Raw genomic sequence first — 57,671 nt, 5'->3', positions numbered from 1 at the left:
ATTGGCATCGGTACGCCCCTGCACTTCCAGCGCCGACAGAGCCGATCCGCGAGCATAAACGCCGACGACGTAAAGAGTTGCCGTGCAGATCGCCAGGGCAGCAAGCGCGAAGGCAATCCAGCCGCGGCGCGCTCTGCGAACCAGTTCCTTCTCATCGGCAACGGGGAGGCCTTCTCTCATCCGCGATGTTGAGCATAAATCCGCACATTCTTCAAATCACAATGTGCGGCAGTCCGCACGTCCTGTTTGATCCGAAAAATCGAATCTTCAATAAAAGCCTTTCAAGTCAATAAATTATGCCAAAATTTTCGATCTGGCACGCAGCTTGCCACTCCATCTGCCGACAACGCAAACTCGGCCCCCGGGAAGAGCCAAATCCTTGGTTGGGGGCGATGGAGGGAGATCATGAACCTTACACCCGCATCCACGCAGCCGCGTGAACATCTGTCGTTTTACCGGCATCTCTACGTGCAGGTCATCGTCGCGATCGTCGCGGGCATCCTGATCGGCCATTACTATCCCGATTTCGGCACAACACTGAAGCCGCTCGGCGACGCCTTCATCAAGCTTGTGAAGATGATCATCGCGCCGGTCATCTTCCTGACGGTGGCAACCGGCATCGCCGGTATGGCGGACCTCAAGAAGGTTGGCCGCGTCGCGGGCAAGGCGATGATCTATTTCCTCACCTTTTCAACGCTGGCGCTCGCTGTCGGCATGATCATCGCCAATGTCGTCCAGCCGGGCGCCGGCATGCACATTTCGCCGGCTTCGCTGGATGCCAATGCCGTATCCGCCTATGCGACGAAAGCGCATGAATCGTCGATCACGGGCTTTCTGATGAACATCATCCCGGAGACGATCGTCGGCGCCTTCGCACAGGGCGACATCCTGCAGGTCCTGTTCTTTTCGGTGCTGTTCGGCATCGCGCTTGGCATGGTCGGCGACAAGGGCAGGCCCGTCCTCGATTTCCTCAACGCCCTTACGGCCCCGATCTTCAGGCTCGTCGCGATCCTCATGAAGGCCGCGCCGGTCGGCGCCTTCGGCGCCATGGCGTTCACGATCGGCAAATACGGCATCGGCTCGATCGCCAACCTCGCCTTCCTGATCGGCACCTTCTACGTCACCTCGCTGCTTTTCGTGCTGGTCGTGCTCGGAGCGGTCGCGCGCTATAACCGCTTCTCGATCCTGGCGTTGATCCGCTACATCAAGGAGGAACTGCTCCTCGTGCTCGGCACCTCCTCCTCGGAGGCGGCCCTGCCGGGCCTCATGCAGAAGATGGAACGGGCCGGCTGCAAGCGCTCGGTCGTCGGATTGGTGATTCCGACGGGATATTCGTTCAACCTGGATGGCACCAACATCTACATGACGCTTGCTGCCCTGTTCATCGCCCAGGCGACGGATACACCGCTCTCGTTCGGCGACCAGATCCTTTTGCTTCTGGTGGCGATGCTGAGCTCCAAGGGTGCCGCCGGCATCACCGGCGCCGGTTTCATCACGCTGGCAGCGACGCTTTCGGTCGTGCCCTCGGTCCCGGTCGCCGGCATGGCGCTCATCCTCGGCATCGACCGCTTCATGTCGGAATGCCGGGCGCTGACGAATTTCGTCGGCAATGCGGTTGCGACCATCGTGGTCGCCCGGTGGGAAAACGAACTCGACGAAACCATGCTCGCGGATGCCTTGTCGGGACATACCGCGGCGGAGCCCGCGCCCTCCCCGACGCTTCAGGCGGCGGAATAATCCTCCCAAGGATAGAGGCTCACGCCTCCGAAAGACCCGCCATCCGGCGGGTCTTCCGCTTGCCGGATCATGATGCCCGAAAATTCCTCCTCAATGCGCGCCGAGCATGGCGCGGCGGATCTCCTCATGGGCGATCTCACCGTCCGAGCGCCTGAACTCCCGGTGGATGCGGCCATGCGCCAGCACATAGGCGCGCGACGACACGTCGATCGCCTGGAAGAAGCTCTGCTCCGCCATCAGGATCGTCATGTTGCTTTTTTCAGGAAGCTGGGTAATCGCGTTCAGCACGTCGCGCACGACGATCGGCGCGAGCCCCACCGAAGGCTCGTCGATGATGATGATCTTCGGCGACGTCATCAGCGAACGGGCAATCGCCAGCAATTGCTGCTGACCGCCGCTCATGGTCGAGGCGATCTGTTTGCGGCGCTCGTAAAGCAGCGGGAAGGTTTCGAAACAATAGGCGAGATTTTCCTTCATCCGGGCGGCGACGAGCGGATTGCTGCCGGCGAGCTTCAGGTTATCCTCGACCGAAATGTTCGGCACCAGCCGCCGGCCTTCCGGCACGATCGACAGGCCGAGCCGGACGATCTCATGCGGCCGGAGCTTTGTCAGATCGGTCGTCCTGCCGTCCCATTCGAGCAGGATGCGGCCGGCGCTCGCCCGCACGAAGCCGAGCACGCAGTTGAGCAGCGTGCTCTTGCCGTTGCCGTTCATGCCGAGCAGCGCGACCATCTCGCTTTCGTTCAATTCCAGCGAGACGCCGCGGAGCACGGAAACGGCACCGTAGCCGGCGGAAAGATTGTCGATGATCAGCCTATTCACCGAAATATACCTTCTGAACGAGCGGATTTTCGGCGATCTCGGTCGAGGTCCCCGACGCGATCAGCCGGCCTGTCTCGAAGCAGACGATCCGCTCCGAAAAGCGCATCACCGCGTGCATGATGTGCTCGATCATGATAACGGCCACGCCGGAGCGGTTGAGCGTCAGGAGGATCGCCAGGACCTCATCGATTTCCTCGTCCGACAGGCCGGCCATCGCCTCGTCGGCGATCAGCACCTTCGGATTGCCGACCAGCGCACGCGCGAGTTCCAGCTTGCGGAGTTCGAGCTGGGACAGGCTTTCGGAAGGATCTGAGATGCGGCCCGTCAATCCGACACTCGCCAGGACCGAGCGCGCCCGCTCCTCCTTGACCCCGTCCACATGGCAATAATCGAGTGGAACCAGCAGGTTTTCCAACACCGTCATGCCGGTGAAGGGTCGCGGAATCTGGAAGCTGCGGGAAATGCCGAGCCTCGCCCGCTTATGGGCCTCGATGTGGGAAATATCCCGGTCCTCGAAATGCACCGAGCCTCTGTCCGGACGATAGACGCCGGTGATGCAGTTGATCAGCGTCGTCTTGCCGGAGCCGTTCGGGCCGATGATGCCGAGCCGTTCGCCGGCGCGGAGATCGAGATCGACGGGGCCGAGCGCCCGGAACGCGCCGAAGACCTTCTCGACGCCCTTCAGGGAAAGAACGATATCGCTCACGATCTGGCCCTCCCCTGCCGGGGGCCGAAGAGATTGGCGATGCCGCCCGGCGCGAAAGCGACGAAGGCGATCAGCACCAGTCCGACGAACAGGATGTTGAGTTCGGACGAGATGGTGACGGTGGCGATCTGCTGGACGGAGGCGAGCAGCAGCGCGCCGAGCACCGGACCTGCCCAGCTCTTCGTTCCGCCGATCAGCGGCATGGCGATCGCGTTGAGGCCGATGATCAGGCTGAAGGCCGTGACCGGTTCGACGAAGGACGTGTAGAAGGGATAGGGCGCGCCCGCCGCCGCCAGCACCGCGCCGCTGAGCGCGCAGGCCAGCAGCTTCAGCCTGAGCGTCGGCACGCCGGAGCATTCGGCCGCGTCTTCACTCGCTCTGACGGCACGCAGGCCGCGACCGATCCAGGAGACCTCCACGAAGCGGGCGAGCGCCACGCTCACGGCGGCGACCACCAGCATGACGGTGAAATTGTATTGCGACGGACCGGGGCTCCAGGAGGGCGGGCGCGGACCGTAGACCGCCATGCCGCTCGCCCCGCCGAGGGCGGAGATGTTGTGCACGATCGTCTCCAGCACGACGACAAGACCGAGCGTGGCGATGGCGAAATAGACACCCTGAATGCGCAACGTCAGGTAACCCATCAGCACGCCGAGGATGGCGCCGAAGACTGCCGCGGCGAGGATGCAGAGCGGCAGCGGCAGACCGAAGGCGGTGAACAGAAACGCCGAAAGATAAACGCCCGCGCCGAAGAAGCCGGCCGCCCCGAAATTGATGTAGCCCGCGTAACCGCCGAGAATGTTCCAGCCGGTGGCAATCGTCACGTACTGAAGGACCACATAACCGGCGAAGAAGTAGAACGGGTTCTTCAGGACCCAGGGCATCAGGAAGCCAAGCGCCACGACGACGGCCACGCCTATCAGGAAAAGAGCGGAATTCCTGCTCATCGCGCGGCTCCGAACAGGCCCTGGGGACGGCTTGCGAGGCCAAGCAGAAGCACGGCGAAGGCAACGCCGGGGGACCAGGAGGGGTTGAGATAGCTGGAGACGAGCGCCTCCGCGATGCCGATGGCGATGGCGATCACCAGGCTGCCGGGTATCGACCCCATGCCGGCGAGCACGACGATCGCAAAGACGCGGCCGATCTGGTAGCGGCCGGCAAACGGCTCGACCGGACCGACCATGATGAGCGCCGCCCCCGCGACGACGGCGGTCGCGGTGGCGATGCCGAATGCATGCCGCTTGACGGAAGCCGGGTTGAGGCCGGCGATCGACAGCGCCCGCTCCTCGTGCGCCACCGCGCGGATCGCCGTGCCGGAATTGGTGCGGCTGAGATAAAGCCAGATAGCCGCGATCATGGCCGGGCCAAGCAGCGCCGGGATCAGCAGCCGGTAGGGGACGGTCAGCAGGCCGAGCTTGAGGCTTGAGCCGATATAGGAGGCGCCGACGGATTTCAGCTCGGAACCGAAGCTCAGCACCAGCAGGATTTCGACGACGAGCGACAGGCCGAAGAAGAGCGTCAAGCTCTGTAGCACGTTGGCCCCGCCCCTCCGCTCGAAGACGCTGGAATAGAAGAGATAGAGCGCCGCGCCGAGGATGTAGAACGGGACGAGGCCGATCAATGCGGCGACGATGGGATCCAGCCCCCATTGCGAGAGCGTGTAGACGAAGAATGCGCCGGCGACGACCAGCGTCGGGTGCGCGATATTGGGAATGTGCAGAATGCCGAAGGTGATGCCGAGCCCGAGGGCGAGCGAGGCATAAACGCTGCCCAGCAGAATGCCCGTCACGATGGCGTTCAGCAGAATGTCGATCGAAAACATTTACAAGCCCTTGAGCCGGCGGTCCGCCGGCTCTCTGGATCGGTTGATGGGATCAGCTGGCGCGCGCCTTGTTGTAGGGAGCGGCGAGATCGCCGGTTTTCAGCGAGGGCGGATCAAGAATGACCTGGCGACCCGGGCTGCGGAACTGTTCGAGATCGTTGCCGTCGATACCGCGCAGCTGCACCATCAGCACGCGCCGCTCCTTCCAGTCGCCGATCTCGTTGAAGGCGATCTTGCCCGCGATCGTATCCACCGCGTTGGCGTGCAGGAATTCCGCCATCTTGGCCGGATCGACCGAGTTCGCCCCCTTGATCGCGGCCGCCGCGAGCTCGCCGGCGACATAATAGAAGGGCGGGATGTAAAAGCCGAGCGGGTCGACGCCCTGCTTGACGGCAATCGGCGTGTACCGGTCGAAGAAGCCCTTGATCGCCGGCGTCTGCATGGTCGGCTCGGGAACGAAGGTATGCGAGTTCACGAGGCCGTTGAGCTCCGGGCCGAGCGCGCCGAGCAGCGCGCCGTATTGCGGCCCGATCATCGCGCCGCCGAAGAGCTTCACCTTGTCGGAAATGCCGATCTCCTTGACGCCGCGGATGATCGCCGTGCTGTCGGCCGGATAGGAGGCGATGAAGATCGCTTCCGGATCGGCCGCGTTGATGTTGCGGATGATCGAGGAGAAGTCGGAAGTGTTCGGCGGATAGCTTTGGTTGAACACGACCTCCATGCCGTATTCCTTGGCCACTTCCGCACCGCCCTTGGCGGCGTTCTTGGAGAATTCCAGGTCGGCATTGATGATGGCGATCTTCGCCACGCCCTGCGCCTTGGCGAGATCGAAGAAGCCGCGCGCCCAGTCGCGGCCGGAATTCGGTCCCCAAGGGCCGCTGTGGAAGAACTTGTCGTGCCTGGCGACGTCGTTGCCCGCAAGCCCGAACATGCCGATCATGAAAAGATCACGCTGCTTGATGAACGGCATGACCGGCGCGGATAGGTTTGCGCCGTAAGGCGAGAAGAGCACGTCGCAGGCATCCACGTCGACGAGCTTCGAATAGATCGCCGGCACGTTTGCGGCGCTGCTCTGGTCGTCGTAGATGACCAGCTCGACCCTACGGCCCAGAAGACCGCCGGCGGCATTGACGTCGTCGCGCCAAAGCTCGTAGCCGATGAGACCGTTTTTGGTGCTGGCGAGCGGCCCCGTCAGGGAAACGCTGGCTCCCACCCGGATCGGCTTGTCCTGCGCAAAAGCCTTGCTCCCCAGGATTGCAGGGGCGGCAAGTCCGGCGGCCGCGGCGACCGCGAGCTTGTGAAACTCACGCCTTGTCTTCATAGCTTTTCCCTCCCAAGAAAATTCGCTAGACGAATAAATATTCGCATAACGATAGGCAGCAGCCCTTGCGCTTGTCAATCCCGTGTGCCAACGAAAAAGGGAAGTGCAGGAGAATTCGATGATCGACAGCAATTCGCCCGAGTTCGTCGAGGCGCTGGCAAGAGGTCTGTCCGTCCTGGAAGCCTTCGACGCCAAGGACCCCGAAATGACGCTCGCGGAGCTTTCGCGAAAGGTCGGCATGCCGATCGCCACCGTCCGGCGCAACGTTCTCACCCTCGAAGCGCTCGGTTTCATCCGCCGCCACAACAAGCATTTCCTGCTGGCGCCCCGCATCCTCGCCCTGGGATCTGCCTATCTGAACGCGTTCAATGTCGAGGAAGCGGTGACGCCGGAACTGCACCGCATCACCTCGCAGTTCGGCGATGCGGCCAACATGGCCGTGCTGGACGGGACGAACGTGCTCTACATCGCCCATCTTTCCGAAAGCCGCGGCGTGCGCCGCAATGCGAGTCTCGGCGTCACCTATCCGGCCTATGCCACCTCGATGGGCCGCGTCCTGCTCGCCGCCCTGCCGGAGGAGGAGATCGCCCGGTATTTCGAGGCCTACAATCCGGTGAAGCTCACGGACTACACCGTCACGGAGGAAACCGAGCTGCGCGACATCCTGATCGAGACCCGCGCCAAGGGCTATTCGATCACTGTCGACCAGCTCGACTATGGCATCACCGCAATCGCCGTGCCGGTGAAGGACAGTACCGGCCGCGTCGTCTGTTCGATCAACAGTTCCGGCTATACGCCGCGCCTCACGCCCGATGAGCTGATCGCGCAGCGCCTGCCGGAAATGCGGCTGGCGGCCAACCGCCTCTCGCAGCTTTTCACGCGGTTTCCGGCACTGCTGCATTCGCTGGCGCCGACGGCGGCGGTGGCCCGCTAATCTCTTCCGTTCCGTCCGAAATTTCTGCATGCGCCAAGGCCGGGGCTTGACACCTTCGGCTTTTTGCGAGTTCATTATACGAATATAAATTCGCTCAGCGAATACTTGGTAATCCTAGGGAGGAATTCTCATGGCGCGATTGAAGGTCGCCGTCATCGTCGGCAGCGCACGCCAGGCTTCGCTCAACAGGCTCCTGGCTCTGGCCCTGACGAGGCTCGCGAAGGCCGACCTCGAATTCGAGTGGGTGACGATCCGCGACCTGCCGATCTTCGATCAGGACGTGCTGGATGCCGGCATACCGCCCGAGGTCGAGCGGCTGAAAGGCCAGATCGCCCGGGCCGACGCCCTGCTCTTCGTGACGCCGGAGCACAACCGCTCGATTTCCGCCATGCTGAAGAACGCGATCGACTGGGGTTCCCGGCCGCGGGATGCCAGCGTCTGGGCCGGCAAGCCGGCGGCGATCACCGGCGCCTCATACGGACGGATCGGCACTGCGGCGGCGCAGCAGCACCTGCGTGCCATCCTCGGCTGCCTCGACGTCGCCGTCATGGGGCTGCCGGAAGCCTTCATCCATCTCCATCCCGGGCTCATCACACCGGAGGGCGAGGTGACGAACGAGGAGACCCGTCTCTTCCTGCAGGGCTTCATGGACCAGTTCGACCACTGGGCGGGCCGCTTCGCCGGCAAGCCGAGCGCCGCCGCCTAGCCATCCAAAATAAGGACTCCAGCATGAAAATCGGCAAGCAGTCTGCACCGTACCAGGCGATCTGCACCTCGAATCCGGAGACGATCATCGTCCGCGGCCATGACCTCGTCGAGAACCTCGTCGGGGCGATTTCCTTCACGGAATATACGTGGCTGCTGGTCGCCGGCTCGCTGCCGAACGAAAAACAGCGCCGCATGCTGGACGCGACGCTGGTGGCAATCGCCGAGCACGGGCTGGTACCGAGCGTCCAGGCCGCCCGCATGACGCTGGCCGCCTCTCCGGAAGCGGTGCAGGGCGCGGTCGCCGCCGGGCTTCTCGGCTGCGGTTCGGTGATCCTCGGCGCGTCCGAATCGGCCGGCGCCTTTTTCCGCGACGTGGGGGAACAGAAAGAAGCCGACGGAAGCACGATCGAGGCGGCGGTGGAAAAGCTGCTCCGCCGCCACAAGGACGAGAAGAAGCCGGTGCCCGGCTACGGCCATCCGCTGCACAAGGGGCACGATCCGCGCGCCGAACGGCTGCTGGCGATTGCCCGTGAGCTCGGCCTGGCGGGCATTCATTGCGAGATCGCCAAGACGGTCGAAAAGCTGATCCCCGGCATCATCGGCAAGCCGCTCGTCATGAACGTGTCGAGCGCCATTCCCTGCGTGCTGCTCGATGCAGGTTATCCGCTGCTGGCGCTGAAGGGCGTGCCGCTGCTGGCGCGCACCGCAGGCCTGATCGGCCATCTGCTCGAGGAACAGACCCGCCCGATCGGCTTCATCATGTCCCATGCGGCGGCGGCGGCCGTCGAATACGACGGTCCCGCCCCCGAGGGCTTCGTCGCGAACGAAAACTAGGATCCGGAAATGCTGACTGCTTTGAACCAAATCCGCGTCGTCGAACAGGGCACGTTCATCACCGGCCCCTGCGCCGGGATGATGCTCGCCGACCTCGGCGCCGACGTCATCAAGATCGAATCGGCCGGCAACGGCGATCCCTACCGCAGCTTCAAGACCGGTTTCTACAGCGCCCATTTCCAGGCCTATAACCGCAACAAGCGGGCGATCGGGCTGGATCTGAAGAGCGAGAAGGATCGCGAGGTCTTCTACCAGCTCATCGCCCAGGCGGACGTCTACATCCAGAATTTCCGTCCGGGTGCCGCAGCCCGCATCGGCGCCGATTACGAGACGCTGTCGAAGATCAATCCCAAGCTCATCTACTGCTCGATCAGCGGCTTCGGCCCGGACGGTCCTTACGCACAGCGCCCGGTCTACGATTCCGTCGCGCAGGCGGTAAGCGGGTTCCTCAGCGTCGCGATCGACCTGGAACAGCCGCGCTTCATCGGCCCGGCGCTCGCCGACGCGATCACCGGCATCTATGCCTCCCTCGGCATCTCGGCGGCTCTGGTCGAGCGCAGCCGCACCGGCAAGGGCAGGCGCATCGACATCTCGATGGTCGAGGCGATGATGCATTTCGCCGTCGAGCCCTTCATGGGCTATTTCGCGCTCGGCGAGGAACCGAGCGGCGTCGACCGCCCCCGCCTCGCCCAGGCCTTCATCGTCCGCTGCAAGGACGACAAGCTTTTCGCCTTCCATCTTTCCTCGCTCGACAAGTTCTGGGACGCGCTGGTCGAAGCAATCGAAGGCCAGCAATTGGCAAAGGACGAACGCTTCTCGCAGCGCCTGATGCGCATCGACAATTACGAGGCACTGAATGCCGAGCTGAACGCGATCTTCGCCACCAGAACGCGGCCGGAATGGGTGGAACGCTTCTCGAAATTCGACGTGCCCTTCGCGCCGATCAACACGATCCCGGACGTGGTGGATGATCCACAGGCGCAGCATCTGGAAATGTTCGTGCCGGTCGCCGGCCGGATCGAGGGCGCGGAGCAAACGGTGCGGCCCGCCTATTCCTTTGACGGCAAGCGCGCGAAGACGGTCCGCGCCGCGCCCGTCGTCAATCAGCACGGCGAGGAGATCCGCTCTGCTCTCACGCAAAATCCCGGCGTATGGCCGGAGCTGAAACCGGAAGCGGAATCGATGGCAGCCGCACAATAAATCGATGTATTCACTGAGCGGATTTGGAGGAGAGACATGGCGACACTGGCAGCGGTCCTTGCGACCACACATCACCCATTTTACCTGAAGGCGACAACCATGCCGCCGGAGCAACAGATGCCGCAGGCTCCGGAATGGAAGCGCAAGGTCGAGGCCTATCGCGAGACCCTGACGCGCGCCAAGCCGGACATCCTGGTCATGATCGGCGCCGACCATTTCCACCAGCTCTTCCTCGACAACTACCCGCAGTTCCTGATCGGCAAGGCGCCGCGCTACGACGCCACCTTCTATAACGAGGAGCGCGAGTTCGGCATTCCGAAATACGTGCTGGAAGGGCATGAGGAACTGTCGAACTTCATGCATCAGGGCCTGATGGGTCGCGGCTTCGACTTCGCCTTCAGCCACGAGTTGAAGCTCGACCATTCGATCATCTGCCCGATCATCACCACGCGGCCGGATGCCGACCTGCCGGTCGTGCCGATCTATACGAACATCTTCGTGCCGCCGCTGCCCTCGCCGAAGCGTTTCTGGGATCTCGGCCGCGCCATCCGCGAGATCATCGACGAATATCCGTCCGACAAGCGCATCGCGGCCGTCGGCAGCGGTCATCTGTCGCTCGAGCTCGGGGGACCGCGCCAGTTCAAGGAAACCGGTCCGGACCCGGAATTCGACCGCAAGGCGATCGAATGGCTCTCGACCGGCAATATCGACGCCATCCTTCAAAACGTCACCCATGAGAGCATGACGAAGAGCGGCAACGCCACGCACGGCTTCATGGATCTGATCCTGATGATGGGGATCGCCGGGCCGATCCCGACCGCCTATCACGACAATCTCGACCTCTTCCACACGATGGAGGCCTATTTCACCTGGTATCCGGAAGGAGCTGCAGCATGAGCAAGTATTATGTGAACAAGTTCCTCTTCACCGTCGATCGGGACCCGGAGCTCCTGCGCCGCTACAAGGAAGACCCTCGATCACTGGTTGCGAGCTGGGAACAGTCGATCGGCCCTCGACTGAACGATGCCGAGCTCTCGACCGTAAACTTCCTGACGGATGCCGAACGCGAAGCGCTGATCAACCACGACTACGTGGCGCTGTTCGAGATGGGAGCCCATTTCTTCCTGTCGCTGACGATCTTCATCGCCATCTACGACGAGGATTACATGGCAAGGAGCGGGCCCCTCTCCTTCCAGCGCGAGTTCGCCGAAAAGCTCCAGCACTGGACGGGCAAGGACTATCCATCGGTCGCACTGTGGCAGGCAGCCGCCCGTTGAGAGGCGCATCCGAGCAAGGCCTTTCGTTGCCTATCCGGCAGCGGGAGGCATCGTGATTTTGACTGGGAGAGGAAGGATCATGTGCAAATTCTGTGGTAACCGCACACACGCGCCGGCTGAACTCGGCGGCGGTTCCGGCAAGATTGTAGCCGCGCCGAGCAATATGCCCGCCGGTATCGGAGATGCCGATCGCCTGACCCTCATTCGAGGCGGCGCGGTGCTCTCCATGGACGGCGCGGTCGGCAATTTCGCCAAGGGCGACGTACTGATCCGCGGATCGCGGATCGTCGAGGTCGCCGCGTCGATCAACGCGCCGGAAGCGGCCGTCATCGACGCCTCGGGTATGATCGTCATGCCTGGCTTCGTCGATACGCATCATCACCAGTTCGAAACGGCGCTTCGAAGCCTGCTTGCCGATGCGATCCTCATCAATGACGGACGGCCGGAAAGCGCGGCCAATTATTACGAATGGATGCTGCAGAAATTCTCGGTCCTCTACCGGCCGCAGGACGTCTACATTTCCGAACTGTTCGGCAGCCTCTCCCAGATCGACGCCGGCGTGACGGCCGTCATGGACGTGAGCCAGATCCACCATTCGCCGGAACATTCCGACGCGGCGATCGCGGCACTTCGCGATGCCGGGCGCCGCGCCGCCTTCGGCTATTTCGAAGGCTGGGGCGATGCATCCAAATATCCGGGCGACGCACGGCGCATCAAGGCCGAGCATTTTTCAAGCCACGACCAGTTGCTCACCATGGTCATGGGCGGGGAGATCTACCTTCCCTTCCACGAGGAAGCCTGGGCGCTTGGCCGCGAGCTCGGCATTCCGGTCGCGCTGCATGTCGTCGGCACGTTCGGCATGCAGCCGGTCTTCGACCAGCTCGCCGAGGCCGCAAAATTCGGGCCGGACAATATCTTCATCCACATGACCGGCATGAGTGAAATGGCCTGGAAGCGCGCCGCCGATGCCGGAGCGCACGTGTCGCTCTCCGTTCCGATCGAGATGCAGATGCGCCACGGCAATCCGCCGCTGCAGAAGGCTCTCGATCTCGGGCTTCAGCCGTCGCTCTCGACGGATGTGGAATGCACCATGACCGCCGACATGTTCACCCAGATGCGCTCTGCGATCACGCTCCAGCGCATGCTGGCCAACGACAAGGCGCTGCGCGGCGAAGACTATCCAAAACTTCTTTCGGCCATGGATGTCTTACGGTTCGCCACCATCGAAGGCGCGCGCGGACTGAAACTCGACCACAAGACAGGCACGCTGACGCCGGGCAAGGAGGCCGACATCATCCTGCTCGATGCCAACGCCATCAACGTCGCACCGCTGAACCACGTGCCGGGCGCGGTCGTAACGCTGATGGAGCGGTCGAACGTCTCCACGGTCCTCTGTGCCGGCAAGCTCCGTAAATGGCAGGGCACCCTTCTGGGGCATGACATCGGCAAACTGAGGTCGGAACTGGAGGCAAGCCGCGACTTCCTCGTCGAGGCGGCAGGGGTCGCAACAGATCTTTTTTAGGCTCGCGGCTTGCGGAGGCGTCCTCCTTCGAGGCAGACAATGGTCACCGCTTTGCCATGCAATGCATGTCTCGGTGCATTCACACGATAGATGCGAGATTGGGGACCGTCACACCGTCGCGCAGCACCCTTCCGTTCGACGAAGAATGTGTGGTTCAGGGGAGCGCGATGAAGCCAACGAGTCAACAATCAAGAACGATGTTGCCACGGGGAATGCCCTGGCACAGCAATACCTGGCCCCGGGCCACGAACGGTTCTTCGGCGACCGGATAGCTGACTTGTCCGCTGACGATGCGCTGGATGCATGATTGACACTCTCCGCTACGACAGGAGTATTGAATATGAATGTCGTTGGCCAACGCGAGATCGAGCAGCGATCCGCTTTCCGGCTTCCATGTCACAAGCTTTCCCGATCGGGCGAATTCCACGGTACAGGGCGCCCGGGCCGCCAATGCTCCCGGCGAGGCGAAACCGGCCTCCCCACTCCTGGCCTCGAACGCCTCCATCCGGATGCTTTCCGGAGCCGCGCCCATCGCGACCAACCCTTCTTTCAGCGAGGTCATGAAGGCATCCGGACCGCAGATATAAAAATCGGCCTCGGTGACCGGCACGTGGGCGGCGAGCATGGCAGCGTCCATGCGGCCCTGATGGTGGCAAGTGTCGCCTTCCTCCGGCCGAGAATAGACCGTCAGCAGCTTGATGGCAGAGTTTGCCATAGCCAAGCGCAACGCTTCCCCCGCGAACAGATGATGCCTTCCGCTTCGCGCTGCATGGACGAACCAGACGTCGCGTCCGCTCGCTTCCGTCGCCAGATGCTCGGCCATCGGCAAGAGCGGCGTGATGCCAACCCCGGCACTGACCAGCGCCACCGGACGATGCGGTGCGCTGTCCAGTACGAATTTCCCCGCCGGCGCGCCAACGCGCACCTCGTCCCCGACCGCGATCCTGTCATGCAGCATGGCCGAAACGCCATCGTTGCCGACCCGGCGAACCGAGATGCGCAGCGAATATCGGTCCGGAATGCCGGAAACCGAATAGCAGCGACGCTGCTTGCTCAATCGCTCGTCCTGCGGCAGCGAAACCGTGACGAACTGGCCCGGCGCCGCATGGCCGACCGGTGCGCTGTCGCGCGGCTTCAGCACGAAGGACACCACGTCCGGGCTTTCCTGCTTGCGCGCAACGCAGGTGAAGCTGCGCAGACCGACCCAGGCCGGAGCGCGCGTGTCGGACCATATGCGCGAGCGGGTAAAGGCGGCTGAACAATGGAAGTAGATTTCCTGCGGCTGCACGCTCAACAGGCGCTGTCCATCTGCTTCCCCGGTCACTTCGCGATAGGTGCCGTTGAGGCGAAGGGCATCGCACCGCCCCGGCTCGGCGGCCAGCAGCGCGCATCCGGCGGAGTGAGGTATGGCCGACCGCCCCGTTCCCTCACGACCGATCTCCAGCAGGAAAGACGGATGGTTCTTTTCCCGATCGAGCTGGAGCGGTGCACTGCCAGCCAATTCGATCAGGAGTTCGCCGCCTTCGCTTTCATGGGCGAAAACGATGAAACGGGCAGCGTCGATGAACGACATGAAGCCGGGGCTCGGAAAATCATAGACCTTGGTCTGCACGATGGGACTCGGCGTGCCGTAAAAATCCCGCAGGCCGGAATCGGCAAGGCGGCGTTCGGCAGCGGCATCGTAAAGCACCGGGTTGCGGCCATGCTCGGCCTGCCATTGCTTGTCGCTGAAATAGATATCCAGCGCATCCAGCGGCGGCTTCCTGCCCGAGGGATCGACCCAAAAGCCGCTTTTGCGAAAAGCCTCGCTCTCGACGAATTCCACCTTCGTCGGGGTCAGCACCATGACGCTCAGCGCGCGGTTCTCGTCAGCCGGAAAAGCGTCGATATCGTCATCGGCCTGCGATAAGCAAGCGCGCGCGGCGATCCGCAGATAGGTCTCGCAATGCCGGTTGAGCAGCAGCAACGCAACGTCGGGATTGCTCAGGATATTGCCGATCGTATCCAGCCGTTTGTTGCCTATATAGTCGGGAAGCAACAGGCTGCCATCCGCCCGCAGCCTGACCACGGAAGGCTGGCCCCCGCGCGGCGACACGTCCATCGCCCCCTCGCCATTGCGCGAAGCGATGAAAAGCAACGTCGCCTGCTCGATGAACGATCGGGTGCGGTGGTCCATGGCTTGGTTATCCCTGCACTGGAACGCCGGCCAAAGCCCGGCGCTTGAAGAAGTCGCGACCGGGTACGGCGTCCAGCAGGCGGCGCGTATAATCGGCGCGTGGCGTCTCGAACAGTTCCGCCGCATGGGCCTGCTCGACGATGCGGCCGGCCTGCATGACGACGATACGGTCGGCAATCTCGCGGGCGACCCTCAGGTCGTGGGTGATGAATAGCATGCTGAGCCCAATCTCCGCCTTCAGGTCCGACAGCAGTTTCAGCACCTGCGCCTGCACGGACACATCGAGCGCCGAAACGGCCTCGTCGGCAATCAGGCAGATCGGATCAAGCGCCAGCGCACGGGCGATACAGATTCGCTGTCGCTGGCCGCCGGAGAACTCATGGGGAAAACGGTCGAGTGCGTGTGCCCCAAGGCCCACTTTCTCCAGCCAGCGGATGGCGGTCGCCACCGCCTCGGACCGCGACGCCCCGAAGGCCATGGGACCGCGGATGATACTTTCCCCGACCTTCAAACGTGGGTCGAGCGAGGCATAGGGATCCTGAAACACGATCTGCATCCTGCGCCGGAACTGGCGCAGCGCCTCGCCCTTCATTGCCCGAACCCGGGCGCCGTCGAACAGGATCTCGCCGTTATCCGGCTCGATCAGGCGCAGCACCATGCGTGCCAGCGTCGACTTGCCGGAACCGCTTTCGCCGACGATCGCCAGCGTATCGCCACGGTTCAGGGTGAGATCGAGGCCTTCGGCCGCCACCACCCGCCGTGGCGGCGCGAACAGGCCCTGACGCGTGGTGAAGACCTTCTGCAGGTTCCTGATTTCCATCAGCGGTGCGTCCTTGGCGACCGCCGCACGTACGGAACCGCGCCCCGGCACTGCATCGAGCAGATCGCGGGTATAATCGTTCTGCGGATTGTCCAGCACGGCCGAGGACGCCCCCTGCTCGACCACCTTGCCGTGACGCAGCACGACGACCCGGTCAGCGATATCGGCGACGACGCCGATGTCATGGGTGATGAACAGCACGCCCATGTCGCGCGTCTTCTGCAGATTGCGGATCAGGTCGAGGATCTGTCGCTGGGTGGTGACGTCGAGAGCCGTGGTCGGCTCGTCGGCGATCAGCAGCCTGGGATCGTTGGCGAGCGCCATGGCGATCATCACGCGCTGGCGCTGGCCGCCGGACAGCTGGAACGGATAGGCCGAAACAAGCGAGACCGGGTCGGGCAGGCCGACTTGGCCGAACAGTTCCAGCACGCGGGCATCGACCTGCGCATCGGATGTCCGCCCATGGATGCGGATCGCTTCCGCGACCTGTTGCCCGACCCGCGCCAGCGGATTGAGCGCGGTCAGCGGCTCCTGGAAGATCATCGCGATTTCGTTGCCGCGTATCGCCCGCATCTCGTGGGGCGCAAGGCGCAGCAGGTCGCGGCCTCCGAAGCGGATTTCACCGCCACGGGCCGTGACCTGTTTCGGAAGCAGGCCGAGGATAGCGTGCGCGGTCATCGACTTGCCGGAGCCGCTTTCGCCCACAAGGCAGACGATCTCGTTGGAATTGACCGTGACGCTGATGCCATCGACGGCGTGATGACGATCCGCACCCGTGGGCAGGCCAATGACCAGCTCGTCGATCGAAAGCAAGGGCTCGGTCATGCGCGGGAAATCCTCGGATTGAGCGTATCGTTCAGCGCCTCGCCCACCAGGTTGATGGCAATCACGGTGAGCAGAATGGCGATGCCCGGAAACACGCTCATCCACCATGCCTGACGGATCACGGTGCGGCCGGCGCCGATCATATAGCCCCAGCTCATGAAATTGGGATCGCCCAAGCCCATGAAGGACAGCGCCGCCTCGATCAGGATGGCGGCAGCGACCGTCAGCGAGCCGGCAACGATGATCGGGGAGACGGCATTGGGCAGAACATGGCGCACGACGACAGAAATGGTGGATTGCCCTTGGCAGCGTGCCGCCTGCACGAACTCGCGCTGGGAAACCGTCTTGACCTGGGCGCGGGTCAGGCGCGACAAAGGCGGCCAGCTCACCAGTCCGATCGCGAGGATGATGGTCGTGATCGACGGGGTCAGGATAGCGACGAACAGGATTGCCAGCACGAAGCTCGGGATGGTCTGGAATACCTCGGTGAAGCGCACGATCGCGCTATCGACCGCGCCACCGGCATAGCCGGCAATACAGCCGAGAAGGACGCCGATGCCCAAGGCCGTCAGTGTCGATGCGAAGCCGATCAGAATGGAAACGCGGGCGCCATGGACGATGCCGGCAGCGATATCGCGGCCGAGCGTGTCGGAACCGAGCAGCATGCCGTTCTCACCCGGACGGCTGAAGGGAATGCCAGCCATCTCCCAGGGAGAGGCGGGATAGAGCAGCGGTGCCACGACAGCCAGCAGGCAGACCAGGCTCAGAAGCAGGAGGCCGACCACACCGGCCGGGCGTTTCATAAACGTGCGCATGAAATCACGCATAGACTTCTCCTATCGCCCGTTGATGCGCGGATCGATGATCCGGTGCAGAAAGTCGGTCAGCAGATTGGTCGCGATGACCAGGATCGACATGATGAGGAATAGGCCGAGAAGAACCGGATAATCCCGAGCGGTCACCGCATCGTAGGTAAGCCGGCCGATGCCCGGCCAGGAGAATACGGTTTCCACCACCACGGCGCCGCCGATCAGTGCACCGGCCTGAAGGCCGGCAAAGGTGACGACCGGCACGGCGGCATTCCGCAGCATGTGCCGCCTGAGAACCTGGCCCTCGTTCAGGCCCTTGGCGCGCGCAGTGCGCACATGATCCTCATGGGACACCTCGATCAGCGAGGAGCGCATGAGGCGTGTGTAGACGGCGATGTAGATTGCCGCCAGCGTGACGACGGGAAGGATCAGATGCTTGGCGACATCCAGCGCATATTCGACCGGGCCGAAACCGGACGCCCGGATATTGGCGTAGCCGAAGGCTGGCAGCCATTCGAGCTGGATCGAGAAGATCAGCACCAGCATGAGGCCGAGCCAGAATACCGGTGTCGCGTAAAAAATGAGCGAGATCAGCGAAATGACGAGATCCGACCATGTGCCGTGGCGGCGACCGGCAAAGGCCCCGAACAGCACGCCGCCGATCAGGGAGAGAAAGAAGGCCGAAAGCGTCAGCATAAGCGTCGGGCCGAGCCGCTCGAGGATAAGCTGGCTCACATCCGCACGCTGGCGGTATGAATAGCCGAGATCGAACTGCACCACCTTGCCGATATAAGTGCCCAACTGCACCAGAAACGGCTTATCCAGTCCATATTCGGCGCGAACCTGCTCGATGAACTTCGTGTCGGCGGCACCGGATTGCCCGGCGATGACCATGGCAGGATCGCCGGGCGCCGAATGAATGAGGACGAAATTGACGCAAGCGATCACCAGGATCGTGAACACGATCCCCGCAAGCTTGGCGAAGAGACGGGAAATGATCGTCATCGGCTGCTCTGCGTCCCTTTCAGTTACGCTCCGCTCTTGCGCGGCACACCCAGGAACTGGTCGAGGACACCGAGAAACAGTTCGGCCCCGACCGGGATCAGCTCATCAGGAAAGTCGTAGTCGGGGTTATGCACCATCGGCCGCTCCACGCCCGAGCCGATGAACAGCAGAGCGGACTTGGAGCATGAGCCGAACAGGCCGAAATCCTCGGCGCCGCGGATCGGTACATAATCATCGACCCGCGCAAGGCCCATCCGGGTCGCGGCTTCGTCGAAAGCGGCCGCCGCTTCGGGATCGTTGATGCAGGCACGGAAAAAGTTGTGGGTCGAGTGATCGAAGACGAGCCCTTCCCGCTCGGCAACCTCGCGCGCCATTTTGAGCACATCTTCCAGAAGCGCGTGGATCGCATCGCTTTCGGGGGTGCGCAGCGTCATGCGGATTTCCGCCGAGCCCGGGGTAATGCCGAATACCGGCTTGCCCATCTGCACATTGGTCAGCGCCACCCGGCGAAAACCTTGCGTAATCACGTCGCCGGCCTGAAAGGTCTTGATGGCATCGATGATGCGGGCAACCGCAGTCGCTGGGGAAATGCCGGTTTCCGGCATCGACGCATGGGCGGTCTTGCCGGTCAGTTCGATGCGCAGGCCCATGGATGCGCAGGTGATCTGACCCGGAGCGACAGCGACAGCGGCAAGCGGCAGGCCGGGCATGTTGTGGATCGCGAAAGCATAATCCGGCGTGATCTCGGCGAATTTCGGATCGGCAAGCACGGCCTCCGCGCCATGCGCCGTTTCCTCCGCCGGCTGGAACAGCAGCACCGCCCTGCCCCGGTCAGGCCGCTGCTGGCCGATATAGCGGGCCACGGCTCCCATGCTGGCCATATGTCCGTCGTGGCCGCACATATGTGCCTTGCCATCGATACGCGAGCGATAGGGGAGAGCCGAAATCTCGTGGATCTGCAATGCATCGAGTTCGCAGCGCAGCAGCACCGTGGGGCCGGGCTCGGCGCCATTATAGACCAGCGCGACGCCATGGCCGCCCAGACCGGTCACGACCTGGTCAGGCTGGGTATCGGCAAGGAAGGACACCACTTCGCGAGCCGTCCCGGCTTCCTCGCCCGATATTTCCGGAAACTGGTGCAGCTTATGTCGCCACGTCCGAAGGTGAGCGATCTCCGCATCGCCGAAGTAAGGGGTCATTGGCTATCAGCCTCCTGTAATGCGGCCGATAGCCACGTAACATCAGTAAAAAGAGGGCAAGCCGCCTTGGAGCGACTTGCCTGCCGCATGCGCTTAGGCGAAATGGGTCGTACCGAAATTCGAATTGACCCCGGTGGAACTGGTGATGAGATCCTTCAACCTGTTGTCGTAGATCGTCGGATACTTCTGTTCGCACAGCCAAATGACGGGCGCTTCCTCGACGAGCAACTTCTGGACTTTTGTGTAAAGGGCCTGGCGCTTGGTCTGGTCCAGCTCCACCGCCGCGGCTTCGAACAGCTCGTCAACCTTCGGATTGGAATAGCCGGAAGTGTTCGAAAACATCACGCCCTTGCGGATGTTCGAGGAAAGGTATGTGCGAGCAACGCCGAGAGCCGGGTCGCCGTTCTGGTAGAGCTGATTGCCGCTGATGTCGAAATCGCCGTTGCTGACGGCAGCGACCCAGCCGGCCAGATCGTTGCTTTGCAGCTCGATCTTGATGCCGGCGGCACCGCAGGCCTGCCGCACATATTCTGCGATACGGGTCCAGGTGTCACCCGCCGGCACCATCGTGAACTTAAGGGTGACGCGCATGCCGCTTGCATCAGGCTTCAGGCCCATGTCCTCAAGCAGCGCAACCGCCTTTTCGACGGAAGGCTCGTAGCTCTTCACATTGGCGTCGTAGAAGCGCATCGACGAGGCGATCGGCCCGGTAGCCGCCTTGGCGAGGCCGAACATGATGCGGTCGCGCACGAAATTGCGGTCGATCAGGTGCATCAGCGCCTGCCGGAAGCGCTTGTCGTTCATGGGGGGACGGCGACAATTTACTTCCACCCACAGCATCGGCGAGAAATACTCATAGCCGTTGGTGGTCATTTCAAGATGCGGCAAAGCGGCCAGCCGTGCGGCATCGAAAGGCTCGATATCCTGCCACTGCGCAAGCTGCGCTTCACCCTGCTCCAGGGAGACCGCGCGCGAGGCGGCATCGGGAATGACGCGATAGAAGATTTCCTTCAGCTTCGGCTGGCCTTCGCGGTAATAGCCGTCGAATGCAGCGAGGCGGATATGCGAGCCCTTCACCCATTCGGCGAGGCGGAATGGGCCGGTGCCGATCGGCTCCTGCTCTGCGCCCGCCTTGCGGAAGTCCTTTCCTTCCAGAAGATGGCGCGGCACCATCGGCGCGGAAGCGGTTTCGAAGGCCATCAGGAAGGCCGGAAAGGCCTTCTTCAGCTTGAAGACGACGGTGTGATCGTCAGGTGCGGAGATGGTTTCGCAGCGGTTGAACACGTCGCGGGCGCGCGGATGGACTTCCGGCAGCAACGTCTTGCAGGAGAAGACGACATCGGCGGAGGTGAAGGGTTGGCCGTCATGCCATTTTGCGTTCTTGACGAGATGGAACGTGTAGGTCAGGCCGTCCTCGGAGACTTCCCATCTATCGGCGAGCAGCGGCTGCGGCGTCAGATCCCTCGTGTAGGAAAGCAGGCCCTCATACATCTTGCCGGCCACGACGCCGGTCGGCGTTTGCTGGTTGAGGCCCAGGTTCAGGATCGGCGGCTCGGGGTTGACGATGGACGTCAGCGTGTCGATGCTCTCCTGCGCGTGGGATTGGCCCGCAAAAACGCTGGAGCCGACCATGGCTGCCAACATCAAATTGAATTCCCGCCGATTCATCTCATCTCTCCTTTGCCGATAAAACGATGTTGGATATCGCGGCTCGCCTCCTCCAGCCCGCCGCGGGGTCGTTGACCAATTATTTATTTGTAACCAGCGAGCAGGTGGAGTTCTTGAGCGGCTGAAACGCATGCTCGGCGCTGATCTTCGAGAGCAGTTCGTAATAGTCCCAAGGCTTCTTGGATTCTGCGGGCTTCTTGACTTCGAACAGGTACATGTCGTGCACCATCCGACCGTCTTGGCGGATGGAGCCGTTGTAGAATATGTCCTGCACGGGCAGTTCGCGCATCTTCGCCATGACGGCCTTGGTCTCGTCGGTGCCGGCAGCCTCGATCGCCTTCAAATAGTGCCGCACGGAAGAATAGGTGCCGGTCTGCAGCATGTTCGGCATGGCCTGCACCTTGTCGAAGAAGCGTGCCGACCAGGCGCGCGTCGCGTCGTTCATGTCCCAGTAGGAGGCCTCGGTGATGGTGAGGCCCTGCGCTTCGGCAAGACCGACGCCATGCACATCGTTGATGAAGGCCGCCAGTGTCGCGAGCTTCTGGCCACCCTGGGTCAGGCCGAACTGGGCCGCCTGCTTGATCGAGTTGATCGTGTCGCCGCCGGCATTGGCAAGCGCCACGACCTTGGCGCCCGAACTCTGCGCCGTCAGAAGGGCGGAAGCGAAATCGGTGGTGCCGACAGGAAGACGCGTGCTGCCCAAAATCTTGCCGCCCCGCGCCGTCACGACCTCGCCCGTATCCTTTTCGAGGCTGTGACCAAAAGCGTAGTCGGCCGTCACGAAGTACCAGCTGTCGAAGCCGGCGCCGACGAGCGCCTGGCCGGTGCTGTGGGCAATCGCATAGGTGTCGTATGCCCAGTGGATGACATAGGGACCGCAGACATCATTGGTGATGCGGACCGAACCGGGTGAACTCAGGGCGATGATCTTGTTCTTCTGCTTTGCGACTTCAAGCGCCGCCAATGCAGGAGACGACGACGCGACATCCAGGATGGCGTCGAGCTTCTCCTCATCGAACCATTTGCGCGCGATCGAGGCGGCGATGTCGGGCTTGTTCTGATGGTCTGCGAAAACCACTTCCACGGTTTTGCCGAGGACCTTGCCACCGAATTCCTCCACGGCCATCCGCGCCGCAGTCACCGCGCCCTTGCCCGTGATATCCGCGTAGACGCCGGACATGTCCTCGATAAGCCCGATGCGGACGACATCGTCGCTGATCGTCGCATCCTGAGCGGTAACGATCGTTACCGGCAACGCTAATGCCGTCGCGAGGGTTGCCAGATACAAACCTGCGACCGTTTCCCGTTTCCTCATTTGGGTCGTTCCCTTACATATTTTTATTGGCGCATCTCCCGAATGCGCCATCGCCGGCACATTAGGTAAGGCCTGCATGAGGGTTCAATGTCCGCGAACCACATTCGCCGCCTCTGCGAGTGTCGATCGCCAACAGATGGACGCGGGGAAGGAAAGGGAGGCGTTGTTTTGCAGTCGCGAAAAGAGCGGCTACGCAACCCTCCCGTCGGCACACCACCGCAGTCGCCGCGGCGCACGGCACGACGGACGGGGTTTCGATTTCATTGGCCCGAAGAAAAATCTGGCGGAAAATGTATCAGGCCCACATTGAAGGTCGTGTCTAATGTGGGAATTATACGTTATCTATGAAGCACAAACGTGGCAGTGCGGTATAGGCGTTAAATACAGGGACCACGAAGACAGAGGAAGGACATGTCCAATCAAGCCGGTGCCGTGCCTGTTGGCCACAAGACGAGCGGCGGCGCCGAGGCCGCGCATTATTACCGGCGCCTTCTGGAACTGCTCGGCAGCAATGCGCCGCTTTCAAGCTTCGAGCAATTGGCGAGCGGCGCCAAGAGCGTCGTCTGGGAAGAAGGATATTCCGAAGCAATCGGCGACTCTATCGCCACGGCTATCCGCCTGCGCGAGAATTTCGAGCTCAAGCGCAAGCGCGAGGTAGAACTTTCAGCTCTTTATGATACGGCGCGCGACCTCTCCGCGCTGCGCGACACGGACCAGATCCTGCAGGCGATCGTGCAGCGCGCCAGGCAGTTGGTCGGCAGCGACATCGCCTATCTTTCCGCCGCGGACGAGGAACACGGCGATTTCTATGTGCGAACGACGGAAGGCGTCATCTCGCAGGATTTTGGCAGGATCCGCGTCCCCCGCAATATCGGTGTCTGCGGCAGCGTCGCCAGGACACGGCGGCCGTTCTACTCCAGCAACTACTCGGCCGACCGCAATTTCGACCACGATACCGGCATCGACCGGGCGATCAGCGGGGAAGGCATCATCTCCATCCTCGGCATCCCCCTGGAACTCGAAGCTTATGTCATGGGCGTGCTGTTCGTGGGCGATCGCTACGTGCGATCCTATACGCCGCAGGAACGATCGGTACTTTCTTCGCTCGGCACGTTCGCGGCGCTGGCGATCGAGAATGCAAGGCTGCTCGAAGAGGCGCAACGCGCCCTCTTCCTCGCGAAGGATGCCAATACTGCACTGCGCGCCAAGGCCGACGATATCGAACAGGCTGCCGTCGCCCACGAACAACTGACCGAATTGATCGCCCGCGGCGGCACGCTCGACGATCTGGTGAACCGGGTTTCGAACCTGCTCAAGGGGCAGGTCGGCGTGATCGACGAGAGCCGAAATGTCATATCGGGTGAAGTGTCCGGCAGCCTCACCGACGAGGAACTGGCGCGGGCGGTGCGGGAAAGCGACCGCCTCGGTCGGTCGGTGGCCCTGCCGGCCGAGGACGGCAGCACGACGGCCGTCGCGGCGGTCATGGGCGGCTCGACCCGCTGGGGCGCGCTTGTCCTGACCCGCAGCCGGCCGCTTTCGCCGTCCGAGACCCGCACGCTGGAACGCAGCGCCATCGTCACCGGCATCGTGCTCTTGTCCCTGGACCGCATCGCCCAGATCGCCCATCGCAACGTCGTAGATACCGTCTCGGCGCTGCTGCGCGGCACCAGCGACCCGTTCTCTCCCGAAAGCGCGCGGCGCCTGCCGCCGGGCATTTCGCTGACATGGCCGGTGACGGTCATGCTGGTGGAACTGGTGACGATCACCTCGGCTCAGGCCTCTTCGGCGCTGCGCTCGACGCTGGCCGGCCGCGACACGATCTTTGCCGAGTTCAACGGCGATCTGGCGATCGTCACCAATGCGAGTGAGCCGGAGCGGCTTGCCAGACGCATTTCTGAAAAGCTGGAAGAGGCGTTCGGGCAGAAATTCACCATCGTGATCTCCGGCCTGATATCCGCGGTCGATAAGGTTCCCGCCGAATACGAGGCGCTGGGGCGCTGCATCGGCCTGATCCACGGGCTGGAGCAGCGCGGGCGGATCGCGTTCGAGAAGAGCTTTTCGGTCTATGCGCTGCTCTTCCAGAACAAGGGGGACGATACGATCGCCTCGTTTCTCCGCACATCCGTCGGCGCGCTGATCGAGCAGGACGAGAAGCGCAAGAGCCAGCTGGCCATCACGCTGCTCGCCTATCTGGATACCGGGCGCAGCGTGCAGAAAGCGGCGGAAATGCTTGGGATCCATGTCAACACCATGCGCCAGCGCCTCGACGCCATCGCGCAGATCAATCCCGACTGGTCCGACCCTTCGAAGAGCCTGGAAGTGCATATCGCGCTGCGCCTCCACATACTTCGCCAGACCACCTGAGCGGCGGCAGCCGACATAACCGGCCCGATGCCTGTCACGTCGGGGTGTGGTCGGGCGACAGGCAAGGACAGCCGCAATGTGCTTCAGCTACATTGTCCCCGACACGTGGCCGCACTTAGGTTCTGGAAAAGACACAGAGTGGGAGGTCAAGCCTCATGTCCGTAAACAGCCGTATTCCAGGCTTCTACAAGCTCTCGCCGGCGGAACGCTTCAAGACAGTCGTCGAGCTCAGCGGCTTGCACGAGAGTGACATCGCAAACCTGGCTACGGCCGATAGCGGCATGCTGGCGATTGCCGACCACATGATCGAAAATGTCGTCGGCACCCTGTCGATCCCGCTTGGCGTTGCCGCCAATTTTACCGTCAACGGACGCGACTATCTGATCCCGATGGCGACGGAAGAGCCCTCGGTCGTTGCGGCTGCCAGCAACATGGCCTCCGTCGCCCGCATCCACGGTGGCTTTCGCACATCGAGCGACCAGCCGATCATGATCTCGCAGATCCAGCTGGTCGGCGCCAAGGATCCCCAGGCCGCCCGTCTCCGGCTCTATGAGCGGCGGCGCGAACTGCTCGATCTGGCCAACGAGCAGGACCCGCTGCTGGTCAAGCTCGGCGGAGGCGCCAAGGATATCGAAGTGCGTATCGTCGAGGGGGCGGAGAAGACCTATGTCGTCGTCCACGTGATCGTCGACGTGCGCGACGCCATGGGCGCCAATGCGGTCAACACCATGGCCGAGGCTCTGGCACCGCTGGTAGCGGAGATCGGCGGCGGGCGGGTGCGTCTGCGCATCCTTTCCAACAAGGCGGATCGCCGGCTTGCCCGCGTGCGCGCCACTTACGACGCCGAGGCACTCGGCGGTCCGGATGTGGTCGATGGCATCATCGACGCTTATGCTTTCGCCGCTGCCGACCCCTATCGCGCCGCCACCCATAACAAGGGCATCATGAACGGCATCACCGCCGTCGTGCTGGCGACCGGCAACGATACCCGCGCCGTGGAAGCCGGCGCCCATTGCCATGCGGCCGCGAGCGGCCGCTATACGTCGCTTTCCCATTACGAGAAGGATGAGGCCGGCAATCTGGTCGCCACCATGGAAGTGCCGATGGCGGTAGGCCTTGTCGGCGGCGCGACCAAGACCCATCCGGTTGCTCAGGCCGCCGTCAAGCTGCTCGGCGTTAAGAGCGCACAGGAATTGGCCGAGGTCATCGTCGCCGTCGGCCTCGCCCAGAATACCGGGGCGCTGCGGGCGCTTGCCGCCGAAGGCATCCAGAAGGGGCATATGTCGCTTCATGCCCGCAACATCGCCGTTGCGGCCGGCTCCAGCGCGGATGAAATCGAGGAAGTGGTCGCCCGCCTGCGGATGGAAGGCCATGTCCGCATCGACAAGGCCCAGGCGATCCTGGCGGAGATCAGGGGGCGCGGTTGAAACGCCTGTGGAGTGTGCCAGGTGTGACAATGGCGAACGGAAACGTGTTCCCGGCAGATAGAGAGCGGCTTTCCATCCGCTGCGAAATGCGCTTCATCGGAACATGGAGCGTAATTCCGGAGTCGGAGGATTAAATGACTGAACAACTTGATGAACTGGTCAGATGGAAGAGCCGCCGGCCCGGCCCGCTTTCAGGCGTAACCGTGCTCGATATCACGCGCGTCGTCGCCGGCCCGTTCTGCTCGATGCTGCTCGCCGATCTCGGCGCGACCGTGATCAAGGTGGAGCATCCGGACGAGCCCGATTACGCTCGTACCTTCCCGCCCTTCGTCAATTCCGAGGAGGAGCAGTTGAGTGCCTTCTTCACCCAATTCAACCGCAACAAGCTGGGCATCACGCTCAATCTGAAATCGCCCGAGGGCAAGGACCTGCTCCGCAAGCTGGTCGCCAAGGTCGATATTCTCGTGGAGAATTTCCGCCCCGGCACGATGGAAAAGCTCGGCCTCGGCTTCGAGGCGCTCACGTCCGTCAATCCGAGGCTGGTCTACACGGCCATCAGCGGTTTCGGCCGCACCGGCCCGAATTCGTCCAAGCCGGCTTACGACAACACTGGGCAAGCCGCCGGCGGGCTCTGGTCGATGAACGGTTACGCAGATCGTCCCCCGGTTCGCGTTGGCACCATTATCGGCGATCTCTCCGCCTCCCTCTATGCCGCGATCGGCACGATCGCCGCACTCCGCGAAGCTGAACAGACGGGCAAGGGCCAGGTGGTGGACGTGTCGCAGCAGGATTCCGTGCTGACGCTGACCGAGAACGCCGTCGTGCGCTACACGGCGCAGAAGGAAGTCGCCTCGCCGCTCGGCAACGAGCATCCCTTCGTTCGTCCCTACGGCCAGTTCCCGTGCAAGGACGGCTACGTGTTCTTCGGCGGCTATACCGACAAGTTCTGGGCCATCACCTGCGCCATGTTCGGTGAGCCGGACAAGGCGACCGATCCCGAAATCGATTCAATGGAAAAGCGCTTCGATCCGGTCGTAGCGGAAACGAAGGTCAAGCCGCTGCTGGAACGCTGGTTCTCCGCCTATACCAAGGCGGAACTGGAGAACATCGCCGGCGACCAGGTGCCGCTCAGCGCCATCAAGACCATCGCAGAAGTGGTGGAGGACCCGCATATCGCCGCCCGCAACATGATCGTCGAGGTACCGATCGGCGGCAAGTTGATCGGCATGTTCGGCCTCCCGATCAAGCTCTCGGGACGCGAGGAAGAGCCGAACGAGAAGGCGCCCGCGCCGGGCGAGCATAACGGTCTGGTGTTTGCGAAGCTCGCAGGCATCACCGAGGATGAGCTTGAGAAGCTTAAGGCCGCGGGGGCTATCTGATGACGATCGACTACCAGAAGGACGGCGCCCTCGCCACTATCCGCCTTAACCGGCCGGACAAGCTCAACGCGCTGACGCTCGCGATGTATGACGATCTTGGTCGCGCCTTTGCCGAGGCCGGCCGCGACGATGCAGTCAATGTCGTGGTGCTGACCGGCGCCGGCGAGCGTGCCTTCTGCGTCGGCGCCGATCTCACGGAATCCATTCCCGCTTTGGCTAGCGGCCGCTTCGACATCTCCCGCTGGGATCCCGCGCATCTGAAGGTGGAAGGCTTCTACAAGCCGGTGATTGGCGCCATCCGCGGCCTGTGCATCGGCGGCGGCTTCGAGATCATGCTCGCCACAGACATCCGCATCGTCGCCCGCGATTCGCAGTTCCAATTGCCGGAGGCGCACCACGGTTTCGTTCCGGCCGGGGGGACGCTGGTGCGGCTGGTGCGGCAGATCGGCTATGCCCCTGCCATGGAAATCATGCTGACGGCCGAGCGTTTTTCGGCCGCCGAGATGCTGGCACGCGGGGTCGTCAACCGTGTGGTCGATCCCGCCGACGTAGAATCCGCGGCATTCGAACTCGCCCGGCGCATCGCCAGGCTCAGCCCCTCCGCGGTGCAGACGATCAAGGAAGCGGCGCTGACGCTGCAGCACCTGCCACTCAAGGAGGCCTTCCAGCGTGAGGCAGCTCTCGGACAGCGTACCTTCGAAAGCGAGGACGCACGCCGCGGGCTTGCCGCGTTCGCCAGCCGCGGCAAAGGCGAATGACCATGCGTCCCGCAGCAACGATCGTCGAGGTCGGCCCGCGCGACGGGCTGCAGAACGAAAAGCAGATCGTTTCCACCGCCGACAAGCTGGAACTGATCCGCCTGCTGCTCGCCGCAGGGTTCAGCCGGCTGGAAGTGACGGCGTTCGTTTCGCCGCGCTGGGTACCGCAAATGGCGGATCATGAAGCCGTGTTGCGAGGTACTCGACCCGACCCCGGCCTGATCCGCTCCGTTCTCGTCCCCAACGAGCGCGGTGCGCTGGCGGCGCTCGCCGCTGGCGTCGAGGAACTGGCCGTATTCACCAGCGCATCCGAGAGCTTTGCGCAGAAGAACATCAATTGCTCGATCGCGGAAAGCCTGCAGCGCTTCGAGCCGGTCGCGGCCTTGGCAGCTCAGCGCGGCGTGCGGCTTCGGGGCTATGTATCCTGCAGTTTCGAATGCCCTTACGAGGGGCAGGTCACGGCGGAGGCAGCGCTCGACGTGGCGCAGGCCCTGGCGGATCTGGGTTGCAGTGAGATCTCCCTGGCCGACACGATTGGCCGGGCGAAGCCGGACCGGGTGGACGCACTGATGCACATGGCAACCCGCGCTTTCGGCGCCGAAATGCTAGCCTGCCATTTCCACGATACCCATGGCAACGCGCTGAATAACGTCGACGCGGCGCTCGCCCACGGCATCCGTATATTCGATAGCGCCATCGGCGGGCTGGGCGGATGCCCCTACGCGCCGGGATCTGCCGGCAATCTCAGTACCATCCCGCTTGCGGTCCACCTGGAAAATGCCGGCTATTCTACCGGCCTCAAGGTGGCAGCGCTCCAGACAGCGGAGACGTTTGCGCTCAAGTTACGGATGCCCCTCGCCACACGTCCCCAATGACGGCCTGTATGCAAGATGCAAGCTTCTTGCGGCAGAGGGATGGTCTTGGAAGGCAGGAAGCCAACCGCTTCGTAGAAGGCTCGTGCGTCATCGGAAATCGCCTGCACCAGAACGCCGCGAAACCCAGGCGTCTGCGCGGCATTGATCAAGCGCAGCACAGCGGCGCGCACCAACGCCCTGCCGATACCACGCTCCTGATAGGATTGATCAATGGGAAGGCGTCCAAGCACGGCGGCTGGTATCGGATCAGGCATGTTGCGCCGGAAGCGAGCGCATAACGGGCGATGGCGCGGTTGGTCTGGCACACGACGAAGGTATGCAATGCGCCGCCCGCCTGATTGGCACGGGCGCGGCGACGCAGCCAATCATCGAGCTCAGGGACACCGGAATGGAATTCGGCTACAGCGAGGAGTTCTCGGGTGATTTCAGACCTACGACATGATGAGCGCGCCAGCCCGTGCACGTACCAAGGATCGGTGTCATCAGTTTCACGTGCGTATCGATCCGCTCAAGCACCTTCTCGGGAACGACAGCACGCTCTGGCAGCGACCACCAGAACTGGTTCACGCGTTCAACTGTCTCAGTCACCGCTTTGAGGACGGCAGCTTCCGGCAGACGTGCACGATTGGCGAAGGCCTTCCATCGCCGGGCGTTCATTGCCTTGAAGTAACGCTCGCCGGCAAGCGACAATGCCATGGCGTCAGCCGGAATGTAGGGGATCGTCGAGAGCAAGTCGTAGACGGGAGCGAATGTCGGCTTGTCACCTGCGCCGCGATAGATCAGCGACCAATTCTTGAGGTGCATGTCGCCATTACCGGTAATGGCAGCTAAAGCCAGTCGGCGGACGAATTCGAGCGCAGCCGAAGAGGAAACGGCAATGCCGAGTGCAGCGGCGATATCGTGATAGGCTGCGCCTTCATATTTGCGCGAGGGATAGATTCCGAACACCTGAGCGAAGTCCTCGATATGGATCCGCTTGCCGCCAGCGCCGCGATCGAACCGTTTAACGAGCAGGACCTTCCCGTCGGACAGCGTCTTGAATTCCTCCGGGATACCCTCGAATTCCGACTGCTCCACGAGTTCGCGTTCCGGCACGTCCATGCCGATCGCTTCGGCCAAAGCGAGATTGGCATATTCGTTTTCCGACACGCCCGGAAACGCCGTCGACGGAAACTTGGCGATATATAAACCATGCTCGTCCCCCAGCGGCAGGGTCAGCCCGCCACCCTTGCCGGTATTCTTGATGACGGAAAGCTTCATCTGCACGCCGGCGAGAGAGAACCGGGCCTTTGGTTTGGGAAAAGACAGATTGTCAACACGAACATGCGTCCCTTCGCTCGGTGCGACGCGGACAGCACCCGGCAGATCCGACCCGAGAGCTACGAGCAGGTCGAAATCGTTTCCAGCGCGAACACTACCTGCGTGATGCTTTTCCATCGCCTCGCGCAGCTTATCCTCGGGAAGAAGATTGGCGAAAAACGCGGGCAAAGCTCTGGCAACAGGCTTGGGATCCTTGCGCAGCCCTCCGGTTGCCGCGCGGAAAGACAGGCTGAGCACAGGGAAACCACCCGTCGCACGATAGCTATCCTCGAAGCTGAACGCATTGAAATCGCCGGGGGTCCGGACAATCGTGCCAACCTTCAGATCGTTCAGCAGAACCTCAAGCGATGAGATTGATCTTGGATCGAGATATGCTTCAGGCATCGGCATCACCACCGGGGGTGGGGACGAAGGCGGGCAAGTCATCGTCGTCATCAGGCGGTTGCAGCAGAGCATCGACCGCTGGGACGATGGCCTGCGGGATGAGCATCAGTTCGAGACCGAGCGCGCGAGCAATGTTGATCAGGGTCGTCGTGCGGGCCGCGGCGTTCCCTGTCTCAATCTCGCGATACCGCGGACGCGATATGCCCGCCAGGTCGGCAACCTGCTCTTGAGTAAGTCTCAAGCCTTTGCGCGCCGTCTTCAACAGCTGACCGATTTCCAGCAGAGCCTCTGACTCAGCCGTCATTTGACCCTAAACCTATCATGATGAGAGGAATGATATGTATAGATATCTTTCGCCGTTCATCTAGTCAAGGTCATTGATATGTAAAGAGATCATTTTGAAGAGTCATGATCTGTTTGCGAATCTCTTAGTGGCAATGCTAAAATGCTAAAGGAGAGCGAGAGCCGCGGCTGGCGGCGGGATCGCCGCTGGCAAAAAGGTTATGTCATGGCTTGAGGAACAAGTCCCTCGGTGAAATAGGAAACGATCCGTTCGGTCCCCCGTGAACTTCGGGGGGACACTTTCCTGCAAGCGGTGCGATCTGAGCCTTCATCGGCAAAACTCCCTTATCAATTCCCCGCCTAAATCATGCGGCTGACTGACAGGATATGGGTTTTGGGACACTGTCAGCAATGCACGACATTCCGGTAGCTGCACAGTTCCGAGGAAGCTCCTGAAACAGCAGATCTACGGTCTTGGGAACGGATTTCGGCCAAAGAAACACCATGAGGAACCCGTGGTTTCCAAGGCCGACCGCGTGATGGAGGAAATCAGTGTCCACCAGACCGCTTCCGATCGCATCAAGACGATCGATGACAGCGTGCCGAAGACCGAGATCGACGAAGCCGTCCTTGCGCGACTTGACAGCGTCTGGGAGATCGGTTCCAGGGAAGTATCTGTCATACGTCTGGCGTAGGTGGGATTTTGCCGGCGGCAGCCGATCGACAGCATCCGGCAGTTTCTTCGAGAACCTGCGCAACACTATTTCTTCCGAAAGGTCAGTTTTCGCTGCCACATCACGAAGGATATCGGCGTCGAGTGCGGCAGACAATTCGCCACCATGATGGCCTCATTGGCGCCGCGCTTAACAAAAATTCTGCGGTCGGCATGGTACAGTCATGGGCACCAAAAGAGCAAATCGCGAACCTACGGTTGGCTGCTTCGAGTAATTTTCAGCAGAAAATCTACGACGGCTCTTACCTTCGCGGGTGTGCGGCGATTGGCGGGGAAGACGATGGCGATTGGGTCTGCCTCTATCTCATATTCCTCCAACAGAGGCAAAAGCAGGCCGCGTTGCACTTCCTCGCGGAACAACCACCACGTTGCTTGGGAAATGCCGAGACCGGTCACTGCGGCCTGCCTTAGGATGTCGCCGCTGTCGGTAATGAGACCACCGGACACCCGAACCACCTCGTCACCGCCGTCCTTGCCGCGGAAATGCCAGTTGGGACCAAACGCGCCGGTGATGCAATTGTGCAGGACCAGATCGGCCGGCCTCTCAGGCTTGCCGTATCGATCAATATAGCTCGGGGCAGCGACCGTCTTTTGGGCACCCCTGACAAGGATTCGATTGATCAGCCGGGAATCGGAAAGCCGTCCGGAATGTACGACGAGGTCGAACCCCCCTTCGATCGGATTGGCCGTCTGGCTCTTGAGGCAGAGGTCGAGAACAACATTCGGATAACGTTCGTAGAACTCGGGCAGCGCCGGAATGACCGTCATGCGGCCGAACGACGGCGGCAGCGCGATCCGCACCTGCCCGCTCGGTGCGATATTGGCTTCCCGGATCGCCCCCTCCGCTTCATCGAGATCGATCAGAATCTGCCGGCAGCGCTCGTAATATTCGGCGCCGTATTCCGTAAGGTGCATCCGCCGCGTCGTCCTGTGCAGAAGCTGAACGCCGAGACCTTCCTCAAGTCGCGTCACGCTTTTGGTTACCGCCGATGTGGAGGAGGAAAGCGCCTTGGCCGCCGCGGTGAAACCGCCGAGTTCAGCCACCCGTACGAACGACAAAATGTCCTGGAACCTGTTCACGTCGATCGTTCACTGCCGCATATTGTGCTTTTTGGCGCGCTGTTAATCAGGAGCTTACGGATTGGATGGGCGATCGCAAGCTGAAATGTCGAAGCAGCAATTTGCATGCCACCCAGCCAACCGGCCTCGACGGTCTTTCGGAAAATGATTTTTTCCAAAACTGTGTATTCCCCTTCGCCTCAAGCTGGGAACACTAGCGCCAAGGATGCCAAAAGGCGCCGGGGAACGCATCGACTGGAAGATCTGTGCCGGGATACTGGTTCGATAACGCCATATGCTTGACGGAAAAGGCCGGCCATTTCGAGGCGGGACGGCTTTCCATCGAGGTCGTCGGCGGCAGCATCGTTGCGCTTCATCCCCCCGGTGGGCCGTCCCCTCCCGGGCGGAAAATCATCGATGCTTCCGGCCTGATCGCCGTACCTGGCTTCGTCAATTGCCATAGCCACTCCCCGGACAATCTTGCGCGCGGAGCCGCCGCCGATCTTCCGCTCGAACTTTGGTCTCTCACGTCTTCCGCTCTACGGGAAAAACGCAGCCATCGAGAAATCTACGTCTCGACCATGCTGGGCGCGATCGAGATGATGCGGTCGGGAACGACCGCGGTCCTCGACCATGTCCGCATCTCACCCGATATCGACGGAGAAGCTCTTGATGCGGTCGCCTCAGCCTGGCTGGACAGCGGCATGCGGGTGGTGATCGCCCCGATCGTTTCAGACAAGAGCGTCATCGAAACGCTTCCTTTTGACGAGGATGACCTTGCCGGGCTCGATCTTTCCGCCTATGGCGGCCGCGCGCCGCTATCTGCCAAGCAACAGATGGTGGTCGTGGAAGCCTTCTTCCGTCGCTGGCACGGAGAAGCGGATGGATTGATCAGCGTCGGGATCGGCCCCTCCGGTCCGCAACGATGCTCGGACGAACTCCTCGCGGCCGCGGCCGATTTCAGCCGGCGATACGACACCATCCTGCACACGCACGTGCTTGAGACGAGGCTGCAGAGGGAAATGGGCTTCAAGCTCTATGGCCGCGGCATGATCGCCCATCTCGCCGGTCTCGGTCTGCTGACGCGGCGTACCAATCTCGTCCACTCTATCTGGCTGGAGGCCGACGATATCGAGCGGATCGCTGCCGCCGACGCCACCGTCATCCACAATCCCGTTTCCAATGCGCGCCTGGGCAGCGGCCACTGTCGGCTTTCCGAGCTGTTGAAAGAAAACATCCGCGTTGGTCTCGGCACGGACAGCGCCTGCTGCAATGACGGCGCCAATCTCATCGAAACGATGAAATGGGCGGCACTCCTGCATAATCTACGTTCCGACGACGAGAAGACCTGGGTCGGTCCGCAGACCGCTCTACGCTTGGGGACGTTGGGCGGGGCCGATGCCATCGGCTTGGCCGACACAGGCCGGCTCGCCGCTGGATGTGCCGCCGACATCACCTTCTTCCGTTCCCAGGCTCCGGCATTCCAGCCGCTGAACGATACCGTCCGCCAGCTCGTCCTTTCCGAAAGCGGGAGCGCGATCGACAGCGTCATGATCGGCGGCCGGATCGTTGCGTCCGGCGGCCGCTGCACGACCATCGACGAAGCAGCGATCTGGGAGGAGGCGCAAGCCTTCGCAGACCGGCGGCGTATCGACGGCATCGCCGCTCAGGCTGCGATCCACGCTCTGGAAAAACCGATCCGCAGGATGCGACAGCGGTACGGCAGGCTGTGGGCCGCCGGAGAATGCGCATGTCGGTGACCTCACCTCTTGCCTGGACGAAGCGACCGCTGCGCTTCTGCCAGCACCTCCTGCGCGAGACCGATGCCGTAAAATCGAGCATCGGCCAGTTGATCGACGAGATCAGAAGCGTCGGCGCCAATGCATGCATCGTCATGGGCGGCGGCTTTTCCGCCTGGTATCCGACCCAACTCATGTCCCAGACGGTCAACCCGCACCTCAAAGGCGATTTCCTCGGCAACTTCCTCAAGGCAGCCAAGGCGGAAAATATCCGGGTACTGGTAAGGATGGATATCTCCAAGGGCCGCGAAGGCATGGAGGAAAAACTTCCGGGTTGGTTCGTCCGCAAGCCGGATGGCGCCATCAGCAGCGTCTGGGCCATGCCGCAGATCTGCGCCACCGGTCCCTTCTGGCAAACCGAAGTCTTCTCGATCCTCGACGAAATCCTTGGCCGCTATCCCGCTGCAGACGGCTTCTTCTTCAACTACCTCCATGTGCCACGCTGCCATTGCGAGCGTTGCCAGGCCATCGTCAAGGCGGCGACCGGCAGGCCGGTTCCCCAACCGGATCGCCGCGAACCGGCCTACGAAGCATGGCGGCAGAGCTTCCTTGCAGACTACATGGGTCGGGTCCGCCGCCATGTTCAAGGACGCAATCCCGGCGCGGCGATCGTGCCCTATCATCACGTCCATGACGGCTGGGATATCCGGCGCATGGCTGAGGTCAGCGACATCATCGGCTCGCAGGTCTCCAATCCCGTCATGCCGAACCCGATCGATCCGCAGCCTATCTGGAATCTCTGGGCTGCCGAGGAGGCGCTGACGGCACGTGCCCTCAAGCCTGATCATCCGCCGCTCCTGATCCAGACGACGTCGGAAGTCTTCGCCAGCCGCCAGTCGGCTATGCCGGATGCGCGGCTGGTTCACAACCTCATCCAGGCTGCCGCGCATGGCGCGAGCACCGCGCCCGCAGTCAACGGCCTTCTCAATGACGAAGACGCGCGCTTCGTGCCGGGATTGCGAAAATTCGGCGCCTATCTTGAGAAAAACGTCCGCTGGTATGAAGGCCTGGCGAGCCTCGCCCGGATCGCGGTCCTCCGTTCGGAAGACAGCAGACTCTGGGGCGAGGATGCCGGCCGCATGGCCGGCGCTGACGATTACAGCGGACATGTCGCGGAATTCCGAGGCGTCTGCGAAATGCTCTCCGACCTTCGCCACCCCTTCGACACCGTCGTCTCGCCGGGCCTCGGGCTGACGGACCTGGAGCGCTTCGACCTCGTCCTCCTGCCGGCTGCAAGCTGCCTGTCCGATGCCGATGCGGCGGTTATCGACGCCTATGTCGAACAAGGCGGGAAGATCATCGCCACGGCCGATCTGGCAGCAGCGAACGAGACCGGGGAAGGGCGCAATACCCCTGCCCTGCGCTGCCTGCCGGCTCTGCCGGGCGGGGCCCGGTCGGCTGTCGGGGCCTATTTTGCCCTCGGCCGAGCGGACTTGAGGAAAATCGTCGGCGGTATCCGGCATATTCCAGCCGCCGGTCCGTTCTGGGCGCCCTTCGGCGAAGGCGAAACGCAAGATGACCTGCGGATCATCGGCCCCTTCGCCAACAACGCTCCGGAATTCACGACCGTCGAAGGCAGTGGCAAGGAACCCGGCCTGATCGAACGCAGGTTCGTAAAGGGCCTGGCAACATGGCTGCCCTGGCGGATCGGCGCGCTCTATCACCGGTATTCGATGCCCGAATATCGCCTGATCCTCGGCACTCTGGTCGAAAGCAAGATCGGCGCCCCAGCTGTCCACACGACGGCATCGAGCGGCGTGGAGACCATTCTCTACGGTCACCCGGACGGCATGGTCCTGCATCTTTTGAACGCCGCGGCCCCGCAGACCAAGGGACTCACCGAACTGACGCCGCTCGCCGGCTTCGAAGTCGCCGTCGAAACGGACGCCGATATCGCGCTTTCACTGCACGACGACACGGAACTGCCCGTCACAAGGGCAGGCAAAATGATGGTCCTGCGCATCGAGCGCCTGGATCACTTTGCGGCCATGGCTCTGGTAAAGGGTCAGGCCGGGAGGAAGAAGGCTTGAGGAAAACGACCGATCCATTCCGATGGCTGCATGCCGTCGAAGAACAGAAAAGGGTGAACAGATGAGAGATATCCTGAGACGACATTTCGTGGTCGGCGCGCTGGGCGCCGCAACGCTCGCACTTCTTCCGCTCAGCGCCGCAGCCCAGAACGCCTCGACGATCGTGGTTGCCCAGGCGGCCGACGCTTATTCGATGGATCCCGCCAAGCATTCCGCCTTCCCGACGGCCAACATCCTTTTCCAGATCTACGACGGCCTCGTCAGCCAGGACGAAAAGGGCGACATCGTCCCCGCGCTGGCGACGTCCTGGAGCAATCCGGACCCGCTGACCTGGCGCTTCAAGCTGCGCGAGGGCGTGAAATTCCACAATGGCGAGCCCTTGAACGCCGCAGCGGTCAAATTCACGTTCGACCGGGCGCTCGATCCGAATTTCAAGGCACCCTATTATTCGCGTATCTCCCAGATCAAGTCCGTAACGATCGTCGACGACTACACGGTCGACATCAAGACGGATAAGCCGTTCCCGACCATGCTGCTGTCGCTCTACGAGGCAAGCTTTCCGGCGCTGATCGTGCCGCCGTCCTACACCGCGCAGAACAGCGGAGCAGACCTCGCCGCCAAGCCGGTCGGCACTGGCCCTTATCGTTTTGTCGAATGGAAGAAGGACGAACACGTCGTGCTCGAAGCCAACCCGGACTACTGGGGTGGCAAGCCGGCGATCGCCAAGGTCGTCTTCCGTCCGATCAAGGAGACACGCACGCGCATCGCCGAGCTGAAGAGTGGGGGCGTCGACATCGCCGTCGACGTGCCGCCGGAAGACATGGCATCGCTTGAAGGCGGCGATACGAAGATTGCGACGGTCGCCAGCGACTCGCTTTATTTCCTCGCCTTCGACACGACCCGCGACACCCCCTTGAAGGACAAGCGTGTCCGGCAGGCGATCAACTACGCGGTGGATGTCGATGCCATCCAGCAGGCGCTCCTGAACGGCATGGGCACCCGTATCGCGCTGACCCTGCCCGCCAATGCCTTCGGCTACGATCCGGCCTGGAAGCCCTATCCCTACGATCCAGCCAAGGCCAAGGCGCTTTTGGCGGAAGCAGGTTATGCGGACGGGTTCACGGTCCCGCTGATGACACGCAAGGGCCGCTACATGAAGGACAGCGAGATCGTCGAAGCGACCGCCGGCTTCCTCGCCAAGGTCGGCATCAAGGTCGATATCCAGTATCTCGAGCCGGGCGTTTGGGGTCAGATCTCGGAAAAGAAGGGCCGCGAGGGCATCACCTTCCCCGGCTGGAGCGGCCGCGATCCGAACCTCGTCTGGCAGCCCTTGCTGCGCACCGACCAATACCAGAGCTACTACAGCAATCCTGAATTGGACGCGCTGCTCGATGCCGGGGCCGGCACAATCGACCAGGCGGAACGCAAGTCGATCTACGAGAAAGCAGCCGCCATCATCAAAGACGATGCGCCGCACCTGCCGATGATCCAGCCGCCGCTGATCTACGGTCTCGATGCCAAGCTTAGCTGGGTGCCGCGCCCGGACGGCATGATCAACCTGCGCAAGGCGCATTTCTGACAGAACCGGCATCGGCGGCCGGCATCGGACCCGGCCGCGGATGACAATTTTTCGACGGAGCGAAGCAGGTTTTGGCCAATTTCCTGATATCCCGACTGCTCTATGCCACGGTGGTGCTGCTTGGCGTGTCGGCCGCCGTGTTTTTCCTGATCCGGATCGGCGGTGATCCTTCCGCGCTCTTCCTTCCGCCCGAAGCCTCGATCGAGGACATCCAGCGCTTCCGGCACCTCATGGGCTTCGACCGGCCGCTGATCATCCAGTACTGGGATTTCCTGAGCCGCGCCCTCCGCGGTGACTTCGGCATGTCGCTCCGCTACGAGCAACCGGCGATGCAACTCGTCCTTGAGCGTGTGCCGGCAACGCTCCAGCTCGGCGGCGCGGCCTTCCTACTGTCGATCGCCCTCGCCCTTCCTCTGGCGATCCTCGCCGCTGCCAACCGCGGCTCGATCATCGACCGGGCAAGCCTGCTGATCTCCCTGATCGGCCAGAGCTTTCCGGCTTTCTGGCTGGCGATCATGCTGATCTTGCTTTTCTCCGAAACTTTCCAGGTTCTGCCGCCTTCCGGCCGCGGAAACTGGCAGAACCTCGTCATGCCGGCGATCGTGCTCGCCACCTATTCGACGGCCATCATCACCCGCCTTCTGCGTTCGTCCATGATCGAGGTATTGCAGTCGGACTATGTCCGCACCGCTCGCGGCAAGGGCGTGCGCGAAAGCCGCATCATTCTCTCCCATGCACTGCGTAATGCGGCGATCCCGACGCTGACGGTGATCGGTCTGCAGATCGGCGCCCTCCTCGGCGGCGCGGTCATCACCGAAGAGGTTTTTGCCTATCCCGGCATCGGCCGGTTGGCCATTCAGGCGATCGCAAACCGCGACTTCACCGTGGTCCAGGCCTTCGTGCTGTTCATGGCCGCCGTCATCGTCACCATCAACCTTCTCGTCGACCTGTCCTACGGCCTGCTCGACCCACGTTTGAGGAGAAGCAAATGATGGCTTTCCTCAAGCGATATGCGGCAAGCCAATTGGCGACCGGCGGTCTCGTTATCGTCGTCGTCGCGCTTTTGGCCGCTCTCCTCGGCCCCTGGCTCGTGCCCCACGATCCAAGCGCGCAGGACATCCTGCAGCGACTGAAGCCGCCGTTGTGGCAGGGGTCGGAAGGCATCCACCTGTTCGGAACGGATGCACTCGGCCGCGACATCTTCAGCCGCATCGTCGTTGGCGCCCGCGTCTCCATGCTGGTCGGCGTCAGTTCCGTAGTGATTTCCGGCGCCGTCGGCGTCACCTTCGGCCTCATCGCCGGCTACGAGGACAAATATGCCGGTCGCGTGCTGATGATGCTGACCGACATCCAGCTTGCCATTCCATTTCTCGTCCTGGCGCTGGCCGTCGCCGCCGTCGTCGGGCCGAGCCTGTGGAACATCATCGCCATCCTCGGGCTGACCAACTGGGTGCAGTACGCCCGCGTGGTGCGCGCCGAATGCCTGGTGCTGCGCGAACGCGAATTCATCCAGGCGGCGCACATAATGGGTATTTCCTCGCTCCATATCCTGACGCGCCACCTGCTGCCCAACGTCATGTCCTCGGTCATCGTCATCTCCAGCCTGCTGGTCGCCAAGATGATCCTGTTCGAATCCTCGCTGAGCTTCCTTGGCCTCGGCGTTCCACCGGAAACGCCGACCTGGGGCACGATGATTTCCGAGGGGCGCAATTATATCGGCAATGCCTGGTGGGTTGCCACCATTCCGGGCTTTGCGATCTTCGTCACCGTTGTCGGCACCAACCTCGTCGGCGACCGGCTGCGCGACCTGCTCGATCCGCGCCTTCGGCAGATGGAGGGTTGAGGCTATGCCGAACCTGGCTTCATACGACGTTCTGATGCCCGGCTTTCCAGGCCGCGGTTCACGCGGTTTCCTCGGATGGAGCACCATCCTGCTGCTGAAGACCCGCGATGGCTATGCGCTTTTCGACACCGGCGGCAGCGGCGACCGGCCGGGCCTCATGGCGGCGCTCGCCGAACGCGGCATCGAGCGGCAGGATATCCGTACCGTCATCCTGTCTCACCTGCATTTCGACCACATGGCCAATGCCGAGTGTTTTCCGAAAGCGGAGATCGTGCTGCACGAAAGCGAATTCGCCTATGTGCAGGATCATATGAACGACGATCCAGCCATTTCGCGCTTCCAGGTCGAGGGCCTGCTGCGCAGTCCGCAACTCACCCTGGTCTCCGGCGAGCTGGAGGTGCTGCCCGGCATCAGGATGATCCGCACGGCGGGCCATAGCGGCGGCCATGTCTCGCTGGTGATGACGGTCGCCGGAAAAACGACGGTGCTCGCGCAGGATGCGATCAAGCATCGCGGCGAGATCGAAAGCGGCGTCTCCGCCGGCGCCTTCGACGAAGAGGCGGCGCGCGCCAGCATTCGCCGCATCGTCGCCATGGCCGATGTCATCGTTCCCGGCCACGACGGTCCGCTCACCATGGAGAACGGCTGCATTGTCGCCGCGTCTTCCGTTTCGGTCGAGATCAGCCTGACGCTCGACGGCCGTCGTTTTTCGCTGGAGGTCTGAGCATGCTGACGCTGCTGCATAATATTTTTCTCTGCACCGGCCTGCCCGGCGGCTTTCACAAGGACGGCGCCGTCCTCATTCGCGGCAGCAAGATCGTCTGGGCGGGCCCGCTGGCCGAGATGCCGCCACAGCCGGAATTCACGGCGCGCAAGGATCTCGGCGGCCGCGTCGTTATCCCCGGCCTTGTCAACACGCACGCGCATGGCGGCCTTTCGACCCATCGCGGCTGCTGCGACGAGGGCGATCTCTTCGAATGGGCGGCGGCGCTCGCGCCTCATACCTCCCCCCTCACGGTCGAGGACAATCGGCGCGGCTGCTACCTTGCCGTCATGGACATGGTGAGGAACGGCATCACGACGGCCTGCGACTGCACCCGTTACGGCGCCGGCGTCTTCGCCTTAGTGGCAAGCGAAATCGGCATGCGATCGCTGAGCGGCGCGCTCGCCAACTCGCCGGAACTGCGCCGCAACGGCCGGCCGAACTGGCCGCTGGCACTGGAGGAAACCACCGAAGCGATCGAAATGCACAAGGGCAATGGCCTCTGCCGCTTCTATCTTGGCGGCCATTCGCCCTATAGCTGCACACCTGCCTTGCTCAAGGAGATCAAGCGGGAGGCCGACCGCCTCGACCTGCCCTTCGTCATCCATGTCGCGGAAAACCGACGCGAGAACGAGATGGTGATGGAGCAATACGGCCAGTCGCCGACCGCCTGGCTCGATGGCCTCGGCGTGCTCGACAGCCGTGCCGTGCTCGCTCACTGCGTCTGGGTCGACGAGAACGACATGGACATTCTCGCAAGCACCGGCGCCGGCGTCGCCCACAATCCGGCGAGCAATGCCAAGCTCGCGAGCGGCGTCGCGCCCGTGCCGGAGCTGCGTAAGCGCGGCGTGCCCGTGGGGCTGGGCACCGACAGCACGCTCAGCAACAACTGCCTCGATCTCTTCCAGGAAATGAAGCTCTCAGTGCTCCTGCAGCGCGCCACGAGCCTGGACGGAAAGATCATGGGAGCGCAAGACGCCTTCACCATGGCGACGCTGGAAGGCGCCCGCGTCCTCAACTGGGATGCCGAGATCGGCAGTCTGGAAGCGGGCAAGCAGGCCGATCTGGTCATCCTCGATCTCAGCCATCCGCTGGGACTGACCGCCGAGCGCGTCCTTTCCGACATCGTCTACCATGCCGGTCCTCAGCACGTGCGCGGCGTCATGGTGGCCGGCAGCATGATCTTCGAGGACGGCCGGTTGCTCAATGTCGACGAGCCGGCCATCCGCCACTCCATCCACGAATACTACAGACATCACGGGTAAAGGACCAAGACCATGACGGACGCACCTGTCGGGCTCATCACCAGCGCAGCCTCCGACAACCTTCTAAAAGACCGCCGCCTAGAAACGGTCCCCACGCCCTGGGGCGGAGCCCCGGTGCTGATCGGCAGCATCGGCGGACGGCAGGCTGCCGTCATCCTTCGCTACGGCGAAAAGCTGACGCTGCCCAGCCACAAGATCAACTATCATGCCAATATCTGGGCCTTGCGCGAGCTCGGGGTCGAGTCGGTAATTTCCCAGAACGCCATCGGCTCGGTCAATCCGGCGATCCGGCCGGGCGATATCGTCATTTCTGACGATTTTCTCGACAAGACGAAGGCCCGGGCACAATCGCTCTTCGATGAGAGCGAATGCTGGGTGCGCGTCGATTTCACGGATCCTTTCTGCCCGAGGTTGCGCGCCGACCTCATCGCCGCTGCCAACAAGCACAGCAACCGGGTGATCGAGCGCGGCACCTTCGTCTGCACTGAAGGTCCGCGCTTTGAGACGCCGGCGGAGATCCGCGCCTATGCCCGGGACGGCGGAGACATCGTTGGAACGCCGCTGGTGCCGGAAGTGATCTTCGCCCGGGAAGCGGAGATGTGCTTTGCCTCGATCGCCCCCGTCATCAACTTCGGCGCCGGCATGGCACCTGCTGTGGTCCATTTCGGTCCCGGAAGCATGAATGAGATCTACTACAAGGAAGGCCTGCATGATCTGATCGAGAAGACGCTGATCGACGCGATCTCCGGCATTTCTCCGGAACGGGCCTGCAATTGCGGCCACGCCCTCGACGGCGGCTTTCACGGCCATCCGCCGGCGTGGCTCAAGCGACGCGCTTAATCATGCCTCAGGCTGCTCTGCCATAGGTCCTGAGTATGCAAGCCGGCCCCGTGCTTTCCGTTGGCAATCTCTCCACCTCGTTCGCGTGAACGACGAGGAAGATGAACACCTCGGGAGCAGCGCAGGTTTCAACGACGCTGCCGAAAGCGGCATTCCGTTCCTCGTTTCCATGCCACCAACGATCTCCTGGGATTGATTTGTGAACGCTCACCGGTAGCTTGAAGATTTGCAACATAGCCCGCTAAGCGCGGCTGAGACGGAAGAAATAGAGACGATTGTCGCCTTCGAGGGCCATGGCGCCGATCACCGTCTCCTCGTCGAATTGTCGAAAATAATCCGTGATCGGCTGGCGATCATAGATCATTGCCGCGCTCACCTTTCCGCGAAACGATCGCGGCGTCAGCGCGGCAATCGGCGCTGTCGCTCGCAATCCCTTCTGCAGATAAGTAAACCAGTTCCGGGCGATCCTGGTGCGGCCAAAGCGGGGGAAGCGGAATGCCAGCTTGAGCGGTATCAGACCGGGATCGATGGGCACGAGCCTCCGCGGCTCCATTTGAAATAAAAGAGCGTCGGCTCGCAGATCGGGATTGAAGCGCTTGCCGTACCATCCGAGATTCTCGAGGATGCCATCGAGCGGATGTCCTGTCATGATCCCGCAGCCTTTCCAAAGGCCAATCAATTCATCTGGCATGACGGGCGGCAGATCGTCGAAGAACCGCAATGCCTCATCCTGGGAGGAGAAGCTGAACGGTTTGTGCGGAGTGATTATGCCGCTATCGGCTGTCAACCGGCGCCTCCGACCGGCGTCGTCACCTTGCCCGTTCCCTGACATTGGGGACATGTCTCTCCGCCGACCTTGCCCGTTCCATTGCAGCGCCGGCAGGTATTCTCGGCGGCAAAAGGCGTGCCTTTCGGCACGGCATCGGTGTTCTTGTTGCCTTGCTGCTTCGGTATGTGAGGTCTCATCTTCCGGGCCCCGTTTGATATAGACTTTGTCCGAAGCCGAACGGCCCGAGAGATGTGATGTTCCAACCGAGCCAGGGTAATCTGGCTTGCGCCCACCCGCCAACGACCGATTGCGCGTGACCAGCCTCCAGATTCAGGGGAAACTGATGTCCTCTGGGATGAAGCCGCCGATCTGGCGTTTCCACAGGCGGGCAAACAGCCCATCCCGTTCGACCAGTTCGTCGGGTCTGCCTTCCTCCATGACACGCCCGTGGTCGAGCACAACGATCCGATCCATGCTGGCGATGGTCGACAGGCGATGGGCGATGGCGATGACGGTTTTTCCTTCCATCATGAAGTTCAGCCGTTCCTGGATGGCGGCTTCGGATTCGCTGTCGAGCGCCGAGGTTGCTTCGTCGAGCACAAGGATCGGTGCGTTCTTCAGGAGCACGCGGGCGATCGCCACGCGCTGGCGCTGGCCGCCCGAGAGCTTGATGCCGCGGTCGCCGACGAAAGCCTCGTAGCCTTTTCGGCCTTCGCTATCGGTCAGATCGGCGATGAAGGCTTCGGCCTTTGCCATCTTTGCGACGCTTTCGATCTCCTCCTGTGTCGCCTCCGGCCGGCCGTAGCGGATATTATCGCCGACCGAGCGGTGCAGCAGCGCCACATCCTGGGCAATGACGCCGATGGCGCGGCGCAGACTCGCCTGGGTGACGGCGCGGATATCTTGGCCGTCGATAAGGATCGCGCCGTCCTTGATGTCGTAGAAGCGCAGAAGCAGGTTTGCGAGCGTGGTCTTGCCAGCGCCGGAGAGGCCGACAAGGCCGACTTTTTCGCCCGGACGGACCGTCAGCGAGAGCTTGTCGATGACGGGCTTGCCCGCCTTGTAGGCAAACTGGACATTGTGGAAGCGGATTTCGCCGCCTGTCACCGCAAGTTCCTGCGCGTCCGGCCGGTCGGTAATGGTGGGCGGCGTCGTCATGACCGGCATGGCGTCCTTGATGGTGCCGATTGCCCGGAAGATCTGCTCGCCCATCTGCAGGAAGGTGAAAGTGTGACCGGACAACCGCGTGAGGATATAGGCCGCGCCGGTGAATTCGCCGATCGTGACGAAACCCTCGACGAGACCTGTAAAGCCAATCGACAGCACCGACAGCCAGTGCAGCATGTTGAGGACGACGACGGTCAGTTCCGCTGTGCGATAGATACGTTGCTCGTTCTGTTGCGTCTTGATCGCCTTGGCGATAATGCCGCGGATGGCGCCGGCTTCGCTGTCTTCTGCGGCGAACTGTTTGATCATCTGCATATTGGCGTAGAGATCGGTGATGGCACCGGAAATCAGGCCGCGCTGCTTGGCGGAGCGGCGCGAGCGTTCGGTAAAGATCGGCGCCAGTCTGATGGCAAGCAGGACGTTGAGCGTAATCCAGATGACGGTCGGCACCGCGAGCGGCCAGGATAGGGTCGAAAGCAGGATAACGGAACCTACCATCTGCATCAGGAAGCGCGGGATGGACTGGAAAGCGGAAATGATCTGCTGCTGCACGGATGAGGCCACCTGCGACAAGCGTGCGGCGACCTGACCGGCATAGAGATCGTGGAAAAACGCTAGATCCTGCCGCTCCACTGCCTTGTGCCCCTGCCACTGTATGGCAGCCGGCATGCCGATCCCGAGCGTATGCGAGGTTAGCGTGTTTACGAGGAACGAGGTGATAGGTATGCCCGGAAAGAGCAGCAGGCCGAGGAACGTCATGAGCCGCCATTCGCTTAGGAGGAAGGCGGACGCGCCTTGTTGCGTCACGCCGTCGACAATGATCGAGAGCCCCCAGACGATGGTTAGACTCATGACCTCGTTCGCCATGGTGCAAAGCGCCAGTGCAATCAGCACGCCGCGGAACATCGAAATGAAATGCAGGAGCACCGTCACCGGTCCCTTGGACGGCAGCGGCCGGTAGGGGATATCGAGCGGCCGGATCAATATTTCGAAGGGACGGTAAATCGCATCTGAAATTGACATCGGCCGCTCGGGTCAAGATGGGAAAGGGATTCGCGGACTCAGCTACCACGTTGCATCATCTTTCCGCAGCAAACTTTCAATTTAGAGCTCCTTGGCAAGATACGAAATCAAGGTCGGGAAAGCCGGATATCCAGGAAGCTCCAGCCGACCACGAGAGCGCACTTCCGACAGCACAAAGGCTGTTCGAGCGACATTGATTGGCCCATGATGCGGGTAACCCTGAAAACAGTGCCGCAAGCGCAAAGGGTGCGATCAACAGCACTTTCATCATCGATGAGCCGTGCTTCAACCGTCCGCTAAAAGGCCGATCGAGCCTGCTCAGCGGATGCTGAACGTGTTTTGAACACAAAGATGACCGATAAGACAATCCGTTGGCATTGCTGATAAGCGCTGGAATGAATTCGCCGCTCGCAATCGCCCATCGTTTTCTAACTTTTGACCACGGATGCACTGGCACTGGTGGGTAGGCGATGATGAGGAAGGTCGGTGCGATTTCGCTCCGGCCTTTTTTGTTGCCATACAGCCTTTCCACCGTCTTGAACGCAATAACGTCCCCAGGATCGACACGAGGAAGCAATGACGGGCAACCCGTTTGATCGCAGTTATGGCACGGCTGTAAATCAGATGCGGTTCATCCTGATCGCGCCTTGGGATCATCATCAGGCTCTTGTCTGGCTTGGACGGAGGCGATTGAACAATCGTCCTGAAGCGCACGGGAATTATCGAAACGCGAGACGGAACAAATATTCCTGCTGATCAAGCTTCACAGCGGGCCACCCGTAAACGATCAATTCGGTAATTACCTATTGTATTTCTCTTTACTTTTGCGCTTCCTATGCGGACAGCGGAGGAAACCGAGTGCCAGTAGAGGTCGTGCCCAACGCAGGCGACACGTCCGCCGATCCGGAATTCGGACCATGGCTCGCCCAGGCTTCGATCCTGATCGTCGATGACGAGCCCGGCATGCGAAATTTCCTGATGCGGACGCTCGGGCCGCGCTGCAAGCGCATCGAGGAAGCCGCCGATACCGAGGAAGCGGCCCGCAAGCTCGATCATCATCATTTCGACGTGGTGATCCTCGACAATGTCATGCCACGCAAGAACGGTGTCGAGTGGTTGGCCGAACAGCGGGCGATCGGCTTCTTTGCCGATGCCATCCTGATCACAGCCTATGCCGACCTTGATACCGCGATCCAGGCTTTGCGCGCCGGCGTTGTGGATTTCGTCTTGAAGCCTTTCCGATCGAACCAGATCCTCAATGCCGTCGCGCGCTGTCTCGACCGAATTCGCCTGCAGCGCGAGAACTACGTGCTGCGCCACGAACTGAAAGCCACGTCCGACCACATCCTCCTGCGGGAGCGGCTGATCGGCGAATCAGCGGCTATCCGACGGGTGCGCGAAACCATCGCACGGGTGGCGCCGTTGCCGACATCGGTGCTGCTGACGGGCCATTCCGGCACCGGCAAGGAAGTGGCGGCCCGCTCGCTTCACGCGCTTTCCGATCGTGCCGCAAAGCCGTTCGTCCCAATCAATTGCGGCGCCGTTCCCCCAGACATGATCGAGAGTGAGCTCTTCGGCCACTTGAAAGGCGCCTTCACGGGGGCTGCCCGCGACCGCGACGGGCTTTTCCTGCATGCTCAGGGCGGCACGCTGTTCCTGGACGAGATCAGCGAACTGCCGGTCGCGACCCAGAGCAAGCTGTTGCGTGTGCTCGAGGACCGCAGGGTGCGGCCGGTCGGTTCGGAACGCGAGGCGCCGGTCGATCTTCGTTTCATCTTCGCCACAAATGCCGAGCTTGAAAATCAGGTGCAGGCAGGCCGTTTTCGCGCCGATCTCTTCTTCCGCATCAATGTCATGCAAATTCATCTCCCGCCGCTGCGGGAGCGCGAAGGCGATGCGATCGAACTCGCCAACCTGTTCATGATGAAGCTTTCGTCGCAGCTCGGCATGCCTCCGGTTCCGATTGATGAAGCAATACGGCGCGCGCTGTCCACCTATGACTGGCCGGGCAATGTGCGGGAATTGCGCAATCTGATCGAACGCACCCTGATCCTCGGCCGTTTTCCCGACAGTTTCGGCGCTTCGATCGCCGGAAAAGCAAAATCGGGCAGCGCGGTCCTGGCCGACGTCGAACGCCATCACATCCTCAATGTGCTGGCCGGCTGCAACGGCCAGCGCGACGAGGCAGCGCGATTGCTCGGCATCTCCCGCAAGACGATCGATCGCAAGCTGGCGAGCTGGAATGGCTGAGGCTGCCGATACCGCCGGAGGACGACCCGCGCGCTCGGTGCGCTACAGGCTGCTTGCTATCGCGCTCCTGCCGATGCTGGTCATCCTGCCCCTGTTGCTGGCGGTGACGATCTATCGCTGGGATACGAAGTTCAACGCCGCACTGATCTCCAAGGTTAACGGCGACCTGACAATCGCGCATCAGTATCTTGCCCGCATCTTGGAAAACACTGGCGAACATATCGCCGCACTCGGCGCTTCTGCTCGGTTCCGGGACGTTGCGACAGAGGGGCAACCGGCACTCGACCGGCTGCTCGGCGAAAATCGCGAGCGCCTTGATCTCGATTTCCTCTATATAGCCACACCGGACGGCCGGTTGGTGGCTTCAAGCACGCCGGATACGGCGGCGCGGCTTCGAAACGACTGGCCGATCCTCGCGGCTGCTATCGCCGGCCGATCCACGACCGCTATCGATATTTTCGCACCGGAGGAATTGAGGCGGCTATCCCCAGCCCTTGCCGAACGCGCACGGCTGCCGCTCGTCGAGACGACGAATGCCGTGCCGACGGACAGGACGGAAGAAAACCGCGGCATGGTGGTGCAGAGCGCAAGCCCCGTCACACTGGCCGACGGCCGCACCGCAATCCTGGTGGGCGGCATGCTGCTCAACCAGAACCTCCTCTTCATCGATACGATCAATGACCTTGTCTACCGCCAAGCAAGCCTGCCGGAAGGCAGCCAGGGCACGGCGACGCTCTTTCTCGAGGATGTCCGCATCAGTACCAATGTCAGGCTTTTCGAAGACCGCCGCGCGCTCGGAACGCGGGTATCCGCTGCCGTTCGCTCGGCCGTCCTCGATCACGGTCGAACCTGGCTCGACAGCGCCTTCGTCGTCAACGACTGGTACATCTCGGCCTATGAGCCGATCACCGACAGTTTCGGCGGGCGCGTCGGCATGCTCTATGTCGGCTTCCTGCAGGCTCCGTTCACCGCCGCCAAATATCAGACCGTCGTTACGATCGCGCTGGCGTTCCTCGCGACCGCCGCCGGGAGCGTGCCAATTTTCTTTCACTGGGCCCGCGGCATCTTCCAACCGCTGGAGCGGGTGAACCTGACGATCGCCCGTGTCGAGAGCGGCGATCTCGGCGCCCGTACCGGGCCGGTCGGAAGCCAAGACGAGATCGGACGGGTGGCCATCCATCTCGACCATCTTCTCGATCAGCTCGAGCAGCGCGACCAGGCGCTTCGGCAATGGAACGAGGAGCTGAACGCTCGCGTCGATGAACGCACGCGCGAGCTGCAACTCGCCAACCGACAGCTCGAAGCGACGACAAAGCAGTTGATCATGTCGGAAAAGCTGGCAGCCATCGGCGAGATCACGGCCGGCGTCGCCCATGAGATCAACAATCCCATCGCAGTTATGCAGGGCAATCTTGAAGTCATCCAATCTCTGGTCGGCGATCGGGCAGCTCTCGCCAAGACTGAATTCCGCCTCCTGGATGAACAAATCCACCGCATCAGCCAGATCGTCACCAAGCTCCTGCAATTCGCGCGGCCGGAGGAATTTGCAGGTGCCGTCGAGCGCCATGTTCCCGGCGCCGTTATCGCCGACTGCCTGCCTCTGGTCCAGCACCTGCTCGCCAAAGCCGCGATCGAAGTGAAGCTCGAGGATCGCGCCACGCGACCAGTGCTGATGAACCGCACCGAATTGCAGCAGGTGATCGTCAACCTGATCGTCAACGCCATCCATGCCATGCCGGACGGCGGCACCCTCTGCCTGCAGACCCGCAACCAGGATCGCGGAGCGCGACACGGCGTTCAGATCGTCGTGCAGGATACCGGCATCGGCATGAGCGAGGAGGTCGCGGCAAAGGTCTTCGACCCATTCTTCACCACCAAGCGGCAGGAGGGAACCGGGCTCGGGCTCCCGATCAGCCAGACCTTGGTCACCCGGCAGGGCGGCACGATCTTTCTCGACAGCAGTCCCGGAAAGGGTGCTGCCTTCACGATCTGGCTGCCGGAAGCCGCATAGGCGATCCCTCCGATCGGACAATTTGTCCGCCCCGCACGGACAAATTGTCCCAAACCTCCTCATCCACATTCCGTAAGCCATTCAAGTGGAAGGCATTTCTCCCTGGCATGGCGGTTGCATGGTGTTTGTGGGGAGGACGGGCCTTTCGGCCACGACGACAAGCCGGTGCACGGATTGTCGGACGGACGGCGGAGGGGCCGTCTCCGTTCTTGCGTGAACGACATCATGGCGATCCCGCAGGGGATCGCCGCGGAGGAGAACTCATGACCACATCGACCGATACGATCCCCGAGGCCTCGCCCGGAATACTCGATAGGGAGCGCATCATCGCGCAGCCCGGCTTCAATCGCTGGCTGGTCCCCCCGGCCGCGCTCGCCATCCATCTGTGCATCGGCATGGCCTACGGCTTTAGCGTATTCTGGCTGCCGCTGTCGCGCGCGATCGGCGTCACCCAATCCGTGGCCTGTCAGGACCTCAATCTGCTGACGGCGCTGTTCACCACGAGCTGTGATTGGCGCGTAGCCGATCTGGGCTGGATCTATACGCTGTTCTTCGTCCTTCTGGGCTCCTCGGCCGCGCTCTGGGGCGGTTGGCTGGAGCATGCGGGACCGCGGAAAGCCGGTTTCGTCTCGGCGCTCTGCTGGTGCGGCGGCATCGCCATTGCCGCCATCGGCGTCATCACCCATCAACTGTGGCTAATGTGGGTCGGCGCCGGCGTGGTCGGCGGCATTGGACTGGGGCTGGGCTATATTTCACCGGTCTCGACGCTGATCAAATGGTTCCCCGACCGCCGCGGCATGGCGACCGGCATGGCGATTATGGGCTTCGGCGGCGGCGCGATGATCGGCGCGCCGCTCGCCGACATCCTGATGAACTATTTCAAAACACCGGACTCGGTCGGGGTGTGGCAGACCTTCCTGGTCATGGCCGCTGTCTACTTCGTCTTCATGATGGCCGGTGCCTTCGGCTACCGCATTCCGCCGGCCGGCTGGCGCCCTGACGGCTGGACGCCTCCGTCGGCAGCGGGCAAGACGATGATCACCGTCCACCACGTGCACCTGCGCGACGCCCACAAAACCAAGCAGTTCTGGCTGATTTGGGCGGTGCTCTGCCTGAACGTCTCCGCCGGCATCGGCGTGATCGGCATGGCCTCCCCCATGCTGCAGGAAATCTTCGGCGGCCGGTTGATCGGCCATCCGGAACTCACGTTCACGCAGCTCGACAACTCGCAGAAGACGGCAATCGCAGCGATCGCGGCGGGATTTGCCGGCCTGCTCTCGCTGTTCAACATCGGCGGCCGCTTCTTCTGGGCGTCCCTGTCGGACAAGATCGGCCGTAAGAACACCTACTACACCTTCTTCGTCCTTGGCATCATCCTCTACGCACTCGCACCGAGCGCCGCCCACATGGGCAGTCAGCTGCTATTCGTGATCATCCTTTGTGTGATCCTGTCGATGTATGGCGGGGGCTTTGCAACGGTCCCGGCCTATCTCGCCGATATCTTCGGTACGCAGTTCGTGGGCGCGATCCATGGCCGCCTGCTGACGGCCTGGGCGACGGCGGGCATCATCGGTCCGGTCGTGGTCAATTATATCCGCGAATTCCAGATCGCCGCCGGCGTCCCGCGCGACCAGCTCTATGACTTCACCATGTATATCCTGGCCGGCATGCTTGCCCTCGGGCTGATCGCCAATTCGCGGGTCAAGCCGTTGTCCGAAAAATGGTTCATGAGACCGGAGGAGGTTGCGGCCTTGCAAGCGAAATCGGCCGCGATGCGGCCTCGGTCGACGGGTTCCTTCGGCATCGGTCGCGGCGGGTTGGACGGCAAGGCGGCACTCGCCTGGGCAGCCGTCGGCATTCCGATTTTCTGGGGCGTCTGGATAACGCTGCAGAAGACCTCTGCATTGTTCTGAATGGGTTGCAGGAACCGGGCGAGACCTCCAGACACCGTCCTGGGGTCTTTCTCGGTGCAGCTGGTTAACGATATTTCAACCACTCGCGGCTGAGGCGACATCGCGAAAATGTGGCCCTCCGGCATAGCGCAGGCCTCCCGTGTCGGAAGAGCCCCCGGGGGCAAAGACGTTCTCGCACCCGTTGTCGAAACGAGAACATGCGGCCGGGAACCACGTCGATGATCAACCGAGTGTGCCTTTATGCTTCGAACCGCTGCCGCTGATAGCCAAATCCGAAGTCCTTTTAGATCTGTCCTCATATTCTAGCCTCCGGATAGTGCACCTTGTATGGCCAACCAGGACCTTTTGTCCGGCGCCGACAGGAGGTGACCTTCGATCATTGTGGGCCGATAGGTTTCACCGTCCACGACCGCTGCATAACCACCGGCCTCCGAATGGATCAGTACACCCGCGGCATGGTCCCAGGGCTTCAGGCTTTCGTTGAGGCAGAAGCTCATCGCGCCGGTCGCCAGCATCCGATATTCGAAGGCCGAGCAGCGCCATGTGGTGGTGCGCAGGAAGCGCAGCACGCGCGGCGCCAGCTTCGCCTGCAAATCCGGCTCGAACATGTGCAGCGGAATGAAGCCGTGCATCTCCTCGATCGGCCTCGGTGCAGCGACGGCAAGACGCGTCCGCCTGCCATCGCCAGCCACATGCCAGGCGCCCTCACCGCGGCGGGCGATCAGGAAGTCGCCCAGGATCGGGTAGTGAATCAGTCCAGCGATGGTCTCCCCGCCCGACACGATTGCAAGGATGCTGCCGAACAACGGCACCCCATGGGCGAAATGCCAGGTGCCATCGACCGGATCAATAACGGCGGCAAGATCGGCATCGGCGAGACGCGAGATGATGGAGGCGTCTTCCGACACCGCCTCCTCGCCGACAATGGCGATGCCAGGCAGGCGCTCCGCCAGCCTCTGGCTGAGGACACGTTCGGCGGCGATGTCCGCATCCGTCACGATGTCGTCGGCCGATGTCTTGGCGCGGATGGCGTCGGCTGTGATGGCGCGGAAGCGCGGCAGTATCTCGGTCTCAGCCGCATCGCGCATGTCGCCCATCAGGCTTGAGAGCAGTTCGTCGGCTACGGCCTTCATTTGCGGCCCGCCTCGATATAAGCCTTCAAGGCTTCCGGCTCGTCGGTCTGGAAGACGCTGATGCCGGCATCCATCAGCCTTCCCCAGATGCTGCCCGGATCGACGAGCGCCGTTTCGTCCCGCCACTCGCCGCTTGCGGCCATGTTGAGCGTATTCATCCAAAGCGCCATGCCGGCATCCCGGAACATCTGCCGGTTCTCGGCGATCGTCTCGATCCGGTCGAAGCGTATCTCGCACATGAACGGTTTGATCTCGCTAAGCAACGCCATGGTTTCCTGCAGGCGTTCGGCCGTGAATTTTGCCATCGCCATGAAGGGTACGCCTTCGGTACCCTGGGCGCGGACCCAATCGAGTTCCTCGCGGCTCATGACGCGCGTCTTCAGATCGACATAGGGTGCGGCATCCATCTCGCGGGCGCAGGCCGCGACTTCGGAAAACAGGCTGCGATCCTTGAGGTCGAGATCGGCAAAAATGCGGCCGCGGATGATTTCGAGCGCCTCTTTCAGCGTCGGAATGCGCTGGTCAGTGGCTAGGCGATGCACGCCGCCATCGTCCTCGCGCAGTGTGATCGCCTGCAGCTCGGCCATGGTCAAGGTTTCCGCGTCGCGGTCGATGCCGGCCATGCGCAATAGCGTGTCGTCATGCATGAGAAAGAGTTCGCCATCGGCGCTCTTGCGCACATCCAGTTCGACGATGTCGGCGCCGACGGCGATCGCCCGTTCGATCGATGCCAGGCTGTTTTCCGGCGCACCATGCCAGGCGCCGCGATGGGCAACGACGGCGCAGGCGCGCGCCGGGTCGGCGATATAGTCCTTGTAATGAGTCATTTTGTTTTCCTTGGAGAGATTAGCCGCGGCGGGCCGCAAGATAGGATTTGAGCGCCGCCGCCTCGTCGGTCTGGATGACGGAGACGCCGGCATCGATCAGGCGCCCCCAGACAGCGTCGGGGCTGGCAAGCGCGGCCGTATCGGTGAAGCCGGCGCAGGCGACGGAATCGAGCGTGTTGACCCAAAGGGCCATGCCGTTTCGGCGCAATGAGCCGTCGAGGACAGCCAAATCTTGCAGCCGTTCGAAATAGATCTCGCAGACCGAAGGCGCGAGTTCCGACAGGAGCGCGACCTGGGTCGCGGCGCTCGGCACGTTGAGCCGGGTCTTGGCCATGAAGAGAACGTCGTGCGGTTGGATCGTCTCGCGGATCCAGGCGAGGTCCCATGCACTCTTCAGCGAAGCCCAGAAATCCACCTCGCTTTCGACACCCATGGCCTTGACGCAGGTGATGACGTCGGCGATGACGGCCCTTTCCTTGACATCGAGATGCAGGAAGATGCGGCCCCGCGTCAGCTCGAACACTTCGGCAAGGCGTGGAAGCCTTTCCGCGGTGAAGGAATTGTGCTTTCCGCCATCTCGGTTGCGCAGAAGACGCCCGGAAAGCTGCTGCGACGACAGGTTTTCCAGCGCCGCCTCCAGACCCGTCATGCGCTCCAGCGTCTCGTCATGCAGCAGGAACAGCCCGCCGTCGGCGCTGCGGCGGATATCGATTTCTACCACCTCGCAACCGGCGTCAATGGCTCGCTCGATGGCGAGAAGGCTGTTTTCCGGCGCATCCCGCCAGATGCCGCGATGCGCGGCGACGGCGCAGTCGCGGTCCGGGTCGGCGACAAATTCTCTGTAGTTCACTGGTATTCTTTCACGGATCGACGAACGGCGTCGGCATTATGGAAGGCATTGGGAATGGCGCGGCCCGTCTCGCCGTCGAACAGGTGCAGACGCGCCTGCGGGAAGGACAGCGACAGCGTCGCTGCCGCATCGATCTCGGCACCGAAAGGCGTAGAGATGCGGAGCTGCTGGCCGGCGACATCCGCTTCGAGGATTTCATGAGAGCCGAGATCCTCACGATAGCGAATGGCCGCCTTGATCGCACCGCCGGCATTGACAGTGATATCCTCGGGGCGAATGCCGAGCTGGAAGCTGCCTTTACCCTCGTAGTTCCCAACCACCTGCCCGTCGGCCAGCCGCAGCGCCGAGCCATCACCGGTCACTGTCAGGACATTCATGGGCGGCGCGCCGATGAACTTTGCGACAAACACGGATGCCGGGCGGTGATAGATCGCCTTCGGCGTGTCGAACTGTTCGATGCGCCCCTTGTTGAGGATGAGGATACGATCGGCGAGCGTCATCGCCTCCACCTGGTCATGGGTGACGAATACACTGGTGGCGCCTATGCGGCGATGCAGGTCAGCGAGTTCGACACGCATGTCGTGACGAAGCTGTGCATCGAGATTGGAGAGCGGCTCGTCGAACAGCAGCACGCCCGGCTCGCGAATGATGGCGCGGCCGATCGCGACGCGCTGTCGCTGACCGCCGGACAGTTGTCCCGGCTTGCGGGCGAGGAAGTCGGCAAGCCCGAGCATCCTTGCCACGTCAGCAACACGCTCCGCACGTTCGGTTTTGGATACGCCAGCGACCTTCAGGCTGTAAGCCATGTTTTCCGCCACGGTCATGTGCGGATAAAGCGCGTAGTTCTGAAACACCATGGCACAGCCACGATGCTTCGGTTCGAGATCCTGCACTTCGCGGCCACCGATGACGATCTTGCCGCCGCTGACCCTTTCGAGGCCGGCGATCATCTGCAGAAGCGTGGACTTGCCGCAGCCGGACGGGCCGAGCACGACGGTGAACTCGCCGGGGCGAAGCGCCACATCGAGCGGCGGAATGACGACGGTTCTGACGTCATAGGCCTTGGTGACGCCCATGAGCTCGATATCGGCCGCGGCGGCGCGAATGGCGGTGTCGATGGCGGTCATTGGTCACTTCTCCGAAAGAACGAGGCCCCGGACGAGATAACGCTGCAAGAGTGCGATCATCGTGAGGGGAACGAGGGAGACGAGCACGGCACCGGCCATGATCATCGGAAAATCGGGCACCTGGCCATCTGCATCCGGCACGAGGCGGGCAAGGCCGACGACGGCGGTCTGCATGTCAGGCGTAGAAGCTCCCACCAGCGGCCAGAGATATTGCGTCCAGCCGCTCAGGAAGGTGAGGACAAAGAGCGAGGCGACACTGGTGCGGGCAAGCGGCAGCAGGATATCGAAGAGGAAGCGGATCGGTCCCGCCCCGTCCATGCGCGCCGCCTTGAACAGGTCCTTGGGCAACGTCAGGAAGAATTGCCGGAACAGGAACGTGCCTGTGCCATGCGCCACGAGCGGCGCGATGAGGCCGAAATGGGTGTTGAGGACGCTGAGTTCGAGATGGACCGGTGCGCCAAACAGGTCTGCGATCGCGTCATTGAAGCCGGTGGCCTCCAGGACCGCGTTGAGCGGCGAGAAGATGTTGGAGGCGACCTGGTAGGTGGTGATCACCCGAATATCGAGCGGCAGCATGATCGTCGCCAGGATCAAGGCGAAGATTACGCCGGCCCAGCGGATGCGGAAATAGACGATCGCATAGGCCGACAGGAAGGATAGCGCGCAGGTGGCGAGCGCGTTGGAAAAGGCCACAATCATGCTGTTGAGCATCTGGATGGGAATGCGCGTCTCGATGATCACCTTGCCCATGTTGGCGAGCAGTTGGTCGCCGGGATACCAGGCGAGCCCGTTGCGCAGCATGAATTCATAGGACTGCGACGCGGTGGCTAAAGTCAAATAGAGTGGCCCGACAATGTAGACGACGCCGATGAGCAGCAGGATGTTGGCGACGGTATTGATGGAGCGTGCATTCTCGACCATGGCTCAGCGCTCGTAGTTGATGCGCCGGCCGACGAAGACGAACTGGCAGGCTGCGAGAAGGAGGACGAAGATCATGAGGAGTGCTGTCTGCGTGGAGGCGCCAGACAGATCGTAACCGCTGAACCCATCGACAAAGATCTTGTAGACCAGCAACGTCGTGGAGCCGCCAGGACCGCCCTCGGTGATCGTGTCGATCAGCGCGAAGACCGATGTGATGCTCTCGGTGAATTCCAGCACGAAGGTCAGAAAGAGCTGCGGCAGGATCAGCGGCAGCTGTACG

At 62.2% G+C, this 57,671-nt stretch carries 51 protein-coding genes and 1 pseudogene (2 of these 52 cut by a window edge); 25 read left to right on the top strand and 27 right to left on the bottom strand.

Annotated elements, in window-relative coordinates:
- Window positions 1–180: the beginning of a sensor histidine kinase gene (locus ACMGE0_RS14500; RefSeq protein ID WP_436816572.1), read on the bottom strand. The gene continues 1,671 nt to the left of window position 1, outside the view; only the first 180 of its 1,851 coding nucleotides appear in the window; its start codon is at window positions 178–180; its stop codon lies off the left edge, out of view.
- 225 nt (window positions 181–405) lie between these two features.
- On the opposite strand from ACMGE0_RS14500, the gene ACMGE0_RS14495 reads away from it, so the two are divergent.
- Window positions 406–1,737: a dicarboxylate/amino acid:cation symporter gene (locus tag ACMGE0_RS14495; RefSeq protein ID WP_436816571.1), complete on the top strand. Its 1,332-nt coding sequence runs from the start codon at window positions 406–408 to the stop codon at window positions 1,735–1,737.
- Window positions 1,738–1,827: 90 nt separating this feature from the next.
- Here ACMGE0_RS14495 and ACMGE0_RS14490 read toward each other — a convergent pair whose 3' ends face one another.
- From ACMGE0_RS14490 to ACMGE0_RS14470, 5 genes are read right to left on the bottom strand one after another with little or no spacing between them, the layout of a single operon-like run.
- Window positions 1,828–2,559, bottom strand: coding sequence for an ABC transporter ATP-binding protein (locus ACMGE0_RS14490; RefSeq protein WP_436816570.1), 732 nt, complete (start codon window positions 2,557–2,559; stop codon window positions 1,828–1,830).
- Window positions 2,552–3,265, bottom strand: a complete 714-nt coding sequence (locus ACMGE0_RS14485) for an ABC transporter ATP-binding protein (protein WP_436816569.1) — start codon at window positions 3,263–3,265, stop codon at window positions 2,552–2,554. The genes ACMGE0_RS14490 and ACMGE0_RS14485 overlap by 8 nt, the downstream gene beginning before the upstream one ends.
- A complete protein-coding gene (locus tag ACMGE0_RS14480; RefSeq protein WP_436816568.1) occupies window positions 3,262–4,212 on the bottom strand; it encodes a branched-chain amino acid ABC transporter permease in 951 nt (316 codons plus the stop codon). The genes ACMGE0_RS14485 and ACMGE0_RS14480 overlap by 4 nt, the downstream gene beginning before the upstream one ends.
- Entirely contained in the window at window positions 4,209–5,087 is an 879-nt protein-coding gene (locus ACMGE0_RS14475) for a branched-chain amino acid ABC transporter permease (RefSeq protein ID WP_436816567.1), read from the bottom strand. The genes ACMGE0_RS14480 and ACMGE0_RS14475 overlap by 4 nt, the downstream gene beginning before the upstream one ends.
- A gap of 52 nt (window positions 5,088–5,139) precedes the next feature.
- A complete protein-coding gene (locus ACMGE0_RS14470) occupies window positions 5,140–6,408 on the bottom strand; it encodes an amino acid ABC transporter substrate-binding protein (protein WP_436816566.1) in 1,269 nt (422 codons plus the stop codon).
- 118 nt (window positions 6,409–6,526) lie between these two features.
- Between ACMGE0_RS14470 and ACMGE0_RS14465 the strand changes: the two genes are divergently transcribed.
- The 7 genes from ACMGE0_RS14465 to ACMGE0_RS14435 all read left to right on the top strand — a co-directional run bounded on the left by ACMGE0_RS14465 (window position 6,527) and on the right by ACMGE0_RS14435 (window position 12,883).
- Window positions 6,527–7,342 (top strand): IclR family transcriptional regulator domain-containing protein, encoded by an 816-nt coding sequence (locus tag ACMGE0_RS14465; protein ID WP_436816565.1) that lies wholly within the window; start codon window positions 6,527–6,529, stop codon window positions 7,340–7,342.
- Between the two features lie 130 nt (window positions 7,343–7,472).
- Window positions 7,473–8,048 (top strand): NADPH-dependent FMN reductase, encoded by a 576-nt coding sequence (locus ACMGE0_RS14460; protein WP_436816564.1) that lies wholly within the window; start codon window positions 7,473–7,475, stop codon window positions 8,046–8,048.
- Window positions 8,049–8,071: 23 nt separating this feature from the next.
- Window positions 8,072–8,884 carry a citryl-CoA lyase gene (locus ACMGE0_RS14455; protein WP_436816563.1) on the top strand — a complete coding sequence of 271 codons (813 nt, stop codon included), beginning with the start codon at window positions 8,072–8,074 and terminating at the stop codon, window positions 8,882–8,884.
- A 9-nt stretch (window positions 8,885–8,893) separates the two neighbouring features.
- On the top strand, window positions 8,894–10,084 hold the full coding sequence (locus tag ACMGE0_RS14450) for a CaiB/BaiF CoA transferase family protein (RefSeq protein WP_436816562.1): 1,191 nt from the start codon (window positions 8,894–8,896) through the stop codon (window positions 10,082–10,084).
- A gap of 36 nt (window positions 10,085–10,120) precedes the next feature.
- Window positions 10,121–10,981: a DODA-type extradiol aromatic ring-opening family dioxygenase gene (locus ACMGE0_RS14445; protein ID WP_436816561.1), complete on the top strand. Its 861-nt coding sequence runs from the start codon at window positions 10,121–10,123 to the stop codon at window positions 10,979–10,981.
- Entirely contained in the window at window positions 10,978–11,361 is a 384-nt protein-coding gene (locus tag ACMGE0_RS14440; protein WP_436816560.1) for a hypothetical protein, read from the top strand. The genes ACMGE0_RS14445 and ACMGE0_RS14440 overlap by 4 nt, the downstream gene beginning before the upstream one ends.
- 79 nt (window positions 11,362–11,440) lie before the next feature.
- Window positions 11,441–12,883 (top strand): amidohydrolase family protein, encoded by a 1,443-nt coding sequence (locus ACMGE0_RS14435; protein WP_436816559.1) that lies wholly within the window; start codon window positions 11,441–11,443, stop codon window positions 12,881–12,883.
- 181 nt (window positions 12,884–13,064) lie between these two features.
- On the opposite strand, the gene ACMGE0_RS14430 is transcribed toward ACMGE0_RS14435, so the two are convergent.
- The 7 genes from ACMGE0_RS14430 to ACMGE0_RS14400 all read right to left on the bottom strand — a co-directional run bounded on the left by ACMGE0_RS14430 (window position 13,065) and on the right by ACMGE0_RS14400 (window position 22,700).
- Window positions 13,065–15,059 carry a 2Fe-2S iron-sulfur cluster-binding protein gene (locus ACMGE0_RS14430; RefSeq protein ID WP_436816558.1) on the bottom strand — a complete coding sequence of 665 codons (1,995 nt, stop codon included), beginning with the start codon at window positions 15,057–15,059 and terminating at the stop codon, window positions 13,065–13,067.
- A gap of 7 nt (window positions 15,060–15,066) precedes the next feature.
- On the bottom strand, window positions 15,067–16,704 hold the full coding sequence (locus ACMGE0_RS14425; protein WP_436816557.1) for an ABC transporter ATP-binding protein: 1,638 nt from the start codon (window positions 16,702–16,704) through the stop codon (window positions 15,067–15,069).
- Window positions 16,701–17,531 carry an ABC transporter permease gene (locus ACMGE0_RS14420; RefSeq protein ID WP_436816556.1) on the bottom strand — a complete coding sequence of 277 codons (831 nt, stop codon included), beginning with the start codon at window positions 17,529–17,531 and terminating at the stop codon, window positions 16,701–16,703. The genes ACMGE0_RS14425 and ACMGE0_RS14420 overlap by 4 nt, the downstream gene beginning before the upstream one ends.
- A 9-nt stretch (window positions 17,532–17,540) precedes the next feature.
- Window positions 17,541–18,518, bottom strand: coding sequence for an ABC transporter permease (locus tag ACMGE0_RS14415; protein WP_436816555.1), 978 nt, complete (start codon window positions 18,516–18,518; stop codon window positions 17,541–17,543).
- Between the two features lie 23 nt (window positions 18,519–18,541).
- Window positions 18,542–19,717, bottom strand: a complete 1,176-nt coding sequence (locus ACMGE0_RS14410) for an amidohydrolase (protein ID WP_436816554.1) — start codon at window positions 19,715–19,717, stop codon at window positions 18,542–18,544.
- Window positions 19,718–19,810: 93 nt separating this feature from the next.
- The gene (locus tag ACMGE0_RS14405; protein ID WP_436816553.1) at window positions 19,811–21,385 is read right to left on the bottom strand and encodes an ABC transporter substrate-binding protein; all 1,575 of its coding nucleotides are present in this window, start codon (window positions 21,383–21,385) and stop codon (window positions 19,811–19,813) included.
- Between the two features lie 79 nt (window positions 21,386–21,464).
- Entirely contained in the window at window positions 21,465–22,700 is a 1,236-nt protein-coding gene (locus tag ACMGE0_RS14400) for an ABC transporter substrate-binding protein (protein WP_436816552.1), read from the bottom strand.
- A gap of 411 nt (window positions 22,701–23,111) precedes the next feature.
- Between ACMGE0_RS14400 and ACMGE0_RS14395 the strand changes: the two genes are divergently transcribed.
- The 5 genes from ACMGE0_RS14395 (at window position 23,112) to ACMGE0_RS14375 (ending at window position 29,503) form a co-directional block, all read left to right on the top strand.
- Window positions 23,112–25,064: a helix-turn-helix domain-containing protein gene (locus ACMGE0_RS14395; RefSeq protein ID WP_436816551.1), complete on the top strand. Its 1,953-nt coding sequence runs from the start codon at window positions 23,112–23,114 to the stop codon at window positions 25,062–25,064.
- 122 nt (window positions 25,065–25,186) lie between these two features.
- Window positions 25,187–26,491, top strand: a complete 1,305-nt coding sequence (locus ACMGE0_RS14390; RefSeq protein WP_436816728.1) for a hydroxymethylglutaryl-CoA reductase, degradative — start codon at window positions 25,187–25,189, stop codon at window positions 26,489–26,491.
- Window positions 26,492–26,625: 134 nt separating this feature from the next.
- Window positions 26,626–27,870, top strand: a complete 1,245-nt coding sequence (locus ACMGE0_RS14385) for a CaiB/BaiF CoA transferase family protein (protein WP_436816550.1) — start codon at window positions 26,626–26,628, stop codon at window positions 27,868–27,870.
- Window positions 27,870–28,628: an enoyl-CoA hydratase/isomerase family protein gene (locus ACMGE0_RS14380; protein ID WP_436816549.1), complete on the top strand. Its 759-nt coding sequence runs from the start codon at window positions 27,870–27,872 to the stop codon at window positions 28,626–28,628. The genes ACMGE0_RS14385 and ACMGE0_RS14380 overlap by 1 nt, the downstream gene beginning before the upstream one ends.
- The gene (locus ACMGE0_RS14375; protein ID WP_436816548.1) at window positions 28,625–29,503 is read left to right on the top strand and encodes a hydroxymethylglutaryl-CoA lyase; all 879 of its coding nucleotides are present in this window, start codon (window positions 28,625–28,627) and stop codon (window positions 29,501–29,503) included. The genes ACMGE0_RS14380 and ACMGE0_RS14375 overlap by 4 nt, the downstream gene beginning before the upstream one ends.
- A gap of 32 nt (window positions 29,504–29,535) precedes the next feature.
- Here ACMGE0_RS14375 and ACMGE0_RS14370 read toward each other — a convergent pair.
- The 3 genes and pseudogenes from ACMGE0_RS14370 to ACMGE0_RS14360 all read right to left on the bottom strand — a co-directional run.
- Window positions 29,536–29,927: pseudogene (locus ACMGE0_RS14370) on the bottom strand (GNAT family N-acetyltransferase); the annotation flags it as partial.
- On the bottom strand, window positions 29,903–31,207 hold the full coding sequence (locus tag ACMGE0_RS14365; protein ID WP_436816547.1) for a type II toxin-antitoxin system HipA family toxin: 1,305 nt from the start codon (window positions 31,205–31,207) through the stop codon (window positions 29,903–29,905). The gene ACMGE0_RS14365 and the pseudogene ACMGE0_RS14370, both read right to left, overlap by 25 nt.
- The gene (locus tag ACMGE0_RS14360; protein WP_436816546.1) at window positions 31,200–31,511 is read right to left on the bottom strand and encodes a helix-turn-helix domain-containing protein; all 312 of its coding nucleotides are present in this window, start codon (window positions 31,509–31,511) and stop codon (window positions 31,200–31,202) included. Before ACMGE0_RS14360 ends, ACMGE0_RS14365 begins: the two co-directional genes overlap by 8 nt.
- Window positions 31,512–32,004: 493 nt before the next feature.
- On the opposite strand from ACMGE0_RS14360, the gene ACMGE0_RS14355 reads away from it, so the two are divergent.
- Complete coding sequence (locus tag ACMGE0_RS14355) at window positions 32,005–32,184, top strand: hypothetical protein (protein ID WP_436816545.1); 180 nt, start codon at window positions 32,005–32,007, stop codon at window positions 32,182–32,184.
- A gap of 230 nt (window positions 32,185–32,414) precedes the next feature.
- Here the strand turns inward: ACMGE0_RS14355 and ACMGE0_RS14350 are convergent, their stop codons facing one another.
- Window positions 32,415–33,302 carry a LysR family transcriptional regulator gene (locus tag ACMGE0_RS14350; protein ID WP_436816544.1) on the bottom strand — a complete coding sequence of 296 codons (888 nt, stop codon included), beginning with the start codon at window positions 33,300–33,302 and terminating at the stop codon, window positions 32,415–32,417.
- A 278-nt stretch (window positions 33,303–33,580) separates the two neighbouring features.
- On the opposite strand from ACMGE0_RS14350, the gene ACMGE0_RS14345 reads away from it, so the two are divergent.
- From ACMGE0_RS14345 to ACMGE0_RS14310, 8 genes are all read left to right on the top strand, one after another.
- The gene (locus ACMGE0_RS14345; RefSeq protein ID WP_436816543.1) at window positions 33,581–35,041 is read left to right on the top strand and encodes an amidohydrolase family protein; all 1,461 of its coding nucleotides are present in this window, start codon (window positions 33,581–33,583) and stop codon (window positions 35,039–35,041) included.
- On the top strand, window positions 35,032–37,110 hold the full coding sequence (locus tag ACMGE0_RS14340; RefSeq protein WP_436816542.1) for an alpha-amylase family protein: 2,079 nt from the start codon (window positions 35,032–35,034) through the stop codon (window positions 37,108–37,110). The genes ACMGE0_RS14345 and ACMGE0_RS14340 overlap by 10 nt, the downstream gene beginning before the upstream one ends.
- A 61-nt stretch (window positions 37,111–37,171) precedes the next feature.
- Window positions 37,172–38,689 (top strand): ABC transporter substrate-binding protein, encoded by a 1,518-nt coding sequence (locus tag ACMGE0_RS14335; protein ID WP_436816541.1) that lies wholly within the window; start codon window positions 37,172–37,174, stop codon window positions 38,687–38,689.
- A gap of 71 nt (window positions 38,690–38,760) precedes the next feature.
- On the top strand, window positions 38,761–39,681 hold the full coding sequence (locus tag ACMGE0_RS14330; protein ID WP_436816540.1) for an ABC transporter permease: 921 nt from the start codon (window positions 38,761–38,763) through the stop codon (window positions 39,679–39,681).
- A complete protein-coding gene (locus ACMGE0_RS14325) occupies window positions 39,678–40,532 on the top strand; it encodes an ABC transporter permease (RefSeq protein WP_436816539.1) in 855 nt (284 codons plus the stop codon). The genes ACMGE0_RS14330 and ACMGE0_RS14325 overlap by 4 nt, the downstream gene beginning before the upstream one ends.
- A gap of 4 nt (window positions 40,533–40,536) precedes the next feature.
- Entirely contained in the window at window positions 40,537–41,256 is a 720-nt protein-coding gene (locus ACMGE0_RS14320; protein ID WP_436816538.1) for an MBL fold metallo-hydrolase, read from the top strand.
- A 2-nt stretch (window positions 41,257–41,258) separates the two neighbouring features.
- Window positions 41,259–42,560 carry an amidohydrolase family protein gene (locus ACMGE0_RS14315; protein ID WP_436816537.1) on the top strand — a complete coding sequence of 434 codons (1,302 nt, stop codon included), beginning with the start codon at window positions 41,259–41,261 and terminating at the stop codon, window positions 42,558–42,560.
- Window positions 42,561–42,572: 12 nt separating this feature from the next.
- Window positions 42,573–43,400, top strand: a complete 828-nt coding sequence (locus ACMGE0_RS14310) for an MTAP family purine nucleoside phosphorylase (protein WP_436816536.1) — start codon at window positions 42,573–42,575, stop codon at window positions 43,398–43,400.
- A 241-nt stretch (window positions 43,401–43,641) separates the two neighbouring features.
- Here the strand turns inward: ACMGE0_RS14310 and ACMGE0_RS14305 are convergent, their stop codons facing one another.
- From ACMGE0_RS14305 to ACMGE0_RS14290, 4 genes are all read right to left on the bottom strand, one after another.
- On the bottom strand, window positions 43,642–44,187 hold the full coding sequence (locus ACMGE0_RS14305) for a GXWXG domain-containing protein (RefSeq protein ID WP_436816535.1): 546 nt from the start codon (window positions 44,185–44,187) through the stop codon (window positions 43,642–43,644).
- Window positions 44,184–44,366 (bottom strand): hypothetical protein, encoded by a 183-nt coding sequence (locus tag ACMGE0_RS14300; protein ID WP_436816534.1) that lies wholly within the window; start codon window positions 44,364–44,366, stop codon window positions 44,184–44,186. Before ACMGE0_RS14300 ends, ACMGE0_RS14305 begins: the two co-directional genes overlap by 4 nt.
- Window positions 44,367–44,499: 133 nt before the next feature.
- On the bottom strand, window positions 44,500–46,359 hold the full coding sequence (locus ACMGE0_RS14295) for an ABC transporter ATP-binding protein (RefSeq protein ID WP_436816533.1): 1,860 nt from the start codon (window positions 46,357–46,359) through the stop codon (window positions 44,500–44,502).
- Between the two features lie 76 nt (window positions 46,360–46,435).
- Window positions 46,436–46,936 carry a hypothetical protein gene (locus ACMGE0_RS14290; RefSeq protein ID WP_436816532.1) on the bottom strand — a complete coding sequence of 167 codons (501 nt, stop codon included), beginning with the start codon at window positions 46,934–46,936 and terminating at the stop codon, window positions 46,436–46,438.
- 281 nt (window positions 46,937–47,217) lie between these two features.
- Between ACMGE0_RS14290 and ACMGE0_RS14285 the strand changes: the two genes are divergently transcribed.
- The 3 genes from ACMGE0_RS14285 to ACMGE0_RS14275 all read left to right on the top strand — a co-directional run bounded on the left by ACMGE0_RS14285 (window position 47,218) and on the right by ACMGE0_RS14275 (window position 52,533).
- Window positions 47,218–48,609, top strand: coding sequence for a sigma-54-dependent transcriptional regulator (locus tag ACMGE0_RS14285; protein WP_436816531.1), 1,392 nt, complete (start codon window positions 47,218–47,220; stop codon window positions 48,607–48,609).
- Window positions 48,602–50,620 carry a sensor histidine kinase gene (locus ACMGE0_RS14280; protein WP_436816530.1) on the top strand — a complete coding sequence of 673 codons (2,019 nt, stop codon included), beginning with the start codon at window positions 48,602–48,604 and terminating at the stop codon, window positions 50,618–50,620. The genes ACMGE0_RS14285 and ACMGE0_RS14280 overlap by 8 nt, the downstream gene beginning before the upstream one ends.
- Window positions 50,621–50,883: 263 nt before the next feature.
- Window positions 50,884–52,533 carry an OFA family MFS transporter gene (locus tag ACMGE0_RS14275; protein ID WP_436816529.1) on the top strand — a complete coding sequence of 550 codons (1,650 nt, stop codon included), beginning with the start codon at window positions 50,884–50,886 and terminating at the stop codon, window positions 52,531–52,533.
- A gap of 302 nt (window positions 52,534–52,835) precedes the next feature.
- Here ACMGE0_RS14275 and ACMGE0_RS14270 read toward each other — a convergent pair whose 3' ends face one another.
- The 6 genes in view from ACMGE0_RS14270 to ACMGE0_RS14245 are tightly spaced (at most 19 nt apart) and all read right to left on the bottom strand, a layout consistent with a single transcriptional unit that may run on beyond the window.
- Entirely contained in the window at window positions 52,836–53,666 is an 831-nt protein-coding gene (locus ACMGE0_RS14270) for an inositol monophosphatase family protein (RefSeq protein ID WP_436816528.1), read from the bottom strand.
- Complete coding sequence (locus ACMGE0_RS14265) at window positions 53,663–54,493, bottom strand: glycerophosphodiester phosphodiesterase family protein (RefSeq protein ID WP_436816527.1); 831 nt, start codon at window positions 54,491–54,493, stop codon at window positions 53,663–53,665. The genes ACMGE0_RS14270 and ACMGE0_RS14265 overlap by 4 nt, the downstream gene beginning before the upstream one ends.
- A gap of 19 nt (window positions 54,494–54,512) precedes the next feature.
- Window positions 54,513–55,343 (bottom strand): glycerophosphodiester phosphodiesterase family protein, encoded by an 831-nt coding sequence (locus ACMGE0_RS14260; RefSeq protein ID WP_436816526.1) that lies wholly within the window; start codon window positions 55,341–55,343, stop codon window positions 54,513–54,515.
- On the bottom strand, window positions 55,340–56,470 hold the full coding sequence (locus ACMGE0_RS14255) for an ABC transporter ATP-binding protein (protein ID WP_436816525.1): 1,131 nt from the start codon (window positions 56,468–56,470) through the stop codon (window positions 55,340–55,342). The genes ACMGE0_RS14260 and ACMGE0_RS14255 overlap by 4 nt, the downstream gene beginning before the upstream one ends.
- 3 nt (window positions 56,471–56,473) lie before the next feature.
- Window positions 56,474–57,391, bottom strand: coding sequence for an ABC transporter permease subunit (locus ACMGE0_RS14250; protein WP_436816524.1), 918 nt, complete (start codon window positions 57,389–57,391; stop codon window positions 56,474–56,476).
- A gap of 3 nt (window positions 57,392–57,394) precedes the next feature.
- A protein-coding gene (locus ACMGE0_RS14245; RefSeq protein WP_436816523.1) for a carbohydrate ABC transporter permease crosses the window boundary here: on the bottom strand, window positions 57,395–57,671 show its final stretch. The gene runs 614 nt beyond the window's last position; 277 of the gene's 891 nt are visible here — the last part of the coding sequence; the start codon falls outside the window, past its right edge — the gene reads right to left on this strand; its stop codon occupies window positions 57,395–57,397.

The organism is Neorhizobium descurainiae, assembly GCF_051400715.1.
Classification (GTDB): Bacteria; Pseudomonadota; Alphaproteobacteria; order Rhizobiales; family Rhizobiaceae; genus Neorhizobium.
This window is presented reverse-complemented; position numbering and strand designations above follow the sequence as displayed.

Coding starts and splice junctions, on each gene's coding strand:
- ACMGE0_RS14495 (WP_436816571.1), top strand. CDS start 406: ATGAACCTTACACCCGCATCCACGCAGCCGCGTGAACATCTGTCGTTT.
- ACMGE0_RS14480 (WP_436816568.1), bottom strand. CDS start 4,212: ATGAGCAGGAATTCCGCTCTTTTCCTGATAGGCGTGGCCGTCGTCGTG.
- ACMGE0_RS14475 (WP_436816567.1), bottom strand. CDS start 5,087: ATGTTTTCGATCGACATTCTGCTGAACGCCATCGTGACGGGCATTCTG.
- ACMGE0_RS14470 (WP_436816566.1), bottom strand. CDS start 6,408: ATGAAGACAAGGCGTGAGTTTCACAAGCTCGCGGTCGCCGCGGCCGCC.
- ACMGE0_RS14465 (WP_436816565.1), top strand. CDS start 6,527: ATGATCGACAGCAATTCGCCCGAGTTCGTCGAGGCGCTGGCAAGAGGT.
- ACMGE0_RS14460 (WP_436816564.1), top strand. CDS start 7,473: ATGGCGCGATTGAAGGTCGCCGTCATCGTCGGCAGCGCACGCCAGGCT.
- ACMGE0_RS14455 (WP_436816563.1), top strand. CDS start 8,072: ATGAAAATCGGCAAGCAGTCTGCACCGTACCAGGCGATCTGCACCTCG.
- ACMGE0_RS14450 (WP_436816562.1), top strand. CDS start 8,894: ATGCTGACTGCTTTGAACCAAATCCGCGTCGTCGAACAGGGCACGTTC.
- ACMGE0_RS14445 (WP_436816561.1), top strand. CDS start 10,121: ATGGCGACACTGGCAGCGGTCCTTGCGACCACACATCACCCATTTTAC.
- ACMGE0_RS14440 (WP_436816560.1), top strand. CDS start 10,978: ATGAGCAAGTATTATGTGAACAAGTTCCTCTTCACCGTCGATCGGGAC.
- ACMGE0_RS14435 (WP_436816559.1), top strand. CDS start 11,441: ATGTGCAAATTCTGTGGTAACCGCACACACGCGCCGGCTGAACTCGGC.
- ACMGE0_RS14430 (WP_436816558.1), bottom strand. CDS start 15,059: ATGGACCACCGCACCCGATCGTTCATCGAGCAGGCGACGTTGCTTTTC.
- ACMGE0_RS14425 (WP_436816557.1), bottom strand. CDS start 16,704: ATGACCGAGCCCTTGCTTTCGATCGACGAGCTGGTCATTGGCCTGCCC.
- ACMGE0_RS14420 (WP_436816556.1), bottom strand. CDS start 17,531: ATGCGTGATTTCATGCGCACGTTTATGAAACGCCCGGCCGGTGTGGTC.
- ACMGE0_RS14415 (WP_436816555.1), bottom strand. CDS start 18,518: ATGACGATCATTTCCCGTCTCTTCGCCAAGCTTGCGGGGATCGTGTTC.
- ACMGE0_RS14410 (WP_436816554.1), bottom strand. CDS start 19,717: ATGACCCCTTACTTCGGCGATGCGGAGATCGCTCACCTTCGGACGTGG.
- ACMGE0_RS14405 (WP_436816553.1), bottom strand. CDS start 21,385: ATGAATCGGCGGGAATTCAATTTGATGTTGGCAGCCATGGTCGGCTCC.
- ACMGE0_RS14400 (WP_436816552.1), bottom strand. CDS start 22,700: ATGAGGAAACGGGAAACGGTCGCAGGTTTGTATCTGGCAACCCTCGCG.
- ACMGE0_RS14395 (WP_436816551.1), top strand. CDS start 23,112: ATGTCCAATCAAGCCGGTGCCGTGCCTGTTGGCCACAAGACGAGCGGC.
- ACMGE0_RS14385 (WP_436816550.1), top strand. CDS start 26,626: ATGACTGAACAACTTGATGAACTGGTCAGATGGAAGAGCCGCCGGCCC.
- ACMGE0_RS14380 (WP_436816549.1), top strand. CDS start 27,870: ATGACGATCGACTACCAGAAGGACGGCGCCCTCGCCACTATCCGCCTT.
- ACMGE0_RS14375 (WP_436816548.1), top strand. CDS start 28,625: ATGACCATGCGTCCCGCAGCAACGATCGTCGAGGTCGGCCCGCGCGAC.
- ACMGE0_RS14365 (WP_436816547.1), bottom strand. CDS start 31,207: ATGCCTGAAGCATATCTCGATCCAAGATCAATCTCATCGCTTGAGGTT.
- ACMGE0_RS14360 (WP_436816546.1), bottom strand. CDS start 31,511: ATGACGGCTGAGTCAGAGGCTCTGCTGGAAATCGGTCAGCTGTTGAAG.
- ACMGE0_RS14340 (WP_436816542.1), top strand. CDS start 35,032: ATGTCGGTGACCTCACCTCTTGCCTGGACGAAGCGACCGCTGCGCTTC.
- ACMGE0_RS14335 (WP_436816541.1), top strand. CDS start 37,172: ATGAGAGATATCCTGAGACGACATTTCGTGGTCGGCGCGCTGGGCGCC.
- ACMGE0_RS14325 (WP_436816539.1), top strand. CDS start 39,678: ATGATGGCTTTCCTCAAGCGATATGCGGCAAGCCAATTGGCGACCGGC.
- ACMGE0_RS14320 (WP_436816538.1), top strand. CDS start 40,537: ATGCCGAACCTGGCTTCATACGACGTTCTGATGCCCGGCTTTCCAGGC.
- ACMGE0_RS14315 (WP_436816537.1), top strand. CDS start 41,259: ATGCTGACGCTGCTGCATAATATTTTTCTCTGCACCGGCCTGCCCGGC.
- ACMGE0_RS14310 (WP_436816536.1), top strand. CDS start 42,573: ATGACGGACGCACCTGTCGGGCTCATCACCAGCGCAGCCTCCGACAAC.
- ACMGE0_RS14300 (WP_436816534.1), bottom strand. CDS start 44,366: ATGAGACCTCACATACCGAAGCAGCAAGGCAACAAGAACACCGATGCC.
- ACMGE0_RS14295 (WP_436816533.1), bottom strand. CDS start 46,359: ATGTCAATTTCAGATGCGATTTACCGTCCCTTCGAAATATTGATCCGG.
- ACMGE0_RS14280 (WP_436816530.1), top strand. CDS start 48,602: ATGGCTGAGGCTGCCGATACCGCCGGAGGACGACCCGCGCGCTCGGTG.
- ACMGE0_RS14275 (WP_436816529.1), top strand. CDS start 50,884: ATGACCACATCGACCGATACGATCCCCGAGGCCTCGCCCGGAATACTC.
- ACMGE0_RS14270 (WP_436816528.1), bottom strand. CDS start 53,666: ATGAAGGCCGTAGCCGACGAACTGCTCTCAAGCCTGATGGGCGACATG.
- ACMGE0_RS14265 (WP_436816527.1), bottom strand. CDS start 54,493: ATGACTCATTACAAGGACTATATCGCCGACCCGGCGCGCGCCTGCGCC.
- ACMGE0_RS14255 (WP_436816525.1), bottom strand. CDS start 56,470: ATGACCGCCATCGACACCGCCATTCGCGCCGCCGCGGCCGATATCGAG.
- ACMGE0_RS14250 (WP_436816524.1), bottom strand. CDS start 57,391: ATGGTCGAGAATGCACGCTCCATCAATACCGTCGCCAACATCCTGCTG.